Genomic DNA, 56667 nt, shown 5'->3' with positions numbered 1-56667 from the left:
CGCCGACGCCGGGAGCCGGGTTCCATGTGATCCTCCAGGGCTCCTGCCATCTGCTGCCCGTCGGCGGCGAGCCCGTACGCCTGGGCGTGGGCGACGTGGCGTTCCTGCCGCGCGAGCTCGGCCACGGGCTCGCGGACGCGCCCACGACCCGGCTGGTCGAGGCCGTCCCCCGCGACGAGGACGGCTCACCCATCGGCACGCTGCGCCGCGACGGCCCCGGGCCGGTGACGGAGATGCTCTGCGGCGCGTACCGGCTCGACCAGGTCAGGGTCCACCCGCTGCTGGCCGAGCTGCCCGACGTCATCCACATCCCGGCCAGGATCGGCCGCCACCCCTCGCTCAGGGGCGCGGTGGAGCTGCTCGGCCTCGAACTAGGCGCGAGCCCCGGACCCGGCTCCGACGCGGCCACGACGGCGCTGCTCGACGTCCTGCTGCTGTACATCCTGCGCGCCTGGTACGAGAGCCGGCCGCCCGACCAGGCCACCGGCTGGGGCGCGGCGCTGCGCGACCCGGCCGTCACGGCGGCGCTGCGGGCCATCCACCGGCATCCGGCCCGCCCCTGGACGGTCCGCTCGCTGGCCGAGCGCGCGGGGCTGTCGCGGACGGCGTTCGCGCAGCGGTTCGCGGGCAAGGTGGGGCTGACGCCGCTGGCGTACCTGACGTGGTGGCGCATGACCACGGCGGCCCGGCTGCTGCGCGGCACCGACCTGCCGCTGCGCTCGGTCGCCGAGCGCACGGGCTACGCCACGGAGTTCGCCTTCGCCAAGGCGTTCAAGCGCGAGTTCGGCACGGCCCCCGGCCGCTTCAGAGACGGGCTCGACGGCTCCCCGGCCGCAGCCGCCCACCCGGTCGCGGGCCCGGTCGCGGGCCCGGTCGCGGGCCCGGTCGCGGGTTGAACGTGGCCGGTGGCGTGGCCGGGTCGCGCGGTCAGACCTGGTTGGGGATCGCGCCGCCGTAACGCCGGTCGCGCTTGGCGTAGATCTCGCACGCCTCCCACAGGTCGCGCCGGTCGAAGTCGGGCCACAGCCGGTTGAGGAAGACCATCTCGGCGTAGGCCGACTGCCACAGCAGGAAGTTGGAGAAGCGCTGCTCGCCCGACGAGCGCAGGAACATGTCGACCGGCGGGATCTCCGGCTCGTCCAGGTAGCGGGCGAACACCTTCTCGCTGACCTTGGACGGCTTGACCCGCCCGGCCGCGATGTCGGCCGCCAGCCGGACCGCCGCGTCGACGATCTCGGCCTGCCCGCCGTAATTGACGCAGAACTGCAATGTGAGCTTGCGGTTGGTGAGCGTCATCTGCTCGGCGGTCTGCAGCTCGGAGATGACGCTCTTCCACAGCCGCCCAGGCCGCCCGGCCCAGCGCACGCGCACGCCCATCGCATTGAGCTCGTCGCGCCGCCGCCGGATGACGTCGCGGTTGAACCCCATCAGGAAGCGCACCTCGTCGGGCGAGCGCTTCCAGTTCTCGGTGGAGAACGCATACGCGCTCAGATAGGGGATGCCCAGCTCCAGCGCGCCCTCGATGACGTCGAACAGCGAGGACTCACCCGCCTTGTGCCCCTCGGTGCGGGGCAGCCCGCGAGCCTTGGCCCAGCGCCCGTTGCCGTCCATGACGATGGCGACATGCTGGGGCACCAGCTCTTTCGGGATGGACGGCGGGGTCGCTCCCGACGGGTGCGGGGTCGGCGGTCGTACGTTCACGCGGGCTCCCTTTCGACGTGTCGGAGAGAGCGTATTCCGTGTTCGAGGTGCCATTGCAGGTAGGCGGCCACCAGGCCGCTGCACTCGCTGCGATGGCGCGGCTCGGAGGCGTCGGCGGCGGCCCAGTCGCCGCGCAGCAGCGCCGTCATGAGGCCGAGCGTCTCCCCTGCGGGCACGGCCGCGCCGGCCGGCTTGCACGCCCCGCACACCACGCCTCCCGCGACGATGGCGAACGCCCTGATCGCCGGCGCCTGGCACTTGGCGCAGGCCTCCAGCGCGGGGGCGTAACCGGCCACGGCCAGGGAGCGCAGGAAGTAGGCGTCGAGGACCAGCCTGGCCTCGTGCCCCCGGTCGGCGAGCGTGCGCAGCCCGCCCACCAGCAGCAGGAACTGCCGCAGCGCCGGCTCCTTCTCCCCGTGCGTCAGCCGGTCGGCGGTCTCCAGCATCGCGCTGCCCGCGGTGTAGCGGGGATAGTCGGCGGCCAGCGCCTCGCCGTAGGGCCTGATCGTCTCCGCCTGGGTGACCACGTCGAGCGTGCGGCCGGTGTGAAACTGCACGTCGACATGGGTGAACGGCTCAAGCCTGGCCCCGAAGCGGGAGGTCGTGCGGCGCACGCCACGCGCCACCGCCCGGACCTTGCCGGTGCGCTTGGCCAGGACGGTGATGATCCGGTCGGCCTCCCCGAGCTTCTGAGTGCGCAGGACCACGCCTTCGTCACGGTAGAGACTCACTCGGACATCTTACGGCCACCCCTATACCGGCGGACGGGACGTTACGGGCATGCTCTGTTGACGCGACTTTACGTCACCGTCACTAGACTTTGACGCCTGTCCCCGCATCACCCGTTGTTCAACCCCCCGCTACCGCCTCGAAAGGGAGTCATGACCCGCGTGGTCCTGCTGGGTTCCTCACCCGGCCCCGACACCTCTCCGACCGGCCTGAGGCTGGCCGCGCTGCCCGGCACCCCCACTGTGGCCGAGCGCCTCAACAGCCAGCTCACCTCGATGGATCCGCGTTTCGCCACGATCCAGTCAGGCGACGTGGCCACCGCCCTTCGCGCCCTGGCCGACGTTGCCGAGTCCGCAACGGAGAACCTCTTCATCATCCCGGAGAACTCGGTCGTCCACGACGAGCTGATCTACCAGATCACCAAGTCCAAGCGCGGTGCGCTGGCGCTCGTCGCGAAAGAACCGCGTGTGGGGGTGACGGAGGAGCAAGAGGACAACGGCCAGGACGACAACGGTCCTGAAGACCGCATCCCGATCGACGAGGCCGACCCCGAGATCGGGCTCAACCGCGTCGAGGGGCTGCCCGTACGCGTCCGCGTCGGCAAGTCGCGCGTCGTCTCGGTCGGCACCGCCAACCACGCCGTGACCAGGCCCAACGCGGTCATCCTCGGCCCGTTGCACATCAGCGCGCGCAACGCGCCGACGCTCGCCGCCACCTGCCGCGAGCTGGCCGACATGGCCGACCGGTTCGGCGCCGACGACGACCTGATGCAGCTCGTCGTGTTCGGCCTGGTGCGCAACGGCGTGTCGGTCGGCATCAGGGGCCGCCGCGACCTGTTCTACCGCCGGGTCACCACCCAGGAGGAGATCAACGAGGCCGGCGCCGAGATGGCCGGCATGGACGAAGACCGCGCCCGCCTCAACAACGCGGTCAAGGGCGCCGACGGCTTCTTCACCACCTACTTCGTCTCCACCTACTCGCGCTACATCGCCCGCTGGGCCGCCCGGCGCGGGCTGACGCCCAACCAGGTGACGCTCATCTCGATCACCCTGGGCGTGGCCGCGGCCGCCTGCTTCGCCACCGGCGACCGGCCCTGGATGGTGGCGGGCGGCGCGCTGATCTACTTCGCCTTCGTGTTCGACTGCGTCGACGGGCAGGTGGCCCGCTACGCGCGCAAGTTCGGCGTGCTCGGGGCCTGGCTGGACGCCACGTTCGACCGGTTCAAGGAATACGTGGTCTTCGCCGGTCTGGCCGTCGGCTGGGTCGTCTCGGGCAACGGCGACGACATCTGGATCCTGGCGCTGGCCGCGCTCGGCCTGCAGTCCGTCCGCCACCTGCTCGACTTCTCCTTCGGCATCTCCAACCGCCGCAGCAAGACCCCCAACCCGCTGCCCACGACGCCGCTCGACGCCCCCGACGACCGCGAGCTGCGCCAGGCGCTCACCCGCCGCAAGGCCGAGCGGAGCCAGGGGCTCCGCGGCGTGCTGAAGATGTGGACGAAGGCGGGCAAGTACCGTGTGGTCCATTGGGCGCGTAAGATGATCGTCTTCCCCATCGGCGAGCGTTTCGCGGCCATCGCGATCACCGCCGCCCTCTTCGACGCCCGGATCACCTTCATCACCCTGGTGATCTGGGGCTCCGTCGCCGCCGCCTACACCCTCACCGGACGCCTCATGAGGTCGCTCGTATGATCACCCACCCGCAGGCCATGGCCACCCCCACGCCGGACCCCGACGAGGAGCGCCGCCGCATCCAGACCGCCCGCCTCGTCGCCTACCGCGACGACGGGCCCCTCGCCCACGCGCTGTCCACCAAGATCGGCGGCGGCGTGCCGCCCGTCCCCGCCACGCTGGTGGCCCTGCTCGCCGTGGTCGGCATCACGGCCGCCGGGCTGCTCGACCGCGGGCCGATCCTGCTGCTGCCCGTGGCGATCGTGCTGCTGCTCGTGCTGCCGACGACGCCGCGCGACCACCTCGGCCGCTTCGACTGGCTCACGCCGCCGCTGCTGCGCGGCGCGGAGTTCCTCACCGTGATCGCGGTCGGCCTGGCCGCCGACGCGCCGAAGTGGCTGCTGTTCGTGCTGGTGTACGTGGTCGGCTACCACACCTACGACACCGTCTACCGCACGCGGCAGAGCATCTGGCCGCCCGCCTGGGTGTTCCGGGCGGGGCTCGGCTGGGAGCTGCGGCTGCTCATCATCGGCGTCGGGGCGGCGCTCGATGTGCTGACGCCGGTCCTGGCGGTGCTGACGGCGTACCTGTTCGTGCTGTTCGCGGTGGAGAGCGTGACGAGCTGGGTGCGCCTGGACAAGGCCTCCGCCCAGGCGGGCGCCGACGCCGAGCAGGACCTGGAGGCCTCCCCTGAAGACGCCCTTGAGCAGGCCACGGGCGAGGCCGAGAAGGGCTGACCTTCCGCCGACCCCCCGTCGCGGCGCCGCACACTCGTGCGGCGCCGCGCGCTTTTGGCTTTCCGGCGCGCCATCGGGGGCACTGACTCCTTAGTCTGGGTTTCAGGGACACCTCGGGACCGGGGTGCCGGTCCGGGCGGAGCCAGGAGACGCGGATGGCGTTCTTGTCGCGGCTGTTCAAGCGGGCCGATCCGCCGGCCGAGCGCGAGGAGGCGCATCGGCGGGGGATGCGGGACGCCCGCGAGCATCCCCTGAGCGAGTTCACCGATCCCGACTTCCAGCCCGCGTACGTGACGGAGATCCGGGCCCTGGCCCGTGAGGAGATCACGCGGGTGGACCGGAGGCTGGCCGCCACGCGTACGGCGCTGCTGGAGCGGGCGCTCGGGGAGCGGGAGACGATCCTGCGCGAGCTGGGCCGCGCCGACACCCGCCCGCCCGTGAACGGCCACGCGCGCCCGCCCTCGGGGGATGGCCCGGCGTCGGCGGCGGACCCGTTCATCTCGATCGCGGAGTCGAGGGCGCGGCGGGAGGAGGCGCGGCGGCGGGTCCTGGTCGAGGAGTCGAACGCCGGCGTGCAGCGCTCACGGGCCCGCATCGAGCACCTCACCCAGGAGTGGGAGAGCGCGCTGATCGAGCGCGACCACGAGGTGGAGGCGGTGCACGCCAGGGCCGAGCGGCTCATCGCGGCCTACAAGAGCGGTGTGCTGCGCGGCCATCCGCGCAAGGAGGAGATCCCTTCCTTATGGAAGGGCGAGGTCGTCGCGATGGACGCCACCGGTGACCGGCCGGCGGCGGTGTCGGGGCGGGAGGAGATCGGGCGGATCCTGCGGGAGGTGGAGGCGCGGATCGAGGTGTGGCACGCGGAGGTGTTACCCCGCGAACTCCCCGCCGCTCCCGAAACCGGGACCACCCCGGAGCTCACCCGGCAGGACGCCCCGAAGCCCCCGCCGGGGGACGGCCCGGGGGACGCCGCTGGAGGCGGGGGCTGATGGGCTGGGGTGGGAGGGGCGCGCGGCGGCTGGGCGCGGGGGTCGGGGCGCTGGCGCTGGCCGTCGCCGGGCTGGCGGGCTGCGGCACCGAGGCGAGGGGCGTCTGTGGCGTGATCGTGGACTCCACCAGCTACGCCGACCCGGCCACCTCCAGGAACGACGTCACCTCGAAGCTGCCGCCCTTCACCGAGGGCTGCGACTGGATCGCCTTCGCCGCGGTCACCGGCAGCTCCGAGAGCAGCACGTGCCGGCAGGACCCGGTCGCGCTGGCCGCCACCAGGGCCGAGAACCCGAACGACAACCCGGTCGTCGAGGAGCGGGTCAGGGAGCATCGCGTCACGGAGGTGCTGCCGAGGGCGGTCAAGCTGTTCGACTGCCCCGCCGAGGGCGACGGCTCCGACGTCCTGGGGGCGCTGCGTTATCTGGTCAAGCAGCTCAGCGCGCACCGGCGGCCGGACAGCGCGCACCAGATCATCGTGTTCAGCGATCTGATCAACAACCGCGGCGACCTGGACGTCAACCGGCTGGACCTGAGCGAGGGCGCGCGGCAGCGGAAGATCAAGGAGCTGAGGGACGCCCGGCTGCTGCCCGACCTCAGCGGGTACGCGGTGGTCGTGCACGGCTTCCTCCGTGCGAAGACGTCGGACCCCGACCGGTTCCCGCTGCTGGAAGGCTTCTGGAGGGAGTCGTTCGAGGCGGCGGGAGCGGCCACGGTGGACCTGCTCTGAGCCGGACTGGAGAGCGCTCTCTGACGCTTTTCTGTGCCTCGTCACCACGCTTGCTGGTGCCCTGTGCGGATTGTTGACAGGAAGTCACGCCTGTGTTCACATCTGGTGAGAGCGCTCTCTCACCCCGCCTCAGCACCCCCTGGAGCGATGATGACAACAGAGATCAGGTACAGACGCCGCCTGGCGGCTGTGGCCGTGGTGCTCCTGGCACTCAGCGGCCTGCTCGTCAGAGTGGCCGTGAGTGCCTCCGCCGCCGTCCCGCCCACCCCCTCGGGCTGGTCGCTGGTCTGGTCGGACGACTTCAACGGCTCGGCCAACACCCTCCCCTCATCGTCCAACTGGATCATCGACACCGGGCACGCGTACCCGGGAGGACCCGGCAACTGGGGCACCGGCGAGATCCAGAACTACACCTCCAGCACCTCCAACCTGAGCCTCGACGGCTCCGGCAACCTGCGCATCACACCCCTGCGCAGCTCCTCCGGCGAGTGGACCTCGGCCCGCATCGAGACCAGGCGGGCCGACTTCAAGCCCGCCGACGGGCGCGTGCTGCGCATCGAGAGCCGGATCCAGATGCCGAACGTGACCGGCAACGCCGCTCTCGGCTACTGGCCGGCGTTCTGGGCGCTCGGGGCGCCGTACCGGGGGAACTACTGGAACTGGCCGGCGATCGGCGAGTTCGACATCATGGAGAACGTCAACGGGCTCAACTCCGTGTGGGCCGTGCTCCACTGCGGCGTCAACCCGGGCGGGCCGTGCAACGAGACCACCGGCCTGGGCGCCAGCCGCGCCTGCCCCGGCTCCACCTGCCAGTCCGCGTTCCACACCTACCGCTTCGAGTGGGACCGCAGCGTCAGCCCCAACCAGCTGCGCTGGTACGTCGACGGCCAGCAGTTCCACAGCGTGAACCAGGCCCAGTTCGACGCGACGACCTGGAGCAACATGACCGGGCACGCCGGCTACTTCCTGCTGCTCAACGTGGCCATGGGCGGAGCCTTCCCGAACGCGCTCGGCGGGCAGACGCCGACCGCGGCGACCGTGCCGGGGCGGCCGATGACGGTCGACTACGTGGCGGTGTGGCAGAGCGGCAGCAACGGCGGCCCGACCGACCCGCCCGGCGGGGTCGACGCCCGCTCGACCATCCAGGCGGAGGCGTACCAGGCGCAGTCCGGCACCATCACCGAGGCGACCACCGACTCCGGCGGCGGCCAGAACATCGGCGCCATCACCAACGGCGACTGGCTGCGTTACGACGGGGTCGACTTCGGCTCGACGGCCGCCACCCAGTTCCGCGCCCGGGTCGCCTCCGGGGCAGGGGCCGGGGTGAGCGGGCTCGTCCAGGTACGCCTGGACAGCCCGACGGCCACGCCCATCGGTGACTTCGCGCTGGGGAACACCGGTGGGTGGCAGAGCTGGCGTACGGTGCCGGCCAACATCTCAGGCGTGACGGGGACGCACACCGTCTACCTGACCTTCTCCTCCGGCCAGCCCGCCGACTTCGTCAACGTCAACTGGTTCAGCTTCTCGACCTCCTGAGGGGACTCGGGCCTTCAGGAGCCCCGCCGAGCCCGGTCACCTTCCCGGGCTCGGCCCTCGCATAAGGGACGGTCAGGGACGAGTAGTGCGGCGGTGGTGGACGATGCGTTCGGCCCAGCTGGCCGCCTCCGGATCCCTGAGCCCCTCCACGACGCCCCCGAGGTAGGCCGTCCCCAGGCTGTCGAACCCGCTGTCGAGCTGCCGCACCCGCCCGGCCCGCCGCCGTTCCACCCCTTGCAGGTACTGCGCGATGCTCTCCGCGTACGAGGCGTCGCGCTGGTACGCGGCCTGGGCGGCGGCGCAGGCGCGGGACTCGGCGTCACGCTTGGCGCGCAGCTCCCACAGGCGGCGGTCGTTCGGGTTGTGCATGCGCCGTCCCAGGTCTGCGGCGATGAGGGCGGTGGCGATCAGCAGCGCGAGCAGCAGGATCATGGTGGGCAGCTGCCCGACCCCGTCGGAGGTGGGGCCGATCTCCTGGCCGTCCACCACCAGCGGCCTGACCAGGGCGTCGCGGCGCAGGACGGCCACGGCGGCGATGAGGCCGAGCCAGACGAGCGCCGCGCCGATCAGCAGCAGGCGACCCCTGAGCGGGCTGCCGTGCTCCTGCCACGACCGGAACGCGCGCCCGTACATGTGCGGCGCCACGAGCATGATCAGGGCGGCGCCCGCGGCCAGGAGCGCGGTCATGGCCACACTGTCGCCCCAGCTCAGGATGACCTGGTAGAGGATCGGCACCTCGACGATCAGCAGCAGGAGCAGCAGCAGCGCGGCGGGCAGCCAGCGGCGCACGACCGGCCAGCGGCTGCCCGAGACGGCGATGGAGCTGGGCCGGCCGTCGCCGGGGCGCCTGCTGGGCTGCTCCAGCTCCGCGACCCGGCGCTGACTGTCCTCCAGGGCCTTCCTGGCCTCCCCGAACGCGCGCTGCGACTCCGCCAGGCTGATCTTCTGGCCTTCGAACTCCGCCCGCGCCCGCTGGATCTCCTGCTCCGTGCGCTCCTCGATCCTGGCCAGCTCCTCCAGCCGCTCGTCCTCCAGCTCGTGGAAGCGGGGCACGCCGCCGGTCTGCAGGGTGAGCGTGTCGATCTGGCCGTCGGCGGCGTGCGCTCGGCCCAGCTCGCGCTCCTCGCGCCGGCGCGCCGCCCAGTCGGGCAGGTGGTAGAGGTCGCCGTCGTACGCCACGGCGGGCGCCCGGCGGACGACCTCTCCGTCCTCGGCGCCGTCCGTACGGTCGCGGCCGAGGGAACGGTTGGGGCGGGAACGGTTGCGGCGTAACAGGCGCATCGGGCCTCCACGGCGGGGTTCTCCCTTCGATGCTAAGTCGCGCATCCGCCACGGCCATGGATACCCGGGCGATTTGGGGAACAATGGTGCGGGTGAGCGCATTGCCGGTGATCGATGTGTCGCCCCTCCTCGCCGCCGCAGCCGGCCCTGAGTCAGAAGCGGGCAGGCAGCGGGTCGCGGAGGAGATCGGGGCGGCGTGCCGGGAGAGCGGCTTCTTCTACGTCTCGGGTCACGGCGTGCCGGCCGAGCTCGTCGACCGGCTCGACGCCGCCGCCCGGCGCTTCTTCGCCCTGCCGGAAGAGGTGAAGGACGAGATCCGGATGGAACGGGGCGGCCGGGCCTGGCGCGGCTTCTTCCCGGTCGGCGGCGAACTGACCTCAGGGCGTCCGGACCTGAAGGAGGGCGTCTATTTCGGCGCCGAGGAACCGGCGGGCACGCTGCCGCTGCACGGCCCCAATCTCTTCCCCGAGCAGGTCCCCGAGCTGCGCGAGGCGGTGCTGGCGTACCTGCGCCGGATGACGGAGCTCGGGCAGGCGGTCATGGGCGGGATCGCGCTGAGCCTGGGCCTGGACGAGGACTACTTCCGTACGGGCTACACCGCCGACCCGACCATCCTGTTCCGGATCTTCCACTACCCGCCGAGCCCGCCTGACGACGACGGCTGGGGCGTGGGCGAGCACACCGACTACGGCCTGCTCACCCTGCTCCTCCAGGACGCCAACGGCGGCCTGCAGGTCCGTACGCGATCCGGCTGGATCGACGCGCCCCCGGTGCCGGGCACGTTCGTGTGCAACATCGGCGACATGCTCGACAAGCTCACCGCCGGCCACTACCGCTCCACCCCGCACCGAGTCCGCAACCGCAGCGGCAACGAGCGTCTCAGCTTCCCGTTCTTCTTCGACCCCGGCTGGGACAGCGAGGTCCCGCCCCTCCCCTACGCCCCTGGACGCCGGTGGGACGGCCAGGTGGACTTCACCGGCACGTACGGCGAGTACCTGCTGTCCAAGGTCTCCAAGGTCTTCCCCCGCCTCTTCGAGCAGCAACTCTGAGCCGCCCTCAGGCCGACTCGCGCACGACGAGCCGGGCCGGGAGCACGACGGAGGTGGTGTGCCGTCCCTCCAGGCGTGACAGCAGCAGCCGGGCCAGCGCGAGCGCTTGGTCGGCGACCGGGACGCGGACGGTGGTCAGCGCCGGGGTGGTGGCCGAGGCGGCGTCCACGTCGTCGAAGCCGACGACCGCCAGGTCCTCCGGCACCCGCCGGCCGGCCTCCCGCGCCGCCGTGAGCGCTCCGATGGCGAGCTGGTCGGTGGCGGCGAAGACCGCGTCCAGCTCCGGGTCGTCGCCGAGGAGACGGTGGGTGGCCGCCGTCCCCGCCGCGCGGGTGAGGTCGTCGGCCACGGCCAGGTGCGGGCGGAGGCCCGCCCGCCGCAGCGCCGTACGGTGGCCGGCCAGCCGGTCCTGCACGGTGACCAGGTCCATGGGGCCGCAGATCATGCCGATGCGCCGCCGGCCGAGCGAGACGAGGTGGTCGGTGGCGGCCGCCGCGCCGCCCGCGTTGTCCACGTCCACGTACGGGACCATCGAAGCGATGGGCGGCTTGCCCAGCAGCACGACCGGCACCTCGGTGCGCGAGAGCCGCTCGGCGAGGGTGTCGCCCCGGTCGGGCGGCAGCAGCACGACCCCGTCCGCCAGCCGCCCCTCGACGTGCGCGACGATGCGGCGATGACTCTCGGCCGTGTCGGCCAGCATGAGCGTGATCTGCTTGCCCGCGCCCTCCAGCAGGCTCGTGACGTACTGGACGACGGACTGGACGACAGCGGCCGTCAGCGCGTCACCGCCCTGGCGGGGCACGGACAGCACGAGGGCGACGGCGTTGGTGCGGCGGGTGACGAGGCTGCGGGCGGCGGCGTTGGGCACGTAGCCGATCTCCCTGACGGCCCGCATCACGGTGGCCCGCACCTCGGAACTGACCGACGACTCCCCGTTGACGACGCGTGAGACGGTGGCCCTCGACACCCCGGCGCGGGCGGCCACCGTCTCCAGGGTCGGGCGCCTGGGCCGGGCCTCGGTCAGGCCGTTGCGGCTGATGACGTCGCGGTACCACAGCGCGCTGTCCTTCAACCGGCGTTTCTGGGTGGCGAAATCGACGTGCACGAGACCGAACTTGCGCTGGTACCCGTCGGCCCATTCGAGATTGTCGAGCAGCGTCCAGACGAGATATCCGCGTACTTTCGCGCCTTTCTCGACGGCGCCCCGCAAAGCCCGCAGGTGTTCCTCGACGAAGCTGATCCGGTCGACGTCGTGAATGCCGTCGCCGGTCACCACGTCCACGAAGTCGGCGCCGTTCTCGGTGATCATCAGGTCGAGGTCGGGATATTCGCCGGAAAGGCGGTCGAGGAGCAGCGCGAGGCAGTTGGGCACGATCGGCCAGCCCATGGCGGTGACGGCCGTGGGAATGGTGCAGAAGAGGATTCCCTCGCTGCCGGGAAAGGCCGCGCCGGCGGGCTCGCTCGGCTGGGCCTGGACGACCAGCGGGGTGTAGTAGTTGACGCCGAGCAGGTCGAGCGGCTGGGCGATGACGTCGAGGTCCCCGTCGCGTACGTGGCCGAGACCGCCGTGTCGCTCGGCGATCTCCAGCAGCTCGGCGGGATAGGCGCCGCGCAGCATCGGTTCGAGGAACTGCCGGTTGACCAGGGCGTCGATCCGCGCGACGGCCTCGGCGTCCTCCTCCGACAGCGTCCTGCCGAAGTCGCTGACCTGGGCCGGCGTCATCACGGGCGAGATGTTGAGCACGGCGCCGACCTCGGCGGCTCCGGCGTCACGCAGGGCCCGTACGCCCAGGCCGTGCGCGAGCAGCATGTGGTGGGCGGCGCGGAAGGCGTCGGGGGCCGACGCGCGGCCCGGCGCGTGCACGCCGGAGCCGTAGCCGAGGAAGGCCGCCACCCACGGCTCGTTCAGCGTGAACCAGGTGCCGACCCGGTCGCCGAGCCGCTCGTGCACGGCGGCGGCGTAGTCGGCGAAACGACAGGCCGTGTCCCGCGCGGGCCAGCCGCCCGCGTCCTCGGCCCATTGCGGCAGATCCCAGTGATAAAGCGTGGCGTACGGCGTGATGCCCGCGCCGGTCAGCTCGTCGACCAATCTGTCGTAGAAGTCGAGCCCGGCTTGGTTGACCTTTCCCGAGTCGTCGGGAAAGACCCGCGTCCAGCTCACCGAGAACCGGTAGGCGGCCATGCCCAGCTCTTTCATCAGCCGCACGTCCTCGGGATAGCGGTGGTAATGGTCGCACGCCTCCGCCCGGTCGGCGGTGAAGGTGTCCCAGATCGACGGGGTGCGGCCGTCGGCGGAGGTCGCCCCCTCGATCTGGAAGGCCGAGGTGGACACTCCCCAGACGAAATCCTCGGGAAAGCCGGCGATAGTCATGCTGCGAAATACCTTCCGGTCACAAGTCGAAGGGGCGGCGCTCGACGGGGGTCGCCGCCCGCCCGCCCAGTCTCCCGCGTGCCGCTCGTCGCGCGCCAGCCTGGCCAGGCGGTATACAGAGCGCGTGGAACTGGACCGGCTCGATCGTGACATCATCGCGGCGCTCGTGGACGACGCCCGCCAGACCTACGCCGAGATCGGCCACCGGGTCGGGCTGAGCGCCTCGGCGGTCAAGCGGCGGGTGGACCGGCTGCGCGAACTGGGGGCGATCACCGGGTTCAGCGCGCGGGTGGCGCCGCAGGCGCTCGGCTGGACGACCGAGGCGTACGTGGAGCTGTTCTGCCAGGGCAAGACGAAGCCGTCGGACATCGCGCTGGCCGTGGCCAGGTTCCCCGAGGTCGTGGGCGCGGCCACGATCACCGGCGAGGCGGACGCGCTCCTGCACATCAGGGCGACGGACGTGCGGCACGTCGAACGGGTGATCGAGCGCATCGCGGCGGAGACGTTCGTGGTGCGGACGAAGAGCGCCATCGTGCTGTCGCGGCTGGTGGACGCAACTCACAACCCGTCCGTGCCCGAGGTGCGCAACGAATCCCCCTCGATCGGGTGAAAGACGCAACCGATCGGCGGCAAGACGCAATGTCAACCCCTTGGCTTGCCCAATCGGGCATTCCTAGGCTGGGCGCGTCCCCTGAAGGGGGTTTTCCCTGGTTACGACCCGTTGGAGCGTTGCATGCCCAAACACTTCCTCATGTGCCGCCCGGACTACTTCACGGTCGAGTACACGATCAATCCGTGGATGCGTCCCGAGGCCGGAGCGGACCGTGACGTGGCGGTCCGGCAGTGGGAGGGCCTCAAGTCGGCGTACGAGGAGCTCGGACACCAGGTGAGCCTGATCGACCCGATCGAGGGGCTGCCCGACATGGTGTTCGCCGCGAACGGCGCCCTGGTCGTGGGCGGCCGCGTCTACGGCGCGCGCTTCGCCTACCCGCAGCGCGCCGCCGAGGGCCCGGCCTACCTGCGCTGGTTCACCGACCGCGGCTACGAGGCGCTCGAACCGTCCCACGTCAACGAGGGCGAGGGCGACTTCCTCACCCTGGACGACGTCATCCTGGCCGGCACGGGCTTCCGCACGGACGTGGTCGCCCACCAGGAGGCGCAGGAATACCTGGGCCGGCCCGTCGTCTCGCTGACGCTGGTGGACCCGCGGTTCTACCACCTCGACACGGCGCTGTTCCCGATCGACGGGCACAACGTCGGCTACTACCCCGCCGCCTTCTCGCCGGGGAGCCTCGCGGTGCTGCGCCGCATGTTCCCCGACGCGGTGATCGCGACGGACCGCGACGCCGAGGTACTCGGGCTGAACGCGGTCAGCGACGGCACGAACGTGGTCGTCAACGCCGAGGCCTCCGATCTGCAGCTGGAGCTCAAGCGGCGCGGCTACGAGGTGATCCCGGTCGATCTGTCGGAGCTGCGTAAGGCGGGCGGCGGCCCCAAGTGCTGCACACTTGAGATCAGGGGGGAGAACTGATCATGACCACCAGCGCAGAGCTGATCGAAGTGAGCGAGCGCCGCAGCGCGCACAACTACCATCCACTGCCCGTGGTGATCCACGAGGCGCACGGCGCCTGGGTCACCGACGTCGACGGCAAGCGGTATCTGGACTGCCTGTCCGGCTACTCCTCGCTCAACTTCGGCCACGGCCATCCGAAGATCATCCAGGCCGCGAAGGAGCAGCTCGAACGGCTGACGCTGACCAGCCGCGCCTTCTATCACGACCAGTTCGCGCAGTTCTGCGCCGGGCTGGGCGACCTCACCGGCAAGGACCTGGTCCTGCCCATGAACACCGGCGCCGAGGCGGTGGAGACCGCCATCAAGGTGGCGCGCAAGTGGGGCTACGAGGTCAAGGGCGTCGAGCCGGACCAGGCCAACATCATCGTGATGGAGGGCAACTTCCACGGCCGTACCACCACGATCGTCAGCTTCTCCACCGACCCCGACGCGCACGACAACTTCGGCCCGTACACGCCGGGCTTCCGCGTCGTCCGCTACGGCGACATCGAGGCGATCAGGCAGGCCGTGGACGCGAACACGGTCGGGGTGCTGGTCGAGCCGATCCAGGGCGAGGCCGGCGTGCTGGTGCCGCCGGACGGCTACCTGGGCGAGGTGCGGCAGCTGTGCACGGCCCAGGGCATCCTGATGATCGCCGACGAGGTCCAGTCGGGGCTGGGGCGCACGGGCCAGACGTTCGCGTGCGACTTCGAGGGCGTCGTGCCCGACATGTACGTCCTGGGCAAGGCCCTGGGCGGCGGCGTCGTCCCGGTCTCGGCCGTCGCGGCCAACCGGGACGTGCTCGGGGTCATCCACCCCGGCCAGCACGGCTCCACGTTCGGCGGCAACCCGCTGGCGTGCGCGGTGGCCAACGCGGTGATCGAGATCCTGGGCACCGGCGAGATCCAGGCCAGGGCCGCCAAGCTGGGCGAGCTGCTGCACACGCGGCTGCGCGACCTGGTCGGCAAGGGCGGCGTGGTGGCGGTGCGCGGGCGCGGGCTGTGGGCGGGCGTGGACATCCACCCCGACCTGGGCACCGGCCGCGAGGTCTCGAAGGCGCTGCTGAAGCGGGGCGTGCTGGCCAAGGACACGCACGGGTCCACGATCCGGCTGGCGCCGCCGATCGTCATCTCGGAAGAGGACCTGCTCTGGGCGATCGACCAGTTCACCGACGCCGTCTACGACCTGCAGCACCCGTAACAGGGCAGCCGTAGCGCCGGTGAGCCCGGCGGAGCGGAAGGAGGCGGCAGGGGCCCGGCCACCGGTGGTGGCCGGGCCCCGGCATGTCATGCGGGCAGCGACCACACCTGCATGCCGTCGGGCGCGTCCTCGGCGACGAACCCCTGCTCCTTCAGCTCGGCCACCAGGACCTCCCCGGCCGGCCAGTGACTGGTGGAGACCACCTCGTCCTCGCTCACCACCACGCCGCGCTGCCTGGTCCGGTAGACGAAGCGCGAGGTGACGCTCTCCCCCGAGGCGTCGAGCACCTGCCCGGCCACCTCGTACGTGTGCCGCCCCACCGGATAGGAGCCCATGGACACGAGCTCCCCCGGCACGGCCGCGCCCCGCTGCCGCCAGTTGAACAGCAGCCGCCCGCCCGGCTCCAGCTGCCTGGCCAGCACCCGCCACAGCTCGGCCCGTTCGGCGGCGGAGAAGCTCTGCAGCACCGAGATCATCACCACGGCCTCGACCGGCTCGTCCACGTCCACGTCGAGGGCCCCGCACGGCAGCACGGTCACCCGCCGGAGGGCCGGCGGGTCCTGGGCCAGCCGGGAGACGAGCACGGAACGCATGCCGAGCGACGGCTCGACGGCGTAGATCTCGGCCGGGGTGGCGCGGGCGATCACTTCGGTGATCAGGCCCGTGCCCGCGCCGATCTCGATCACACCGCGCCGCACCCCGGCCAGCAGGGGCGGCAGCAGCTCACGGATCAGCGGCACGTGCCCGTCCTCGTGCCAGAGATCGTAGAAGGGTACGGCGACGGCGTTGGCATCCATGGAGATCAGCGTAGGCGGGCGGAGTCGATCGGCTTGACCACCTCGCCGGTGGAGCCGTACCAGGTGACCTCGTCGGGCAGGGTCAGCACGGCGAGCGCGTTCTGGAACAGCGGGCCCTTCGTGATCCGCCAGCGGAACGGCGGGCGCGGGATGCCCGCCGAGCGCGCCAGCAGGCCGCCCACCAGGGTCGCGATCGAGAACTGGGTGAACACGTTGGCCCAGCGCAGCATGCGGCTGAGCGGGTTGCGGATCGGCGAGCAGACGATCTGGAAGACGGGCCCGCGATCGGCTTTGGCCAGGTAGGAGTAGTGCACGTCGCCCGACAGGATCATCACCGGCTTGCCCAGCCCGATCAGCAGCCGGGCCAGGTCCTCGAACGAGCGCCGGAACGCCGCCCAGTGCTCCAGGTCGATGGCCTGCCGGAACGTCTCCGACCACCGCCGCACCACGGGCCCCCACTTGCCGTCGCTCAGGGCCTCGTTCCAGTTCTGCACGCCGTGGACGCCCTCGGGCAGCAGGAACGGGATCGACGAGCCGATGATCAGCTGCTCGGTCGGGCGGCTGACCTGCTCCTCCAGCCAGGCCCACTCGTCTGCGTCGAGCATGCGGCGGTTGCCGGGCGTGAGCTGCCTGGCGCACCGGGTGTCGACCATGATGAGCCGGGCCGGGCCGAGGTCGCGGGCGTAGCTCCAGCGGTTGCTGGTGGGCTCGGCGTCGGCCTTGTCGGCGAAGGCGTCGAGGGCCTGCCCGCCGTCGCCCTCCATCAGCTTGCGCAGCAGCGGGTCCTCCGCCCGCTCGGCGGGTGAGAGGTTGCCGAGGTGCTGGTAGATCCAGTACGCCCCGAGCCCGGCCACCACCCGGCGGCGCCACCACGACGTCCTGGCCATCTGCTCGCGCCAGGGCTGCGAGGTGTTCCAGTCGTCGCGCAGATCGTGGTCGTCGAAGATCATCGCGCTCGGCACGGTGGACAGCAGCCACCGGATCTCGGTCTCGGTCCACGCCTGGCGGTAGAGCTCGGCGTACTCCTCGAAGTCGGCGATCTCGCCCTGCGGCTCGGTGTCCCTGCGGGAGCGGATGTAGGCCAGCATGTCGGGCGAGGGGTTGTCGGCGTAGACCTGGTCGCCGAGGAGCAGCAGCAGGTCGGGCCACTCGTCCTCGCCGGCCTCGGGGAGGTGCTCGCCGAAGGCGCGCAGGACGTCGTCACCGTGGGAACGCACGTGCGCGGCGTCGTGGGGCACGCTGGTGCGGCACGATCCGAACGCCACCCGGCGCACCCCTTCCCGGGGCAGCAGCCTGATCCGGGACGGCGGGCGACCCGCCATCGGCCAAACCCGCTCCCCGTCGAGCTCCACCGTGTACGACGCGATATCCTGGGACAACTCGACGAGATCCACGATCGCGTAGTGGTGACCGTGCACGGTGAAGGTGGGCGACCGGTAAGTCCTGCCTCCCGCCTCGACGGCGACCGTGCAGGGCTCGGCGGTCTCCACCCAGATCGACGCGCTTTCGGAGTCGACATACCGCAGCATCGGCCCCACCACCAGTGCGGGCAATGGACAAACCTCCTGGTTCGACGTTCCGTCACACTCTCGTGCGCAAGCCTGCCAGAGTGGCGCGGTCCGCCACATCCGATCAACGGCTTCGATTTCTACCAAAACTCGGCAAGGTCAAACGCCCCGCTCTAGGATGATCGTGACATCAACGCCCAAAAGGGAGAGGCAACGGCGCCTCTTCCGATAAAAAGGGCGTACATATCGGGAGGAAGTTCTTCCATGAGCATCATGGTGCCGTCAACGACGCCGGCCCTGATCACCCCGGGCCGTCAGGCCCTCGACTCCGCGCTGCACCAGCTCGACCGGGCCGCCGAACATCTCGGGCTCGACGACGGGCTCCGCACGATGCTGGCCACGCCCCGCCGCTCCCTGACCGTCTCGGTCCCGGTGCGTCGCGAGGACGGACGCCTGGACGTCGTCCAGGGCTACCGGGTGCAGCACAACGTCTCACGCGGCCCCGCCAAGGGCGGGCTGCGGTTTCATCCCGCCGTCGACATCCACGAGGTCACCGCGCTCGCGATGTGGATGACGTGGAAGTGCGCACTGGTCGGCATCCCGTACGGCGGCGCCAAAGGCGGCGTGGCCGTGGATCCGACCGGGCTCACCACCCGCGAACTCGAACGGCTGACCCGCCGCTACGTCAACGAGATCCTGCCGCTGATCGGCCCGGAGAAGGACATCCCGGCCCCCGACGTCGGCACCGACGAGCGGACCATGGCCTGGATCATGGACACCTACAGCGTCAACACCGGATACTCGGTGCCCGGCGTGGTCACCGGCAAGCCGACGACGCTGGGCGGCTCGCTGGGACGCGCGGGCGCGACCTCGCGGGGCGTGCAGATCGCGGCGCTGGCCGCGCTCGGCCGCTCGCCCGAGGGCGTGACCGTGGCCGTGCAGGGCTTCGGCAAGGTGGGCGGCCCGGCCGCGCAATACCTGGCCGACGCGGGCTGCAAGGTGGTGGCGGTCTCCGACGTCAGCGGGGCCGTCTACAACGCGGCCGGCCTCGACGTGGCCCGCCTGCGCGCCTGGGCGGCCGAGTCGGGCGGTGTGCGCGGGTTCCACCAGGCCGACGAACTGCCTCGTGAGGACCTGTTCGAGCTGGACGTGGACGTCCTGGTCCCGGCCGCGCTCGAAGGCGCGATCACCGAGGCCAACGCGCCCCGGGTGCGCGCCCGACTGATCGTCGAGGGCGCCAACGGGCCCGTCACGCCCGAGGCGGACGAGATCCTCGCCGCGAACGGCACCACGGTCGTGCCCGACATCCTGGCCAACGCCGGCGGGGTGATCGTGTCGTACCTGGAGTGGGTGCAGAACATGCAGGCCTACTCGTGGAGCTCGGGCGACGTCGAGCTGAAGCTGCGCGAGCTCATGCTGGCCGCCTACGCCGAGGTCACCGCCACGGCCGCGGACCGCGGGCTGACGCTCAGGCAGGCGGCGCACGTCATCGGCGTGAGCCGGGTGGCCGAGGCGCACCAGATGCGCGGCCTGTACCCGTGACCGTGCGACCTACTTAAGTAGCGGGAGGCCCGCCCAAGGTTCGATGCCCTGGGCGGGCCTCGTGCCGCATCGTGATGCGCATGAGAGGCATCATCAACATCGTCGGCGTGATCGCCGTCATCCAGGGCGTCGCCGGATTCGTCGGGCGGATGTGGTTCGACAGCGAGTGGGGCTTCCTGCACCGGCTCGTCGACCTGCCGCTGCCGGCCTACCTGGGCGTGGCCGCGGCCGGGCTGGTGGCGTTGATCGCGGCCGATACGAGCAGGAAGCGCGAGGATCGGTGAGGCGTCCGCGCTGAGCACCGTCCGCTCCGACGGTCTGAGCTTCGTGCGGGTGGTCAGAGCTTCGTGCGGGCGGTCAGAGCTTGAGCTCGGCGTAGTCGAGCGCCTCGACCAGGCCCTCCAGATCGCGCATGAGCTGCTCGGTGCGTTCCTGCCCGAACGCCCGCGCGATCTCCCCCTGCTGCTCGGCCACCGTGCCGTCCACCCGCGCCAGCAGCTCGGCGCCGCGTTCGGAGACGAACACCGCCACCCGCCGCCGGTCGCCCTTCGCCGGCCCCCGGTAGACCAGCGCCCGGTCGATGAGCCGGTCGACGGCCTTGGTCAGCGTGGGGTGCGGCATGAGCACGGCCGCGGCCAGCTCGCCCATCGACTCGCCGCGGCCGTCGGCCAGGGCCCGCATGATGCGCCACTGCTCGACCGTGACGTCCTCCCCGGCGAGCACCGCGGCCAGCCCGCGGTTGACGCCCCGCTCCGCACGGCTGAGCAGGTAGGCGAGTGAGGACCCCAGCCCGGAGGTGGTCATCGCAAGGTCCTTTCGTCGGGGAGCTAGAAGGGAGGATACTCGTCGGCGTGGCGCCGATGGTCGATCCCTTCGAGGCACGACTCCTCCCGTCGGGCTCGGTCAGGGTCGCGCTGATCGTGCCCGTCTCGGGCGTGCTGGGCCTCATGGGCCCGTGCGCGATCAACTGCGCCGTGCTGGCCGCCGAGGAGGTCAACGACCGGGGCGGCGTGCTGGGCCGGCCGATCGAGCTGGTCCTGGTCGACGGCGGGCGTCCCGCGCGGGTGGTGGCGGCCGAGGTGGCGGAGCTGGTGCGGTCGGGCACGGTGCGGGCCGCGGTCGGGGCGCACGCGAGCGACGTGCGGGTGGAGGTGGTGGCCGCGATCGCGGGGCGGGTGCCGTTCGTGTACGCGCCGCCGTACGAGGGCGGTGGCCGGGCGCCCGGTGTCTACTTCCTGGGCGAGACCCCCGACCGGCAGCTCGCCCCCGGCATCGAGTGGCTGGCCGGCGCCCGGCGGGCGCGCCGCTGGTACCTGCTCGGCAACGACTACATCTGGCCGCGCCTGGTGCATGCCAGCGCCCGCAGGAGGCTGCGGGAGACGGGGGCGAGCGTGGTCGGCGAGAGCCTGGTCGCGAACGGCGGTGCGGTGCCCCTGCTGGAGCGGGTGGCCGAGGCCAGGCCGGACGCCATCCTGCTGACGCTGATCGGCAGCGACCTGATCGACTTCAACCGCGCGTACGCGGCCTCCGGCCTGAGCGCGGCCCGGCTGTGCGGCGCGCTGGAGGAGCACGGCCTGCTCGGCATCGGCGGCGACGCGACGGGCGGCCTGTACGCCTCCATGGGCTACTTCCGCGACCTGCCGACCACGGCCGGCCTCGGCTTCGCGCAGCGGTACGCGGCCAGGTTCGGCCACGACGCCCCCTTGCTCAACGCCCACGGCCACGGCTGCTACGAGGCGGTGGCCATGCTGGCCGCCCTGAGCGCGCGGGCCGGCTCGCTGGCGGTGCCGGCGCTCGACGCGGCGGCCGACGGGGCCACGATCACGAGCGCGCGCGGCACGGTCACGCTGCTCGACCGGCAGGTCCGCCACCCCGTCCACCTGGGCCGGGCCGACGGCCTGAGTTTCTTTCTAGAGAAACCTTTTCAATAGAAAGCTTTGGCTCTAAGGTGCGAAACGCCCCCCGGGCAGCCCTCAAGCACCCCGCGCAGCCCCCCAGGCAGCAAGGAGCCGTCCATGAGCACCATCGAACAGTTCGGCTACCGGCAGGAGCTGAAGCGCACGCTAGGCTTCGCCGACCTGATGATCTACGGCTTGATCTTCATGGTGCCGATCGCGCCCTTCGGCATCTTCGGCTACGTCTTCTCCACCTCGCACGGGATGGTGGCGCTGGCGTACGTGATCGGGCTGCTGGCGATGGCGTTCACGGCGCTGTCGTACGCGCAGATGGCGCGGGCCTTCCCGATGGCCGGATCGGTCTACACCTACGCCGGGCGCGGCATCGCGGCTCCGGTCGGGTTCATGGCCGGCTGGGCGATCCTGCTGGACTACGTCCTCGTGCCCTCGCTGCTCTACCTGATCGCCAGCGGCGCCATGCACTCCTTCGTGCCGGCGATCCCCGTCTGGGCCTGGCTGGTCATGTTCGTGCTGCTCAACACCGGCATCAACTACCTGGGCATCCAGATGACGGCCAGGATCACCCGGGTCATGCTGGTCGCCGAGCTGGCCGTGCTGGCGATCTTCCTCGTGGCCGGCGTCGTCGCGCTGGCCCAGGGCAAGGGCCAGGCGGGCGCGTTCTCCCCGATCTTCGAGTCCTCCTCCTTCACCTGGAGCGTCATGTTCGCGGCCGCGTCGGTGGCCGTGCTGTCGTTCCTCGGCTTCGACGGCATCTCCACGCTGGCGGAGGAGAACCGCGAGGACGCCAGGCGCCTCGGCCGTTCCATGCTCGCCGCGCTCGGCGTCGCGGCCGTGCTGTTCGTGGTGCAGACCTGGGTGGCGGCGCTGCTCACCCCCGGCAGGGACAAGCTGATCGCCGAAGGCGACCTCACCGGCAACGCCTTCTACGACACCGCCGCGTTCGCCGGCGGGCAGTGGCTGGCGGTGCTCACCGCCGTGGCCACCGCCATCGCCTGGGGCTTCGCCAACTCGCTGGTCGCGCAGGCGGCCACCTCGCGGCTGCTGTTCGCCATGGCCCGCGACCGGCAGTTGCCCAGGTTCCTGGCCAAGGTGGACCCGAAGCGGCAGGTGCCGGTCAACGCGACCTTCGCGGTGGCGGGTATATCGCTGGCCGTGGGCCTGTTCATGAGCACCAGGGAGCAGGGCGCCGGGGAGCTGACCTCGCTGGTCAACTTCGGCGCCATGACCGCCTTCCTGCTGCTGCACGTGGCCGTGGTCGTCCACTACGCGATCAGGCAGGGCAGCCGCGACTACTGGGCGCACCTGGTCGCGCCGGTGATCGGCTTCGGCATCCTGGTGGCCGTGGTGATCAACCAGAACGTCGCGGCCCAGTGGGTCGGCGGCATCTGGCTGGCCCTCGGCCTCGTCGTCCTCGGCCTGTCGTACCTGTCGGGCCGCGGGCCCGTCCTTCCCAAGGAGGTCAAGTGAACGTCGTCTCCTACCGTCCCGCCCCTGAGGAACTGAGCTACACCTTCGGCGGGCGCGCGCCCGTCGGCAAGGTGCGGCCGGGCACGATCATGGAGCTGTACACGGAGGACTGCTTCGGCGGCCTGGTCAGGAGCGTGGACGACCTGCCCTCGCGGGTGTGCGAGTTCCCCTACCTCAATCCCGTGACCGGGCCCTTCCATGTGGAGGGCGCCGAGCCGGGCGACACCCTGGCGCTGCACTTCGTCTCCATCACCCCGGCCAGGGACTGGGCGGTGTCCACGACGTTCCCCCACTTCGGCGCGCTGACCGGCACGCACACCACGGCCATGCTCCAGCCGCCGCTGGAGGAGCGCGTCTGGCGCTACGACATCGACCTCGGCCGGGGCGTGGCCGTCTACCACGCGCGCAACAGCGACTTCAGCGTGGCGCTGCCGCTCGACCCGATGCACGGCACGGTCGGCGTGGCCCCCGCCGCGAACGAGGCCCGCATGACGATCACCCCCGACGCGCACGGCGGCAACATGGACACCCCCGAGCTGCGCGCGGGCGTCACCGTCTACCTGGGCGTCAACGTCGAGGGCGGCCTGTTCTCGATCGGCGACGGGCACGGGCGGCAGGGGCACGGCGAGGTGTGCGGCACGGCGGTGGAGTCGGCGATGAACACCGTGGTCGCGGTCGAGCTGATCAAGGGCATGGCCACGCCGTGGCCCCGGCTGGAGGACGACCTGCACCTGATGTCCACGGGCTCGGCCAGGCCGCTGGAGGACGCGTACCGGATCAGCCAGCACGACCTCGTCACCTGGGCCGCCGAGCTGACCGGGCTGGACACGCTGGACGCCTACCAGCTCGTCAGCCAGGCCGGGCAGGCGCCGGTCGGCAACGTGTGCGACACGAACTACACGATGGTCGCCAAGATGCCCAAGGAGTATCTCGGCCGGGCGGCGGTCTACGAGTCGGCGCACGAGCGGCTGCGGGCCCTGGGTTCGGCGTACACAAGATAGGGTAAACATTGATGTCGCAGGTCAGAGCATTGATCATCTTCCCCTTAGAGTGGGACGGTGCTCAGGTTGGTGCTCTCTCTGGTCCTGCTCGATCCAGCCGCCCTCACCGAGGTGTCCCAACGCAACGTGCCCGTTCCCCGCGTGCTGACGCCTGACGGCGACCGCCTGGGCTACGCGCCGGTCCCGCGCCCCTACACGGGGCCGCGGCGGCTGACCGGGGTGCTGCTCGGCCGCGACCCCGTCGCGAAGACGGACGTGCTGTGCGGGGGCACGGTGATCGGCACGCGCAGCCGCAGCCTGGTGCTGACGGCGGCGCACTGCCTCTATCACGACGGGCGGCTGCTCAAGCGGCTGGCGTTCCTGCCGGGCTACGACAGGGGCCGGCCGCCGCTGGGGGTCTGGCCCGTCGTGCGCACGTGGGTGCCGGCGCGCTGGCGCAGCAGGCCGTTCTCCTCCGAGCTGCTGCCGTACGACGTGGGGCTGGTCGGGGTCGAGCGCCGCAAGCGCCCGCTGGAGGACGTGACCGGGCGCGGGCTGCCGCCCATGCCCACGGCCAGGGGCACCGAGCTGCGCGGGCTGGAGCTGCTCGGCTATCCGGTGGGCCGGGGTTATCCGGGCACCAAGATGTACCGGTGCGTGGGCGACACCGTCGAAGGCGTCTCGGAAGGGCCGGGGCTGATGGTCACCCGCAACTGCCACGCCGCCGCGGGCGGCAGCGGCGGGCCCGCGTTGTACGGGGGGTCGGTGGCGGGCGTCGTGTCGTCCTCCAGCCCGCTGAGCGACGCCAAGGGCTACACGGTGCTGACCCGGCTGGGCGACCGGTTCGGCCGGATGCTGGCCAGGGCCGACCGCGCGATGCGCCTGCTCACCCCCACCGGCTGACCCGCGCTCACCCGCGGCCGCGCGGCCGGGTCGCGGACCTTTCGCTCTGCCCGCCCGGCCGGGGCGGGTCAGGTCGCCTGGGTGACGATCTGCTCGCAGAGGGCGTGGGTGGCCAGCGCGTCGCCCGCGTCGATCCGGCGGCCGTCTCGCACGGCGGCCAGGAACTCCAGGCAGATCTGCTCGATGCCGCGCTGCCTGGCCACCGGCACCCAGTCGGGCCGCCTGGCCAGCCCCTCGCCGCCCTGGTAGTCGACGACGTCGCCGAGGTTGACCACGCGGCGCTTGCGGCCGTCGCCCATCGCCTCGCAGGTCTCCTCGCTCGCGCCGCTCACCCTGTTCATCACGCCGAGTGCGGTGAAACCGTCGCCCGACAGCTCCAGGACGATGTGCTCGATGAGCCCGTCGCGGACGCGGGTCCTGATCGTGGTGCCGGTGACCTCGCCGGGGGCGAGGAACCTGAGCGTGTCGGCGACGTGGATGAAGTCGTCGAAGACGGCCCGGCGCGGGGTGTCGGGCAGGTTGTGCCGGTTCTTCTCCATGACGACCAGATGCCGGGGATGGCCGGCCAGCGAGACGTAGCCGGGGGCGTGGCGGCGGTTGAAGCCGACCATCAGCGACCGGCCGGCGGTCCTGGCCAGGCGTACCATACGCTCGGACTCGGCCAGGGTGTAGGCGATCGGCTTGTCGACGTAGACGTGGATCCCGGCTTCGAGCAGCGGCTCGACGATCTCGGCATGGGCCTCGGTGGCGGCGTGCACGAACGCCGCCTCGACCCCGGCCTTGATCACCTCGTCGACGCGGGTGAACCGGGCGGCGACGCGGTGGGCGTCGCCGAGCCGGTCGAGCCTGGCCTCGTCGCGGGTGCACAGGTGCAGGTCGAGGGCGGGCTGGGCGGCCAGCACGGGCAGGTAGGCCTTCTCCGCGATGTCGCCCAGGCCGATCATGGCTGTCTTCACGCGTCGAGCGTAGCCGTACCGCGCGCTCAGTTCTGGTTCCAGACCAGGCGCAGGAGCGCGTTGACGACGAACAGCGCGGCGAAGACGACGGCGGGGGTGACCAGCCCGGAGGCGTAGAGCGCCAGGGCGCCGCCGCCGAACCAGAGGATCTCCAGGGCGGCGCGGGCCAGGCCGGTCAGCGGGTAGACGGCGTTCTCGCCGCCACCGGCTCCGAACAGCGCCCACGCGCCGATGAACAGGGCCGGTCCGCCGAGCCCGGCCAGCAGCTTGACGGCCCAGTTCGGGCTGAGCGTGAACCCCCAGTACGCGACGGAGGCCAGCACGCCGAGCTCCAGCAGGAACATCAGCAGGGCGTTGGCGTGCTTGGCGAGGGCGAGCATGGGGGCCTCCGTGGTTCAACGTTTCAGGCGTTCACTTAGGAGAGCAATGCTCTCTCAAAAGAGCACCATTCGTCAAGAGCGGTGCTCTCGTTTGCTTGCGGCGCTCTGGTACTGTGCGCACATGACAGCCAGCCGTACCGCCAGAGAACGGGTCAGGGCCGAACTCACCAGAGAGATCACCGACATCGCACGGCGCCGGCTCGCCACCGAAGGGGCGGGCGGCCTGTCACTGCGGGCCGTGGCGCGAGAGATGGGCATGGTCTCCTCGGCCATCTACCGCTATTTCCCGAGCCGCGACGACCTGCTCACCACGCTGATCATCGACGGCTACAACGCGCTCGGCGAGGCCGTCGAGCAGGCCGAGGCGGCGGCCCCGCGCGCCGACCACCTCGGGCGGTGGCTGGCGGCCTGCCACGGCGTGCGCGACTGGGCGGTGGCGCACCCGCACGAATACGCGCTGATCTACGGCTCCCCCGTGCCCGGCTACCAGGCGCCCCAGGACACGATCCCGGCCCGCGTACGCGACCTCACCGTGCTGGCCGGCATCATCCGCGACGCCTGGCAGGCGGGCGCGGTGCGCGCCCCAGAGACGGAGGCGCCGGAGGAACTGGAGCCGGACGCGGCCGCTCTGCGCGAGCTCATGCCGGGCGTCCCCGACGCGGTGATCTGGCGTGCCGTCACCGCGTGGACCGCGATGTACGGCTGGGTCAACTTCGAGGTGTTCGGTCAGTTCGACAACACCATCGAGCACCGGCGCACGGCCTTCGGGCACTCGATGCTGACCATGGCCGAGACGATGGGTCTTGCCCAGTGAACCTCGCTCACTTTTACTGGGTGGATGGCTCGCGGGAACCAAGAGCTCAGCCGCTGCGCGGACGTGGCGCTGCTGGTGCTCATCAGCCTCGCGGAGGGGCAGAAGCACGGATATCGCATGATCGGCGACATCGAGGAGTTCTCGGGGACCTCGCTGGAGCCCGGCACCCTGTACGGGAAGCTGATGCGGCTGGCGGAGGACGGCCTGATCGAGGCCGTGCAGTCGGTGGAGCGGCACCGGCCGTACCGGATCACCGAGGCGGGGCGTGACGCGCTGCGCGAGCAGCTCGACCTGCTGCGCCGGATCGAGCGGGCGGGGGTCGACCGCGTGGCTCTGAAGCCGGCATGACACCCGCACGGCCGCGTCCCCCGAGGCAGGGCGCTCCTCTCGGGCGACCTGCCCACCCCGTCAGCGATCCGCCCGGGGCGGCTTGATCGGGCGACCTGCCCACCCCGTCAGCGGACCGCCCGGGGCGGCTTGATCGGGCGACCTGCCCACCCCCTCAGCGGTCCGCCCGGGGCGGCTTGAACAGCGGGACGAGGACCTCGTCCACGATCTGGACGACGAGGCCGTCGGGGAACGGCAGGCCCTCGAAGAGGAAGTGGTGGCGCAGCAGGGCATGACCGGAGTCGAGGCGGCGCGGCGTGACGTCCGACGACGCCACCTCGCCGCGCTCGACCGCCCGCCGCACCACCTCCTCCATCAGCCGCCTGCCCCTGCCCTGCGTGGTACGCCGCATGGTGCGCAGCGGTGATTCGCCGCGCAGCGCCTCGCCCAGCAGCCCGCGCATCGCCTCGCCCGCCGGGCCCGACAGGGCGTCGGCGGTGATGGTCAGCAGGGCCACCAGATCGTCGCGCAGGTTGCCGGTGTCGGGCGAGGAGCCGGGCGACGGCAGCGACCGGTAGACCGCCTCCATCACCAGCTCGATGCGGCTGGGCCAGCGCCGGTAGAGCGAGGCCTTGCTGGCCCTCGCCCGCTCGGCGACGCCCTCCATGGTCAGCCCGGCGTAACCGACCTCGGACAGCTCGTCAAGCGTGGCCTGGAAGATGGCGGCGCTCAGCGCCTCGCCCCGGCGGCGCGGCTGCTTGCGATGGTCGGTCACCATGGCAGGCATTCTAGGGAGTGGCCGTGACGGTGCCGTTGTCACCGTTGACGGTGACCACCAGGCCGTCTTCGAGCACCGACGTGCCGCGTCCCGTGCCCATCACGGCGGGGATGCCGTACTCCCTGGCGACGATGGCGGCGTGCGAGGCCGCGCCGCCGGTGTCCACGACGACGGCCGCGGCCCGCTGGAACAGCGGGGTCCACGACGGGTTCGTGTACGGGCAGACCAGCACGTCGCCGGACTCCAGCCGGCCGAACTCGGCGACGCTCGCGATCACCTTGACCGGTCCCGTGGCGGTGCCGCCGCCCGCCGCGGTGCCGGTCAGCAGCGCCGGGCCGGGGTCGGTGACGGGATGGACGGCGGCGGGGTCGATAAGCCGCACGCCGGACAGCTCCTCCCGCTTGGACGCCCGCCGCCGGACCAGGTCCCGCAGCCGGGCGGCCGCCGGGTCGTCGGTCCCGCTCAGCGCCTCCAGCTCTTCCAGCCGCAGGTGGAAGACCTCCTCGGAATGGTCGAGCAGGCGCGCGCCGGTCAGCCTGCGGCCCATCTCCAGCAGCGCCCTGCGCATGAGCGGCGCCGGCAGCATGAAGAAGAAGTGGCTGTCCTCCCGGAAGGCCATGCCGTCGTGGGCCGCCGCCACCCGGCGGGCCAGCCGGGGCGACCTCAGCGGGCGCCCGGGCTGCTTCTCGCGCTCTTTCGGCGGCGCCGCGGCCAGCACACCGACCAGGTCGAGCACCACCTCGGGGGCGTCCTCCCAGGTGGGTGAGGAGATCAGGATGGGGCTCGTGGTCTCGCGGTGGCCGTACTCGGCCATGAAGTCCGCCAGCTGGGCGGCGAACTCGGCGGGCGGCTGCTCCGCCTCCAGCGCCCCCGTGCGGCGGGCCGTCTCGGCGAGGCGCTCCAACGCCCGGTTGGCGTCGTCTGTACGGGTACGCGCCCCGAGCATCAGCTCCCGGAACAGCTTCCCGCGGCCGAGCGGCGCGAGCGCCAGCATCAGCCGCAGCAGCGCGACCCCGACGCCCGGCAGGTAGTCGATCCGCAGGTCGGCTATCGGATCCACCAGGCCGAGCGCCTGTCTGGGCACCTGCCGCAGCTCCTTCCACGGCATCGTCCCGACGTCGCGGGCGCGCAGCTGGTCGACGTCCCTCAGGTACGCCTGGAAGCGGGGGTCCTCGGTCCAGCGGGCGGGGTCGTACCTCCATGCCTTGGCCAGCGCCCGGAACGGCGCCGTCAGCACCCTCGGGGTCAGGCTCGGCTTGACCGGTTCGATCCGGTAGACGACGCCGTCCTCCTCCTGAAGGGCGTTGTGGATCGGGTTACGGATGCCGTACGCGGCGAACACCTTGCTCATCTGCCCCGCGGGGCCGTCGGGCAGCCACGAGGACATGTCCATCGGGTACGGCCGCACGGGCACGTACTCGAGCAGGACCTCGGCCGTGCGGCGCCGTATCCCGTCGAGCGGGCCCACGGGAGGCGGCGGGAGGGCGGTCATGGGGCGGGCCTGAAGCAGGTGGAGCCGGCCCGCCACGTATGCCCACTCGATGTCCTGCGGCCGCCCGAAGGCCTCGGCCACCCGCCGTCCCAGTCCGGCCAGCTCCCGTAACACCTCGTCGGACAGCAGCGCGGCGGTGCCCTCGACCGGCCCCCGCTCGGCCCGGGCACCGGCCGCGCCGCCGGTCCGCGCGTCCGCCTGCGCCCCGGCAGGGCTCCCGGCGGTCTCCGCGGCGCTCTCGTGCACGACTCCCCCGCCGGCGGCGCTGCGGACCACGACCTCCCCGCGTCCCGGCGTGAACTCCACCACCTCCCCCGACGGCCGCAGCACGTAGTGGTCGGGGGTGACCAGCCCGGACACGACCGCCTCCCCCAGCCCGCGGCCGGCGTCGACGACGAACTGCTCGCGGTCGCCCGTGACGGGGTTCGCGGTGAACATCACCCCGGCCGTCTCGGCCTCCACCATGCGCTGCACGACCACCGCGATCCGCACCTCGGAGTCGTCCAGGCGCAGCCGGGCCCGGTAGGAGACGGCGCGGTCGGTCCAGAGCGAGCCCCAGCAACGGCGTACCGCGTCGAGCAGCGCGTCCTCACCGACCACGTTGAGGTAGGTGTCCTGCTGGCCGGCGAAGGCCGCCCCCGGCAGGTCCTCGGCGGTCGCGCTCGACCGCACGGCCACCGGCCCGCCGCCGAGCGTCGCGTAGGCGCCGGTGATCGCCTCCCGCAGCTCCTCGGGCGGCTCAACGCTCTCGAAGTGCTCGCGCGTATCGTGGTCGCGGGCGACCAGCTCGTACGCGTGCGTGGTGATCACGAACCCGTCGGGCACCGGAAAGCCGTGCCGGACGAGCTCGCCCAGGTTGGCGCCCTTGCCTCCGGCCATGGCCAGATCGGCGCGCCCGAAGGCGTTCAGGGGTGCGACCAGTTTCACTGTCTCTCCTCGACGTAGGCGGTGGTGCGGAGCGGGCGCGCCGGCAGGACCAGGGCCAGGAAGAACGCCACGACCAGCAGCGGCGCCATGGCGGCGAACACGGGCGGCACGGCCGCGGCGAACGCCTCGCGCACGCCGGCGGGCAGCGTGGCGGGGCTGCTCCCCGAGATGCCCGACCGCATGGTGATCAGCGCGCCGACCAGTGCGACCCCGGCGGACGCGCCGATCTGCCGCAGGAACGTCACCGCCGAGGTGGCGGCGCCCAGGTCGGCGTACGGGACGGCGTTCTGTGCGGCCATCACCATGACCTGCATGACCAGGCCCACGCCCAGCCCGGTCAGTGCCATCCCCCCCACGAGGCCGACCGGCGAGGCGCCGGCGAGGCCGATGAGCCCGAGCCCGGCCGCCGCGACGACGGTGCCCGCGACGGGATACGGCTTGTAGACGCCGGTCCTGGTGATGAGCCGGCCGGAGACGATGGTGGTGACGAGCACGCCGCCCATGAGCGCGGTCACCATCAGCCCGGCCCGCGTGGCGCTCGTGTGCAGCGCGATCTGCGCGTACGCCGGAAGGTACGACACCGCGCCGAACAACGCGAACCCGATGACGAAACTGATCGCCACCGGCACCGCGAACGCCCGGTCCCTGAACAGCCGCAGCGGCAGGACCGGGTCGACCGCGTACCGGGCGCTGACCAGCCAGCCGGCCACCCCGGCCGCCGTCAGGCCGAGGTAGGCGAGGTTGCCGCTCTCCCCCAGCAGGACGACGCCCACGACGGCGACGCCCAGCGTGACGGCGCCCGCCACGTCGAGCGGCGCCCGGCCGACGGGTCTCGGCAGCTTCAGCGTGGCGGTCAGCACGGTCAGCGCGAGCAGCCCCAGGGGCGGGTAGATGGCGAAGATCCACCGCCAGCTCAACTGGTCGATGAAGAACCCGCCGACGAGCGGGCCGCCCACCGCCGCCACCACGTACGCGGCCCCGATGAGCCCCAGGTAGCGGCCCCGCTCGCGCGGGCTCACCACCTCCCCGATGATCGCCTGCGCCCCGATCATCAATCCGCCCCCGCCGATGCCCTGGACCGCGCGGAAAGCGATGAACTGCGGCATCGACGTGGCCAGCCCGCACAGGACGGCCCCGGCGACGAAGATGAGGATGGCGGCCTGCATGACAGGCTTGCGGCCGTAGCGGTCGCCGAGCTTGCCGTAGAGCGGCATGACGACGGTGGCGGCGACGAGGTAGGCGCTGATGACGACGGACATCTGGTCGAGCCCGCCCAGCCCGGCCGCCACGGCGGGCAGCGCGGGCGCCATGATCGTCTGATCGAGCGCGCCGAGCAGCATGCACAACATCAGCCCCGACAGCACGAGCACCATGGCCGCTCCTTAGAGAACGCGTCGTTCTCTAAGGAGCATAGATTCCCTCCCATAGAAACGCAACGTTCACTACCCGGTCATCATTCTTACCGGAGGCGAAAGGCGGGCGAGAGGTACGTCTCGACGGCGGAAGGGGAGGGCCCGTGACACCTCCCGGCGAGCGGGCGGGCTCAGGGCATGGGAAAGCCCGAGCCCTCGTCACCATGAGGGCTCGGGCTTCGAGAAGTCAGCGGGAGGCGCGGTTGACCGCGGAGATGATGGCCTTGAGCGAGGCCGTCGTGGTGTTGGCGTCGACGCCCACACCCCACAGCACCTGCCCGTCGACCTCGCACTCCAGGTAGGACGCCGCCTTGGCGTCGCTGCCCGCGCTCATCGCGTGCTCCACGTAGTCGAGCACCCGCACCTGGATGCCGACGCCCGAGATCGCGTCGACGAAGGCCGAGATGGGGCCGTTGCCGGTGCCCTCGATCTCGCGGATCTCCCCGTCGAGGCGGATGTCGGCGCCGATGCGGTCCTTGTCGTCCACCGTGGAGGCGTGGCGGTGGGCCATGAGGCTCAGGCGGCCCCACCGGTTGGCCGGGTTGGGCAGGTATTCGTCGCGGAAGATCTCGAACATGGCGGCGGGGCTGATCTCGCCGCCCTCGCTGTCGGTGCGCGCCTGCACGACCCTGGAGAACTCGATCTGCAGCCGGCGCGGCAGGTCGAGCTGGTGGTCGGCCTTCATGATGTAGGCGACCCCGCCCTTGCCCGACTGGCTGTTGACCCGGATGACCGCCTCGTAGGAGCGGCCGATGTCCTTCGGGTCGATCGGCAGGTACGGCACCGCCCAGGTGAACTGCTCGACCGGCACGCCGGCCGCCGCGGCGTCGCGTTCGAGGTGCTCGAAGCCCTTCTTGATGGCGTCCTGGTGGGAGCCGGAGAAGGCGGTGTAGACCAGCTCGCCGCCCCACGGGTGACGCGGGTGCACGGGCAGCTGGTTGCAGTATTCGGTGACCCGGCGGATCTCGTCGATGTCACTGAAGTCGATCTGGGGGTCGACGCCCTGGGAGAACAGGTTCATGCCCAGGGTGACCAGGCAGACGTTGCCGGTGCGCTCGCCGTTGCCGAACAGGCAGCCCTCGATCCGGTCGGCGCCCGCCATGTAGCCCAGCTCGGCGGCGGCCACGGCGGTGCCGCGGTCGTTGTGCGGATGCAGCGACAGGACGATCGAGTCGCGGTGGGCGAGGTTGCGGTGCATCCACTCGATCTGGTCGGCGTAGACGTTGGGGGTGGCCATCTCGACGGTGGCCGGCAGGTTGATGATGACCTTGCGGTCGGGGGTCGGCTGCCACACCTCGTTGACCGCGTCGCACACCTCGACCGCGTAGTCCAGCTCGGTGCCGGTGAACGACTCGGGCGAGTACTGGAAGCGGACGTCGACGTCGGAGGCGTCGGCGAGCTTCTTGACCAGCTTGGCGCCCTCGACCGCGATGGCGGTGATGCCGTCCTTGTCCTGGCCGAAGACCACCCGGCGCTGGAGGGTGGAGGTCGAGTTGTACAGGTGGACGATCGCCTGCTTCGCGCCCTGGATCGACTCGAAGGTGCGCTCGATGAGCTCGGGCCTGGCCTGCGTCAGCACCTGGATGACCACGTCGCCGGGGATGCGGTCCTCTTCGATGATCTGGCGGACGAAGTCGAAGTCGGTCTGCGAGGCGGCCGGGAAACCCACCTCGATCTCCTTGTAGCCCATGCGTACCAGCAGCTCGAACATCTGCAGCTTGCGGTGGGAGTCCATCGGGTCGATCAGGGCCTGGTTGCCGTCACGCAGGTCGACGGCGCACCATCGGGGCGCCTCGGTGATGACCTTGCCGGGCCAGGTGCGGTCGGCCAGCCGGACGGGCTGATACGGCTGATAGCGATGGATCGGCATGCGGCTGGGCTGCTGAGCGGTCATGTCTGCTGCTCCTCGTCGGTCTCGAAAAGAAAGCGGCCGACGCGCACGACTCGCTCCGCGGCGAGGGAGCCGGCCTTAGAGGCCCCCGCCGCGGCAGCTAAGAAGGAGACCGCGCAGCATGCCATGAACGGTATCAGACGTCTCGCCGTGGACCGTCCAGCATCTCAGATCCTGAGAAGGCTCAGTCGGCGACCAGGACACTGAGGCAGGTCACGCAGCCTTCCAGCTTCTCGTACTCCGAGATATCCACCTTCGTCACGAAAAATCCGCGCTTTTCGAGCATTGCGGCGGTCTGCGGGGCTGACGCGGCCAGCAGCACCCGGTCCTCGCCCAGCACCACCACGTGCGCGCCCGCCGGCTCCTCCGGCACCAGCAGGCCGGGCAGGTCCACCTGGTCCGGGTCCCCGATCAGCGTCCCGTCGGGCAGCGCGGTCACCGCCGACTTCAGGTGCAGCACGCCGCGCAGCTCCACGGGCACGACGCTGCGCTCGGGCAGGAGGGCGGTCAGCTGCCTGATGCCGTCGGCGTCGGTGCGGGCGGACCTGCCGACGTACACGGTGGGGCCAACCTGGAGCACGTCGCCGCCGTCCAGCGTGCCGGGCGGCGTGATCCGGACCGACTTGACGCCCAGCTCCCGCACGGCCCGGGCCACCGACTCCACCTCGGGCCGCCGTTCCGGCGCCCCCGGCCTGGTCAGCACGGCCAGCCTTCCCGACATCACCACCGCGTCCTCCACGAACGGCGCGTCGGGCAGGTCGTCGGCGGGCGGGACGTACACGGGACGCCATCCGTTCGCGGCCAGCGCCGCCACGTAGGCATCGTGCTGGACGGCGGCCCGCTCGTGATCCACGGGCTCTCTGGTCAGATGGGTGACGATTCCTTCGGCGATTCTGGGGCCGGGCTTTCTTACCAGCGCGATACCAGACATAGGGCGTGTTCTATCACGAGGTGATTAGAGTCTTGGGCATGCGGGACGACGAAATTCTCACCAGGATCAGCGCACTGGTCACCGAGGAGCACGACCTGCGCGACAAGCTGCGCTCCGGCGACGTGACCACGGACCAGGAACACGCACGCATCAAGGAGCTGGAGACGGCCCTCGACCAGTGCTGGGACCTGCTCAGGCAGCGCCGCGCCAGGCGCAACGCGGGCGATGACCCCGACGGCGCCGCCGCCCGCCCCGCCGGCGAGGTGGAGAACTACCGCCAGTAGAACCACGGGCTGAGAGCCGCCGCCGGCAGGAGAGGCGGAGAGTCGCCGCGGGTAGCACCACCGCCGCCGGTAGCACCAGAGGGGGAGAGCTTCCGCGGGTGCGCGGGTGGTGGAGTGCCACGCGCCACGACGGTTCCCCGGAAAACCATTCGCCCTGGCGAAGGCGCGTGCGTTTGGCTACGGGCATGCGGATCCAGCCCATTCCCATCCCCGACCGGCCGGGCGCCGGCGGCACCCGCCCCCGGGAGGACGACCTCGTCGCCGGCCTGCACGCGGCGTACACGGCGGCCACCGCGGGCATCCCCGGGCCCGGGCTGTCCCTCGCCCGGTTCCACCGCGACGTCTGCGCGCACACGCCCTCCGCCCGGGCCGAGGCCTGGGCGCTGGTCGACGGCGAGGACGACGGCGGCAGCGGCAGCGGCGGCGGCGGCAAGGTCGCCGGCGGCTACGCCCTGTCGCTGCCCACCTCCGACAACCCCCACATGGCCTGGATCTTCCCCCTCGCCGTACGCCCTGAGCAGCAGGGCCACGGCCACGGCTCGGCCCTCTTCGAGCACGCCCTCGACCGCCTGCGCGCCCATGGCAGGAGCCTGCTCCTCACCGACACCCCGGTCGCCGGCCCGGGCACCCCCTTCGCCCGCGCGCGCGGCATGACGGTGGGGCACGTGCGGGCGCGCAACGTGCTCGACCTGCGCACGGCCGACTGGACGGCGCTGCGGGCCATGTGTCCCCAGGTCGAGGGCTACAGCCTGGAGAGCTGGATCGGCCCGGCGACGCCGGGGCTGCTGCCCGACCTCGCGGCGGTCATGGCCGGCATGAACGACGCCCCGCGCGACGGCGACGTCGGCGACATCGACTACGGCATCGACCGCGTGCGCGCCTACGAGGAACGCATCCCGGACGGCGAGGAGACCTGCTACACCACGATCGCCCGCCGCGACCGCGACGGCGCCCCCGCCGGATACACCCGCATCTTCGTCTCGACCGACCGCACCGGCGGCTGGGCCGATCAGGGGGACACGACCGTGTCGCGCGAGCACCGGGGCCACCGCCTGGGCCTGGCGCTCAAGCTCGCCAACCTGTTCCTCCTGCGGGAGCACGAGCCCGCGATCGAGCGCGTCATCACCTGGAACGCCACCTCCAACGCCCACATGCTCGCCATCAACGAGGCCATGGGGTTCGTGCTCTTCGACGAGTGGAACGACCTGCGGCTGTCGCTGTAGCCGGCCGGACGGCATGGATCTTCCGTTGACTCCTTGGTTAACTGGCCGCCTATGACCGTGCAGGCACTGAGAGACGACGATCCGCGGCAGGCAGGGCCGTACGCGCTGCTCGGGCGGCTGGGCGAGGGCGGCATGGGGGTCGTCTACCTGGGCCGGGGGCCTGACGGCGGCCAGGTGGCGGTCAAGCTGATCCACGCCAGGATGGACGCGGACGCGGGCTTCAGGCGGCGTTTCGCGCGCGAGGTGGCCGCGGCCAAGCGGGTGGCCCGCTTCTGCACCGCGCCCGTGCTGGACGCCGAGGTGGAGGGCGAGACGGCCTACCTCGTCACCGAATACGTCGAGGGCCCCAGCCTCGCGGACGCCGTGCGCGACTCGGGCCCGCTGACGGGCTCGGCCCTCGACGGGCTGGCCGCGGCGATGGCGATGGCCCTGCGCGCCATCCACGGGGCCGGGGTCGTGCACCGCGATCTCAAGCCGTCGAACGTGCTGCTGTCGCAGGTCGGGCCCAAGGTCATCGACTTCGGGATCGCCCGGCTGGCGGGGTCCGAGGTGAGCAGCGCGATCGTGGGGACGCCGTCGTACATGTCGCCCGAGCAGGTGTCGGGCTCCGCCATCGGCCCGGCCTCCGACATCTTCTCCTGGGGCTGCACGGTCGCCTTCGCCGCCGGGGGCGTGCCGCCGTTCGGTTCCGGCTCGATCCCGACGATCCTGCTGCGCATCGTCAACGAGCCGCCTGAGCTGCGCGGCCTGTCGGGGCCGCTGCGCGAGCTGGTGCTGGCGTCCCTGACCAAGAACCCCGGCCGGCGCCCGACGGCCCAGGAGCTGATGGACCGGCTGAGCTCCGCCAACCTCACCACCGCCGGCCAGGAACCCACCCCGGCCTCCACGCCCCCGCCCTCCGGCACGGCCCCGCCGCCGTCCGGCACGGCCCGGCCGCCGGTCGACGCGGCCCCGCCGCCGGTCGACGCGGCCCCCGACACCGAGCCCCGCACCTCCCCGCAGGCGCGGCGCAGGCTTCTGGTCGCGGGCACCGCCGTGGTGCTGGTCGTCGCCGGCGTCTCGGCGGCCCTCGTTCTGCGCGGGCAGGGCTTCCCGGCCGCCAGGACCACGCCGCCCGCCGGCACCACCCAGGCCGCCGGAACCACGACGGACGCCGGCACCCCGCAGCCGACCGGCACTCCTCAGGCGACCGGCACCACGACCGGGCAGACCCCGGCCACCCGCCAGAACCCCCTCAGAGCCGCCCAGAACGTGCCGTTCTACGCCCCCGATGAGCCCAACGCCTCCCGTCAGGCCGAACTCTGGGAGAAGGACCGCCCGCGGGACGCCGCCCTCATGCGGAAACTCGCCGCGGTCCCCTACGCCATCCGGCTCGGCGAGCCGGAGGTCCGCGCGAAGGTGGACGCCGCGATCACGGCCGCGGCGCAGGAGGGCGGCGTCCCCGTCTTCCTGGTCAACCGCATGCCCGGCAGCGACTGCCGCCGCCCGGCGAGCGCCGCCGACATGGCCGCGTACCAGGAGTGGATCAGCGGCATCGCGCGCCAGATCGGACCTGCCGCGGCGGTGGTCGTCCTGGAGCCCTCCAGCCTGGTCAAGCTGCCCGGCGCGAAGAACTGCCCGCTGCCCGACGACGACGGCCGGCGCTTCCGCGACCTGCGCCAGGCGGTACGGAGCCTGAAGGCCGGCCCGCGCACGGCCGTCTACCTCGACGGCGGCCAGGCGCTCTATCCGGGTACCGAGACGATGGCCGGGCGGCTCATCGGCGCGGGTGTGGACGAGGCCGACGGCTTCATCGTCAACACCTCCGCCTACACGGCCACGGACAAGAGCGTCGCGTACGGCGAGGAGTTGTCCGCCTGCATCGCCGTGCGCCTGAAGACGAAGGGGACCGGCTGCCCGAAGGACGCCGACGTCGACCCCGCCTCCATGCCGCACTTCGTCGTGGACACCTCCAGGAACGGCCGCGGCTCATGGGCCCCGGACAAGCACTACGAGGACCCGCAGACCTGGTGCAACCCGCCGGGCAGGGGCGTCGGCGAGCGGCCGACGACGGACACGGGCAAGGACCTGGTGGACGCCTATCTCTGGGTGGCCAGACCGGGCACCTCCGACGGCCGCTGCCGGCGGGGCACGAGCGGGAGCAAGGACCCCGAGCGCGGCGTCGAGGCGCCGGAGGCGGGCCAGTGGTGGGACGCCCTGGCGCTGGAAAGGGCGAAGAACGCCGGCCCAGCGTTGCGCTGAGGTAATGCACGCGTAAGAACGCCATGTTAAGCGCACGTTAGATCTGACGCCCGCTCCCTTGTCCGAACATCCTTCTGACGTAAGGCTCTGGCCAGCAGCTACTCCCCCCAGAGGCCCCCCGGAGGTATTTCGTGAGCAAGGCGCGCGTGCCGTGGAAAGCCGTGCTCGGCGGCTCGGTCGGCAACATGGTCGAATGGTATGACTGGTTCGTCTACAGCAGTTTCGCCGTCTATTTCGCCGCTTCTTTCTTCCCCGACGGAAACGACACGGCGAAGCTGCTCAACACCGCCGCGATCTTCGCCGTCGGCTTCTTCATGCGCCCGCTCGGCGGCTGGCTGCTCGGCCGCTACGCCGACAGGAAGGGCCGCAAGGCGGCGCTCACGCTCACCGTCACGCTGATGTCGGCCAGCGCGCTGCTGATCGCCATCGCCCCGACGTACGAGTCGGTCGGTTACTTCGGCGCGCTCGTGCTGGTGGTGGCGCGTCTGCTCCAGGGCCTGTCGGTCGGCGGCGAGTACGCGGCCAGCGCCACCTACCTCACCGAGGCCACCCCGCGCGGCCGGCGCGGCTTCGCCTCCAGCTTCCAGTACGTCTCCATGACCGCCGGCCAGCTCGTCGGCCTCGGCCTGCAGATCATCCTGCAGAACACGATGACGAAGGAGGCGCTGAGCTCCTACGGCTGGCGCATCCCGTTCGTGGTCGGCGCGCTGGCCGCCGCGGTCGTGTTCTACCTGCGCCGCAGCCTGCTGGAGACGGAGGCGTACGACGAGGAGGAGCGCGAGACCTCGCGGGGCCGCGGCACGATCGCGGAGTTGCTCGCCCACAAGAAGGAGGCGCTGCTGGTCATCGCGCTGACGATGGGCGGCACGGTCGCGTACTACACCTACACCACGTATCTCACCAAGTACCTGTCGAACACGGCGGGCCTGGCCAAGGAGACGGCCACGCTGGTGAGCTTCTCCGCGCTGTTCATCTTCATGTGCCTGCAGCCGCTGGCGGGCGGGCTGTCGGACCGGATCGGGCGCCGGCCGCTGCTGATCACATTCGGCATCGGGTCGATGGTGGGCACGGTGCCGCTGATGACCGCGCTCGGCGGGGTGCAGGGCTTCGGCGGCGGCCTGGCGCTGTCGCTGATCGGCCTGATCATCGTCACCGGCTACACCTCGATCAACGCGGTGGTCAAGGCCGAGCTCTTCCCGACGCACGTGCGCGCGCTCGGCGTCGCGCTCCCGTACGCGATCGCGAACGCCCTGTTCGGCGGCACCGCCGAGTACGTGGCACTGTGGTTCAAGGACAGCGGCATCGAGTCCGGCTTCTTCTGGTACGTCTCCGGCTGCGCCGCCGTCTCCCTCATCGTCTACCTCACCATGCGCGAGACCAGGGACGCCGCGCTCTCCCGCGCCGAGCGGTCCACGGCGGAGTCGGTGCCGACGCGCGTCTAACCTGACGGCATGCGAGTTCTCCTGGTCGAGGACGACGATCGGCTCGCGTCCGCGCTCACCACGGCCCTCGACCGGCACGGCCACCAGGTCACCAGGGCGGGCCTGGCCGTCGACGCCCTCCGCCTGGCGGGGGGCGCCGACTTCGTCCTGCTGGACCTGGGCCTGCCGGACATGGACGGGCTCGACGTGCTGCGCCGCCTGCGCCGGGTCTCGGCGGTGCCGCTGATCGTGGTCACGGCCCGCACCGAGGAGCGCGAGGTGCTGCGCGGGCTGCGGTCGGGGGCGGACGACTACCTGGTCAAGCCGTTCCGTACGGTCGAGCTGATGGCACGCATGGAGGCGGTGGTCCGGCGCGGCACCCGCCCGCGCCCGCCGCGCGACGACGTGGTGAGCGTCGGCGACGTCCGCATCGATCTGGAGTACCGGCAGGTCACGGTGGCCGGAGAGCCGGTGACGCTGACCCGGCGCGAGTTCGACCTGCTGGCGATGCTGGCCCGCGAGCCGGGCGTGGTGCGCGGCAGGGAGGAGATCCTCGACGAGATCTGGGGCGACCCGCTGCTGTCGGCCTCCCGCTCGCTCGACGTGCACGTGGCCAACCTGCGCTCCAAGACCGGCCGCCCCGCTCTGGTGGAGACGCTGCGCGGGACCGGCTACCGGCTGGGCTCGACGGCGTGAACTCGCGGCTGGTGGTCACGTTCACGACGCTGATCGTGTTCCTGGTGGCGGCGCTGGCGGTGCCGCTGGGCCTGGCCTACGCCTCCCATCGGACGAACCGCCTGCTGCTCGACCGCCGCGCCGACGCCACCCGCTTCGCGGAGCTGGCCGACCAGGCGGCGCGGGAGGACGACCGCACAGGGCTGCTGTCCGAGATCACCCGCTACGCCGACCTGTACGGCGCCGCCGTCCGCGTACGGGACCGCGACGGCTCGATCCTGCTGACCGCCGGCAGCTTCACCGCCGACGACGGCGACGCCCTGCGCCTGGCGTTGTCCGGCCGCACCACCGAGGACCTGCCCACGATCAGCCCGTTCGGCCCCGGCACGGTGCTGCTGGCCGAGCCGGCCGGCCGGGACGCGCAACTGTCGGGGGTGGTGCTGCTGCAGGCTCCCGCCGGCCGGGCCCGCCTGGAGGTGACCCTGGTCTGGGCCGCGCTGGCGCTGGGCGCGCTGCTGATGCTGGGCGTCTCGACGGTGGCGGCCAGGCGGCTGGCGCGCTGGATCCTGCGTCCGGTCACCGAGCTGGACCGCACCACGCGGGCCATCGCGCAGGGCCGGATGGACGCGCGGGCGCATCCGGGGGCGGGCCCGTCCGAGCTGCGGCGGCTGGAGGAGCGCTTCAACGCGATGGCGGACGCGGTCGCCGGCGCGATGGAGCGGCAGCGGGCGTTCGTGGCCGACGCCTCGCACGAGCTGCGGACGCCGCTCACGGTGCTGAGCCTGCGGCTGGAGAACCTGGAGCCGCATCTGCGCGCCGAGGGGACGGCCGAGTTCGAGGAGGCGATGGCCGAGCTGGACCGGCTGGCGTTGCTGGTCGAGGACCTGCTGGTGCTGGCCAGGGTGGAGGCGGGCGCGGGGGTCGAGGGCAAGGAGGTCGCGCTGGCGCCGCGGCTAGGGGTGTGGCGGGAGGTGTACGCGGCGAAGGACGTCCGGCTGACCACCGACATTCCCGAAATGTCGGTCGTTCCCGAGGCGGCGGCCAGGATCGCCGACATCGCCCTCGACAACGCGCAGAAGTTCGTCCCCGCCGGCGGCACCGTGACCGTCACCCTGCGCGACGGCGTGCTGCGAGTGACCGACGACGGGCCCGGGCTGAGCGAGGAGGAACGCTCGGAGGCACAGGCTCGCTTCTGGCGGTCCGGGGCCCACGCGAACGTGCCCGGCAGCGGCCTGGGCCTGGCCATCGCCGCCGAACTGGCCAGAGCCTGCGGGGCCACGCTGGAACTGCTCCCGGCCGAGCCGCACGGCCTTATGGTCGAGCTCCGCCTCCCCGACCCGTGACCACCTCCCGGGCCGGATTCTGCCCGCCGCTCAACCGCGAACCGGCCTGCCCCTCAGACCGGGCCTGCCCCTCAGACCGGGCTGTCGCTCAGCCGTAGACCGAGCGGTAGTAGCGGGCGGCGCCGGCGTGCAGCGGCACGACCCCGGTGCCGATGGCGTAGCGCCGGTCCAGCCGTCCCCCGGGGGCCGACGGGGCCTGGAGCCGGTCGCGGGCGGTGAAGAGGGTCTCGGTGATCGTGTACGCCAGGTCGTCGGGCAGCGAGGTCCGGCACATCAGGTAACTGGGCGTGCCCACGGTCGGCACGGCCCTGGGTCCGCCGTACGCGCGGGCGGGCACGGTGGCGTCCTCGTACACGGGGCCGAACTCGCGCCGCAGCACCGGCACCAGCGACTCCAGCGGCAGCAGCCGGATGCCAGCCAGCTCGGCCAGCGCGGGCGTGGGCACCCCGCCCGACCAGAAGAACGCCTCGACCCGGCCCGCGCGCAGCGCGCCGATGGAGGCGTCCAGCCCCAGCCGGGTGATCCGCGGCGGGCGCCGGAGCCGGGCGGCGGCCAGCACGCGGGTCGCGGTCACCGCAGTGCCCGAGCCCTCCACCCCGATGGACACGGCCCGCCCCGCCAGCCCGCCGACCGCGGTGATCTCGGAGTCGGTGCCGACGACCAGGTGCACGTAGTTCATGTACATCCTGGCCAGGGCGGAGACGGGCTGGTGCCGTACGCGGACGGCGTCGTCGGCGCTGTCGGCCAGCGCGAACCCGACGTCGGCCCGCCCGTCGGTCATCATCGTCAGATTCTGCACACTGGCGGCGGTCGGCAGCACCCGCACGCTCAGCCCGCCGCGCCGCAGCTCCTCGGCGAGCCGGTCGCCGAGCGCCCCGTAGGGCCCGCCCGCGAGTCCCGTCGCCAGCCGCAGCTCGCGCTGCCCGTCGCCGTCGCCCGAGCACCCGGCGGCCCCGGCGGCGAACAGGGCGGCGAACCCCGCCAGCCCGGCGAACGAGCGGCGGGATATCGGCATGAATTCACGGTACTCGGTGTCACAGAATGGACATTGTGACGACCGCACGCCTGCGCATCTCCTCAGAACTGAGGATGTTCCTGCCCGCGAACCGCCGCCACGAGTGGCAGGAGGTGACCCCCGACGGCACCTCGACGCTGGGCCACCACGTGGAGTCGATCGGGGTCCCGCTGACCGAGGTCGGTCCCCTGATGGTGAACGGCAGGGGCGTGCCGCCCTCCTACCAGCCGGCCGACGGCGACGTGGTGGAGGTGCATCCGATCCCCCGGCCCCAGCCGCTGCCCGAGGAGCCCCGGTTCCTGCTGGACGTGCACCTGGGCACCCTGGCGCGGCGGCTGCGGCTGCTGGGCGTCGACACCGCGTACCACAACGACATGGACGACCCGGCGCTGGTGGTGCAGGCCAACGAGGAGCGGCGGGTGCTGCTCACCCAGGACCGCGGCCTGCTGCGCCGCCGCGCGCTGTGGCTGGGCGCCTACGTGCGCGGCTCGGCCCCCGCCGACCAGCTCCGCGACCTGCTCGAACGCTTCTCCCCGCCGTTGCGTCCATGGACGCGCTGCACCGCGTGCAACGGCGTACTGGTGCCGGTGCCGAAGGAGGAGGTCGAGCTCCGGCTGGAGGCGGGCACGCGACGCAGCTACGACGCGTACGGCCGTTGCGCCGCCTGCGGCCAGGTCTACTGGCACGGCGCGCACAGCGACCACCTGGAGGAGATCGTCCGCACGGCCAGGGCCTGGGCGAGCGGCACCGGCTCAGAGGGCGACGGCTCCGATGACGGTCAGGTGCACAGGGCGAACGGGTCGACGCCGGGCATGTAGTCCCTCCACTCGCTGGTGGTGAGCGCGCGACCGGCCAGCTCGCACACCGTCGCGGCCAGCCGGGCGCCGTCGAGCTCGTGCGTACGGAAGGTGCCGTCGACACCCAGGCTGTGCAGCTTCGTCCCGTCGGCCGAGAAGCCGAGCCAGGCGTTGTCGATGTCGGACTCCGCCAGCCCGTCGTACACGACCCCGATCTGCCGCCCGCTCGCCACGTCCCACAACCGCAGCCGCGGCCCGTCCTCGAACGAGGCGATCCAGCGGCCGTCCGGCGACCACGTCAGCATGATGGCCTCCCGCATCCCGGCCGTCACGGGGAAGGCGCCGAGCCGGGTGCGCAGGTCGCGGTCCCAGAGGGTGATCCGGTCCGGCCCGGAGAAGGCGATCCTGCGCCCGTCGGGGCTGTAGGCGAAGGCACCTTCGAGGCTTCCGGTGCCGGCGGCCACAGGCACGAGGGCGTCGCGGCCGGCGTCGTAGAGCCGCGGCTGCGGCTCCGCGACGAACAGCCGGGCGCCGTCAGGGGCGAACTCCATCGGCCCGCCACCCGGCACACCGCTGCCGGCGAACGACCTGCGCTTGAGATCCCGCAGATCCACCACGAAGAACTCGCCCCCGTCCGGCTGCACCGCCAGCGTCCTGCCATCGGGCCCGAAGGCCAGCTCGGAGACGCTACTGGGCCGCTCGGAAGCACTCTCGGCCGACTCGGCGGCACTCTCAGACGGCTCGGAGGCACTGTCGGCCGACTCGGAGACACTGTCGGATGATTCGGGGGCACTGTCGGCGGGCTCGGGTTCGGAAGGACCGCCGCCGGGCGGCCCGGAGGCACTGTCGGACGGCTCGGGAGCACTCTCGGACGGCTCGAAGGTGCCCTCTATCTGCTCCGAAACGCTGTAGGCCGGTCCCGAGGCGCTGTCGCCCTGCTCGGCGACGAGCCCGAACTGCTGCGTGACCCGCCCGGAGGCGACGTCGAGCAGGCGGACCACCTCCCCGTCGCCGAAGGCCAGCCGGGTGCCGTCCCGGCTGAAGGCCATCGCCTTCCCCTCGCCCTTCCAGGCGATCGGACCGGCCTTCCGCGCGCCGGTCGCCGGGTCGAGCAGTTCCAGGGTGCGCAGCTGATGGGCGGTGAGCGCCGAAGGTTCCCGCTTGACGGCCAGCATCCGGCCGCCGGGCGCCACCTTGAGGGTGACGACGTCGTGGTCGAGCGGCGGGTCGAGCCGCAGCGGCCGGTCGAACATCATGGAGACGTCCAGGGTGACGACCCCGCCCTGCCCGTTCAGCACCCGCACGGCCCTGCCCACCAGGTCGTAGCGCACCTGTACGGGATCGGCGGGCAGCGGGAGGGTCAGCATGGTCGTCCAGCCGTCCCACCGGGCCACGGTGAGCTGCTCCCCCGGTGACCACAGGGCGATGTACCCGCCGCCGAAGACGAAGTCCGCGGCCTGCAACGTGCTGCCCTCGACGGGCTGCTTCGCCGTACGCGTGGTCAGGTCGTACAGGTGGGTGATGGGCTTGTCGTGGCGTGGCGTGTCCTCGACGAGCGCCAGCGCCCGGCTGTCGTCGCTGAAGGCGGCGGCGGTCGTGGTGCCGGTGCCGGGCAGCGAGGGAAGGCGCAGCCGCCGCCCCCGCCGCAGGTCCCACACCTCGGCCGTCCGCTGGCCGGCGGCGACGACCCCGTAGCGGCCGTCGGGGCTGACCCCGACGAGCGCCGCTCCGCCGGGAGCGGTGAGCCGGGCACGCTTGGACACGTCCCACCATTCCGCGCCGCCCGACGGGCGTGGCGCGGAGATCAGGCGGCCGGACCGGTCGAACTCCAGCCCGTCGAACCCGCCCGCCTCCTTCGCGAACGGGCCGCCGAGCGGCCGGCCGGTGACGGTGTCCCACACCCGCACGCCGTCGTCGTCCAGCGCGGCCAGGCTGCGGCCGTCGCGGCTCACGGCCAGCCGGGTCACGCCCGTGCCGATCCCGGTGACCTCGCGCAGCCGCCGCCCGCTCGTCACGTCCCAGAGCCGGGCGGTGCCGTCCGTCGCGGCGGCCAGGATGCGGCCGTCCACGTCGAGCGCCTGCACGCTCGACGAGTCCACGTACGGGGCCGTGAACACGTCGCTCACGTGCTGGGACGCCGAGTCGAGCAACGCTCCCCGCGCTTCCGTCGTCTCCGGTGACAGCCGCCAGGCCGCCACGGACAGCAGCCGGGCCAGCTCCGGCTCCACCTCACGCAGCCCGGACGCGCGCAGCGCCAGCTCCTTGGCCCTGGCGTCGTCGCGCTGGCGTACGGACTCCCTGCGCAGGTATTCGGCCGTCCCCAGCCCGCCCAGCGCGACGACCAGCAGCACGGCCAGCGCCGCCGCGATCAGGCCACGCCTCCTGCCGCGCCTGCGCACCTCGGCCGCTGCGGCGTCGAGGAACTCGCGCTCCCGCCTGGCCAGCGTGAGGTCCCTGCGCTCAGCGGCCGCCCACCGCAGCGTTCGGTCGAGCGGCGTGCCCTGCATCAGGTCAGCGGGCCGCCTGCCATGACCGTCCCACTCGGCGGCGGCGTCGGCCAGACGGCGGTGCACGGGCAGCCCGTCACGGTTGGCCGCCACCCATTCCCGCAACCGCGGCCACGCCCGCACCAACCCCGGCGCAGGCAACCCATACACCACCCCGGACCGCTCACCCACCACCCCGGACCGCTCACCCGCCTTCCGGGACAGCTCGCCTGCCTCTCCGCGCTGCTCGCCCGCCTCCCCAGTCCGCTCGTCCGCCTCTCCGAGCGGCTTACTTGCCTCCCCGGACGGCTCGGGCGTCCGCTCGCTCTCGGGCGTCTCCTCGCGCCGCGTCACCAGGCCCGCGGCGGCGAAGAGGTCGAGCATGGCGTCCAGGCCCTCGATCTCCGGCAGCTCGTCACGCCGCACCGGGCGCAGCGTGTCGCCGTCGAGCATGCGCAGGAAGACCTCGGGCACGCAGGCCCGCTCCGCCTCGCTCAGCTCGCGGTACAGCTCCTCGGCCACCGCGCCCAGGCCGGGATCCGCCTCTCCGGTGAGCTCCGCCGCCACGCCGCTGCCGCGGACCAGTGGGTCGTCCACCGGCTCGCCGCCGTCCCTGGGGCCGTCCCCCAGCGGACCGCCACCACCGTCGCCTGGCAGCCCCAGCAGGCCGAGCAGCAGGTCACCGGCGGCAGGACGGGTGGCGGGGTCGTGGGCAGTGGCGGCGGAGACCAGCGGCGCGATCTCGTCCGGCAGTCCCGTGACGTCGGCCGTGAACTCCAGCACCCGGCTCACCACCGCCATCGGCTCGCCCGCCGGGATCGCGTCGCTCCCCCGTGCCGCGAACAGCAGCACCATCGCCCACGCCCACACGTCGGCCGCCCCGGTGGCGGCGCGGCCGGTGAGCACCTCGGGGGCCATGTAGCCGGGCGTGCCCATGATCGGTCCCGTCGTGGTGGGCCCGGTCTCGCGGGCCACGCCGAAGTCGATCACGCGGGGCCCGTCGGGACCGAGGATGATGTTGTCCGGTTTGAGATCGCGGTGCACGATGCCGGCCTGGTGGATGGCGGTCAGCGCGGTGGCCACGCCGATCGCGAGCCGGCGCAGCGCGTCGGCCCCGTAAGGCCCGGATTCGGTCACCGCCCGGCGCAGGCTCGGCCCGGGGACGTACTCGCTGACGATGTACAGCGGCGCCTGCTCGACCTGGGCCTCGATCACGGCGGCGGTGCAGAACGAGGCCACCCGCCCGGCCGCGGCCGCCTCCTTGGCCAGCCTGGCCCGCGCCTCGGGGCCGTCGAGCCTGGGCACCTTGACCGCGACCCGCTCGCCGCTCTCGCCGTACGCCTCGTACACGACACCCTGGCCACCCGCGCCGAGGCGGCCGGCCAGCCAGTAGCGGCCCAGCCGTCGCGGATCGGAAGAAGTGAGGGCGGTCATCAAAAACCTCCGAGGAAACCCCCGCCTTCAGGCGGAGGAGGAATCGACCCCCTGCGGAGCAGGGCCGGAACAGGCGATTCGCCGCCAGGTGAACCGCCGCAATCGAACAAGCACACGAGTTTTTCTTGATCGTTCGATAGGATGCAGGGCGTGACGCAGATCGTGAAGCGGGCCTACAAGTACCGCTTCTACCCGACCCCCGAGCAGGCCGGAGAGCTTGCCCGGACGTTCGGCTGCGTCCGCCTCGTCTACAACAAAGCCCTGGAGGAGCGCACCCGCGCCTACAAGCTGGAAGGCGAACGGGTCTCCTATGCCGAGTCGTCGGCGATGCTCACCGAGTGGAAGCGCAGCACCGAGTTCGGCTTCCTGCGCGAGGTGTCCTCGGTCCCTCTTCAGCAGGCACTTCGCCATCTGCAAGCCGGATTCGCGAACTTCTTCGCCAAGCGCGCCAAGTACCCGGTCTTCAAGTCCCGTAAGAAGTCGCGGGCGTCGGCGGAGTACACCCGCTCGGCGTTCCGCTGGCGGGATGGGGAGTTGGCGCTGGCGAAGATGGACGCCCCGCTGGCGATCGTGTGGTCGCGTCCGCTTCCGGAAGGCGCCGAGCCGTCCACGGTGACCGTGAGCCGGGACGCGGCCGGGCGCTGGTTCGTGTCCCTCCTGGTGGAGGAGACGATCGCCCCGCTCGCTCCGGCAGAGCAGGCGGTGGGCGTCGATGCGGGTATCACCGTGCTGGCCACCCTGTCCACCGGCGAGAAGATCGTCAACCCCCGGCATGAGCGCCGCGACCGGCGCAAGCTGGCCAAAGCCCAGCGGGCGCTGGCCCGCAAGGAGAAGGGCTCGAACAACCGGGCCAAGGCCCGGCTCAAGGTGGCCCGAGTGTACGCCCGCATCGCCGACCGCAGGACAGACCACCTGCACAAGGTCACCACACGGCTTGTTCGTGAGAACCAAGCGATCGCCGTTGAAGATTTGACCGTCCGCAACCTGGTCAAGAACCACCGCCTGGCCCGCGCCATCTCCGACGCGGCCTGGCGACAGATGCGCTCCATGCTGGAGTACAAAGCACGCTGGTACGGGCGCACGCTGGTGGCGGTGGACCGCTGGTTCCCCTCCTCTAGGCTGTGCTCGGCCTGCGGCGCCCTGCAAGAGAAGATGCCGTTGAACATCCGGGAATGGCAGTGCGCCTGCGGCGCGGTCCATGACCGGGATGTGAACGCGGCCAGGAACGTGCTCGCCGCCGGGCCGGCGGAGAGCTGAAACGCCTGTGGAGCCGGTGTAAGACCTCAACGAGACTCCCCTCGGGCGGGCGACCGGCGGTGAAGCAGGAAGACCCATGGGCGACCGTGGGAATCCCCCCGCCTTCAGGAGGGGGAGGATGTCAACAAGTGTGCCATTCTGATCGAGATCTCCTCCCCGAAGGAAGGCCGCGTGGAATTTCGCATCATGGGGCCGCTTGAGGTACGCGACGGCGAGGGGCACGACCGCACCCCGACCGTGCCCAAGCACCGCGACCTGCTCGCGATGTTCCTGCTGAACGCGGGCCGCCCGCTGACGGTCGAGCGGCTGCGCAGGCTGCTGTGGCCGCGTGAGGGCGGCGACCGCTCCGACTCGCTGGTCCGCGGTTACGTGGGCGAGCTGCGCCGGCTCGTCGGCAAGGACGTGATCAGCACCGTGGCCGGGTCCTACGTGCTGGCGCTGCGCGACGAGCAGCTCGACGTCGACCGTTTCCGGCTGCTGGTCGACAAGGGCGCCTACGAGGAGGCGCTGGGCCTGTGGCGGGGCGACCTCCTGGAGGACGTCGATCCCGAGGGCGAGCGCTGGGCCGAGACGCGGCGGCTGCGCGAGGAGCTGGAGGAGCTGCGGCTGCTGGCGCTGGAGCGCAGGCTGCAGGCCGACCTCGACGCGGGCCGGCACCGCGAGCTGCTGGTGGAGCTGCGCCGGCTGACCAAGCAGCATCCGACGTGGCAGCGCTTCCGCGGCCAGTACATGCTGGCCCTCTACCGCAGCGGCCGCCGGGTGGACGCGCTGGCCGCGTACGCGGTGCTGCGCGACCAGCTCGACGGCGGGCACGCCATCGAGCCCGACTCCGAGCTGCAGCTCCTCTACCACCGCATGCTGCACGACGACGTCTCGCTGCACGTCTCGGCGGGGCCGCCGGTGCTGCTGCCGCCCGACATCCACGACTTCACCGGCCGCGCCGACCTGCTCGACCGGGTGCTCGGCGACCAGGTGGTGGTCCACGGCCAGGCGGGCGCGGGCAAGTCGGCGCTGGCCGTGCGCGCGGCCTGGCGCGGGCGCGAGGCGTACCCCGACGGCATCCTGTACGCCGACCTGCGCGAGACGACGGCCCCCGTGGCCGTCCTGGAGGACTTCCTGCGCTGGCTGGGCTGCCCGGCCCAGGCCATCCCGGCGACGCTGGAGCAGCGTGAGCGCCTGTTCCGCGCCTACTGCGCCAACCGGCGGCTGCTGGTGCTGCTCGACAACGCCATCGACGAGGCGCAGGTGCGCCCCCTGCTGACCTCCTGTCCGACGGTCGTGACCAGCAGGTCCCCGCTGGGCGGCCTGACCGGGGCGACCCGGCTGTCGGTGGGCGTGCTCGGTCCGGAGGAGTCGCTCGACCTGCTGACGGCCGGTTCCGGGCGGCCCGCGGACACGGCGATGGGCCGGCTGGCCAGGTTCTGCGGCGGGCTGCCGATCGCGCTGCGCATCGCCGCCTCCAGGCTGGCGGCGCGCCCGGAGTGGACCGTCGACTACCTGGTGGGCCTGCTGGAGGACGAGCACGAGCGGCTCGACCGGCTGCACGCGGGCGACCGGACGGTGCGCAGCGTGTTCACCGTCGGCTACGACGGGCTGCCCGAGCCGGCCAGGCTGACGCTGCGCGGCCTCGGCGCCCTGTCCGCGCCCGACTTCGCCGACTGGCTGACCGACCAGCTCGGCGGCGGAGCCGAGGCGCTGGTGGACGCCGGGCTGCTGGAGACGGCGGGCGTCGACGCGGCGGGGCAGGTCCGCTACCGGATGCACGCGCTGACCCGGCTGTTCGCCCGCGAGCAGCCGGTGCCCGGCGTGCTGGCCAAGGTGTCGGCGGTGGTGCTGGCCAGGGTGCGGGCCTCGCGGTTCTCGCTGGTGTCGGGCGATCCGGCCACGGCCGTGGCGACCCGCGACATCAGGGAGTCGGTCGAGTGGCTGGACGCCGAGCGCTCGTTCCTGGTGAGCCTGGTCGCCGACCTGCACGACGCGGGGCTCGACGACCCCTGCTGGCGGCTGGCGCACCTGCTGGCGCCCTACCTGGAGCGGCACCGCTTCCTCGACGACTGGCGGGCGGTGTCCGGCCGGGCGCTGGAGTCGGCCCGCCGCTCCGCCGACGACAGGAGCGAGGCGCTCGTCCTGCTCGACCTGGGCGACCTGCATCTCGCCGAACGCGAATGGGACCTGGCGCACGAGAGGCTGCGGCTCGCGCTGGGCATGTTCCTGCGCCAGGGCCGCACCCGCGACGTGAACCACGCCCGGCGCCGGCTCGGTCGGGTGCACCTGGAGCGGGGCCGGCTGGAGGAGGCCGAGCGGGCGCTGGTGTCGTGCCTGGAGACGGCGGGGAACCAGCGCGACGCGGCCGACGCCGAGAGCGTGCTCGGCGCGGTGCTGCGCCGGGCCGGCCGCCTGGACGAGGCCGCCGGCCACCTGACCCGCGCCGTCGATCACCTCACCGAGCTGGGCGACCGGCACCGGCAGGCCGACACCCTGCTCGACCTGGCCGCGGTACGCCTGGCGCAGGGCGCCAAGCCCGAGGCCAGGGCCGCCGCCGAACGGGCCAGAGGCATCGCCGTCCGTCTCGGCGACCGCCTGCTCGACGCCCACGCCCTGCTGGGCCTGGCCCGGGTGAACCGGGCGGAGGGCGCGACGGCGCGGGCGCGGGAGCTGGCGGGCACGGCGCTGGAGGTCTTCGAGCGGGCCGGCGACCGCCAGGCCGCCGGCAACGCCCGCGCCCTGCTCGCGCAGGTGGCACGTTAGATGGCCGGCCGCCGGCGGCCGTCCGCCGTCACGTGACCCGCCGGACGGTCCGGCCGTACGCCGTCACGTGACCCGCCGGACGGTCCGGCCGTCCGGCCCGTCAGACGGCCAGCAGCCGCTGGACGTCCTCCTTGTGCAGGTCGCCGGCCTCTCCCGTACGCACGACGTGACCGCCGTCGAGGATGACGAACGTGTCGGCCAGCCGCAGCGCGATGTCCAGATACTGCTCCACCAGCAGCACGGCCAGGCCCGAGGCGTGCAGCCGCTCGATGGCGGCCTCGATCTCGACGATGATCGACGGCTGGATGCCCTCGGTGGGCTCGTCGAGGATCAGCATCCTGGGCCGGGTCACCAGGGCGCGGGCCATGGCGAGTTGCTGCTGCTGCCCGCCCGACAGGTGCCCGGCGCTCCGCTTGAGCAGGGGCCTGAGCGCGGGGAAGACGTCGAGGGCCTCGTCCACGGCGCTCCTGGGCTGCTTGGCCGCCTCGACGGTGACGAGCAGGTTGCCCAGCACGGACAGCTGGGGGAAGCACTGGTGGCCCTGCGGGACGTACCCCATGCCGAGCCGCACCCGCTCGTGCGGCTTGAGCCTGGTGACGTCGCGGCCGTCGAACGTCACCGTGCCCGCCGTGGCGGGCAGCACCCCCATGACGGTGTTGAGCAGCGTGGTCTTGCCGACCCCGTTACGTCCCATGACGCACACGAGCTGACCGGGGCCGACCTCCAGCGACACCCCGAACAGCACGCGCGCCCTCCCGTACCCCGACTCAAGGCCGGTTACCGACAGCATCGCCAGCTCTCCTCCCCAGATAGACCTCCTGCACCCGGGGGTCGGCGCTGACCTCGTCCACCGACCCCTCGACCAGCACCTTGCCCTCGTGCAGCACGGTCACCACCGAGGCGTGCCGGCGCAGGAAGTCCATGTCGTGCTCCACCACGATCACCGTGTGGTCGTCGGCGATCTCGGTGAGCAGCTCACCCGTACGCTCGCGTTCGTCCTTGGACATGCCGGCCACCGGCTCGTCCAGGAGCAGCAGTTTCGGCCGCTGCGCCAGCAGCATGCCGATCTCCAGCCACTGGCGCTGGCCGTGTGAGAGAACGCCCGCTGAACGCTCGGCGAGCTCTTCGAGACCCGTCCTGGCCAGGGCCTCCTCGACGGCCTCGGACACGCCGTCGCGCCGCCGGGTCAGCGACCACAGCGGCTTGCGGAAGGTGGCGGCCAGGTCGAGGTTCTCGATCACGGTGAGCGCCTCGAACACCACCGAGGTCTGGAACGTGCGCCCGACGCCCATCCGGACGATCTCGTGCTCCTTCCTGCCGACCAGGTCCGCACCGCCGAACCGCACGCTGCCGGCGGCCGGCCTGGTCAGGCCCGTGATCACGTCGATGAGCGTGGTCTTGCCGGCCCCGTTGGGCCCGATGAGGAAGCGCAGCTCGCCCTCGGGCACGGTCAGGTCGACGCCGTCGAGCGCGCGGAAGCCGTCGAAGATCACCTGGACGTCACGTAGCTCTAGCATGGCGCAGCCTCCCGGCGATGCTTCGGCTGATTCCGGCGATGCCCTTGGGGGCGAGCGTCATCACCAGGATGAACAGGGCTCCTTGCAGGTAGAGCCAGCCGTCGGCGAACTGCTCGCTGAACGCCGTCTTGGCGTACCCCATGACGACCGCGCCGAGCACGGCGCCGGCCAGCGCGTGCCGCCCGCCCACGGCCACCGCGACGACCAGTTCGAGCGAGGGCACGACGCCGAGCAGCGCGGGCGAGATGATGCCGACGACGGGGACGAACAGCGCGCCCGCCAGCCCGGCCATGCCCGCCGAGATGGCGAAGGTGACGGTCTTGACCAGGGCCGGGTCGTAGCCGAGGAAGCGCACCCGGTCCTCGCCGTCCCTGACCGCGACCAGCAGGCGGCCGTAGCGGCTGTTCACGAGCTGGCGGGTGGCCAGGTAGAGCAGGCCGAGCACGCTCGCCACGACCAGGTAGAGGCCGCGCTGGGTGGAGTCCTCGGCCAGGTCCTGGCCGAACAGCTCGAAGAAGTTCGTCATGCCGTTGGTGCCGCCGGTCAGGCCCTGCTGCCCGACCAGCAGGATGACCATGGCGGCGGCCAGCGCCTGGGTGAGGATCGCGAAGTACGCCCCCCGTACCCGCTGCCGGAAGACGAGCGTGCCGAGGATCAGCGCGATCGCCATCGGCCCGAGCACGGCCATGCCGAGCGCGAAGACCGGGTTCCCGAACGGCACCCACAGGGCGGGCAGCGACTCCACGCCGCTCCACACCATGAAGTCGGGCAGCCCGCCGCCGGCGCCTCCCGCCTCGGTGAGCTTGAGGTACATCGCCATGGAGTAGCCGCCGAGCCCGAAGAAGACGCCCTGGCCGAGGGTGAGCATGCCGCCCTTGCCCCAGGCCAGCCCGATCCCGAGCGCGACGATCGCGTAGCACAGATATTTCGCGAGCAGCCCCAGCCGGAACGGCTCCAGCAGCAGCGGCGCGGCCACCAGCGCGATCACGGCCACGGTCGCGAAGGGCAGATGACGTCTGATCATGTGAGCGCCCTCGATCTGAGCACGAACATGCCCTGCGGCCGGATCTGCAGGAACGCGATGATGACCGCGAACACGATCACCTTGGCCAGCGAGGCGTCCGACCAGAACTCGGCGTAGGAGTTGAGCAGCCCGAGCCCGAGCGCCGCGAGCACGGCCCCGCGCAGCTGCCCGAGCCCGCCGGCCACGACGACGAGGAAGGCGTCCACGATGTAGTAGTCGCCGAGCGCGGGCCCGACCGGGCCGATGAGCGTCACCGCCACGCCCGCGACGCCGGCCAGCCCCGACCCGATGAAGAAGGTCAGCATGTCGATCCGGCCGGTGTCGATCCCGCTGGTGGCGGCGAGCTGCCGGTTCTGCACCACCGCCTGGGTCCTGCGGCCGAGCCCGGTGCGGGTGAGGTAGAACCAGACCCCCACCACGCCGGCCACCGCGAGCCCCATGATGAACAGCCGGTTGTAGGGCAGGATGCCCACGCCTCCCGACAGCCAGGAGGGCGCGCTCACCTGCACGTTGGGCGCGCCGAACAGGTCGCGGGCGAGCTGCTGCAGCACCAGGCTGACGCCCCAGGTGAGCAGCAGCGTGTCCAGCGGCCGGCCGTACAGGTGCCTGATCGCGAGCCGCTCCAGGACCAGCCCCATGGCGCCGGCGACCAGGAAGGCCGCCGGCAGGGCCAGGACCAGGTCCTGCAGCAGGTACGCGGTGTAGGCCCCGGCCATGATGAACGACCCGTGCGCCATGTTGATCACGCCCATCTGCCCGAACGTGAACGTCAGGCCGAGCGCGATGAGCAGCAGCACCGCCCCGATCGAGAGCCCGATCGGCAGCTGGTTGACGAAGGCCGTCATCGTCACCCCGCCGCCAGGCTCGCGGCCCAGGGGTAGCCCTTCAGGTACGGGTCCGGCTTGATCGGCTCACCCGAGTCCCACACCTGCTTGATCAGCCCGTCCGGCTGGATGATGCCGATGCGGGCGGTCTTGTACATGTGCTGGTTCTCGCCGTCGATGGTGACCAGCCCTTCCGGACGTTCGAGCGCGATGCCGGGCGCGGCCTTCTTGACCGCCTCCACCTCGGTCGTGCCGGCCTTCTTGACCGCTTCGGCCCACAGGTAGACGGCGTTGTAGCCGGCCTCCATGGGGTCGCTGGTGACCTTGGCGGCGCCGTACTTGGCCTTGTAGGCCTTGACGAACGCGTCGTTGGCCGGGGTCTCGGTGGTCTGGTAGTAGTTCCAGGCGACCGGCTGGCCGGCGATGTTGTCCACGCCGATGCCGGTGACCTCCTCTTCGGCGATGCTCACCGACAGGACCGGCATGCTCTCGGCCGTGGCTCCCGCGCTCTTGAGCTGTTTGAAGAAGGCCACGTTCGAATCGCCGTTGAGCGTGTTGAAGACCGCGTCCGGCTTGGCTCCCGTGACCTTGTTGACCAGGGTGGAGTACTCGGTGTGGCCGAGCGGGGTGTACTCCTCGCCGAGGATCTCCATCCCGTTCGCGGCCGCGTACGCCTTGATGATCTTGTTCGCGGTGCGCGGGAAGACGTAGTCGCTGCCGACCAGGAACAGCTTCTTCTTGCCCTGCTCCTTGAGGTAGTCGAGGCCGGGGATGATCTGCTGGTTGGTGGTGGCGCCGGTGTAGAAGATGTACGGCGAGCTCTCCAGCCCCTCGTACTGCACCGGATACCAGAGCAGCGCCTTGTAGCGTTCGAAGACCGGCAGCATCGCCTTCCTGCTGGCCGAGGTCCAGCCGCCGAAGACGGTCGCGACCTTGTCCTGCCTGATCAGTTTGGTGGCCTTCTCGGCGAACGTGGGCCAGTCGGAGGCGCCGTCCTCCACGACCGGGACGAGCTTCTTGCCCAGGACGCCGCCGGCTTTGTTGATCTCTTCGACGGCGAGCAGTTCGGCGTCGCGTACGGTGACCTCGCTGATCGCCATGGTGCCGCTGAGCGAGTGCAGGAGTCCGACCTTGATCTCGCTGGACTGGGCGGCGGGTTCGGCGTCGGACCCGCAGGCCGCGAGGGCTAAGAGGAGGATCGCGGAGACAATCGGGCGGGAGATGCGCACAGCCGTTCCTTCCTGCCGACCGGTTCTGCGAGAAAGGTGACTCGGCGACATTTCGCCAGAAGATCCCGATTGTTAATTGGCGATTGCCAAGCGTTCACAAGCGCACAAAAACCGTCATGCCCTGCTTCGCCGCAGGGCGAAACCAACACGACATGATCCGGCAACGCCGTGGAAACGGCCGGTTCCTATGGTCCGGGCCATGCGGCTAACCCCACACGAGCAGGAACGGCTGCTCATCCACGTCGCCGCCGGGGTCGCGCGCGAGCGCCAGGCCCGGGGCCTGCGGCTCAACCATCCCGAGGCTACCGCCGTCATCGCGTCCTTCCTCATGGAGGGGGCCAGGGACGGGCGCAGCGTGGCCGACCTGATGGAGGCCGGGCGGTCGGTGCTCGGCCGGGCCGACGTCATGGAGGGCGTACCGGAGATGCTCGACAGCGTGCAGATCGAGGCCACCTTCCCCGACGGCACGAAGCTGGTCACCGTGCACAGGCCGATCCCGTGATCCCGGGCGAGTACGTCCATCCGGAGGGCGTGATCGCGCTCAGCCCGGGGCGCGAGCGGGTGAGCGTGCGCGTGGTCAACACGG

At 71.9% G+C, this 56667-nt stretch carries 49 protein-coding genes and 1 pseudogene (2 of these 50 running past the window's edge); 29 read left to right on the top strand and 21 right to left on the bottom strand.

Annotated elements, in window-relative coordinates:
- A protein-coding gene (locus B0I32_RS05635; RefSeq protein ID WP_106235567.1) for an AraC family transcriptional regulator crosses the window boundary here: on the top strand, positions 1–896 show its 3' portion. Its footprint begins 94 nt before the window's first position; the window shows 896 of its 990 coding nt (coding positions 95–990); its start codon lies off the left edge, out of view; it ends in the stop codon at positions 894–896.
- Positions 897–927: 31 nt separating this feature from the next.
- Here B0I32_RS05635 and B0I32_RS05630 read toward each other — a convergent pair whose 3' ends face one another.
- Positions 928–1701 (bottom strand): isoprenyl transferase, encoded by a 774-nt coding sequence (locus tag B0I32_RS05630; RefSeq protein ID WP_106235565.1) that lies wholly within the window; start codon positions 1699–1701, stop codon positions 928–930.
- On the bottom strand, positions 1698–2432 hold the full coding sequence (gene recO, locus B0I32_RS05625) for a DNA repair protein RecO (RefSeq protein WP_106235563.1): 735 nt from the start codon (positions 2430–2432) through the stop codon (positions 1698–1700). Before recO ends, B0I32_RS05630 begins: the two co-directional genes overlap by 4 nt.
- 150 nt (positions 2433–2582) lie before the next feature.
- Between recO and B0I32_RS60840 the strand changes: the two genes are divergently transcribed.
- The 5 genes from B0I32_RS60840 to B0I32_RS05600 all read left to right on the top strand — a co-directional run bounded on the left by B0I32_RS60840 (position 2583) and on the right by B0I32_RS05600 (position 8090).
- Complete coding sequence (locus tag B0I32_RS60840; RefSeq protein ID WP_106235561.1) at positions 2583–4121, top strand: CDP-alcohol phosphatidyltransferase family protein; 1539 nt, start codon at positions 2583–2585, stop codon at positions 4119–4121.
- On the top strand, positions 4118–4837 hold the full coding sequence (locus B0I32_RS60835) for a DUF5941 domain-containing protein (protein ID WP_106235559.1): 720 nt from the start codon (positions 4118–4120) through the stop codon (positions 4835–4837). The genes B0I32_RS60840 and B0I32_RS60835 overlap by 4 nt, the downstream gene beginning before the upstream one ends.
- Positions 4838–4992: 155 nt before the next feature.
- A complete protein-coding gene (locus tag B0I32_RS05610; protein WP_106235557.1) occupies positions 4993–5826 on the top strand; it encodes a hypothetical protein in 834 nt (277 codons plus the stop codon).
- Positions 5826–6554, top strand: a complete 729-nt coding sequence (locus B0I32_RS05605; protein WP_106235555.1) for a vWA domain-containing protein — start codon at positions 5826–5828, stop codon at positions 6552–6554. The genes B0I32_RS05610 and B0I32_RS05605 overlap by 1 nt, the downstream gene beginning before the upstream one ends.
- 189 nt (positions 6555–6743) lie before the next feature.
- Positions 6744–8090 (top strand): glycoside hydrolase family 16 protein, encoded by a 1347-nt coding sequence (locus tag B0I32_RS05600; protein WP_245955610.1) that lies wholly within the window; start codon positions 6744–6746, stop codon positions 8088–8090.
- 72 nt (positions 8091–8162) lie between these two features.
- Here the strand turns inward: B0I32_RS05600 and B0I32_RS05595 are convergent, their stop codons facing one another.
- Entirely contained in the window at positions 8163–9371 is a 1209-nt protein-coding gene (locus B0I32_RS05595) for a hypothetical protein (protein WP_106235551.1), read from the bottom strand.
- A gap of 92 nt (positions 9372–9463) precedes the next feature.
- Here B0I32_RS05595 and B0I32_RS05590 point away from each other — a divergent pair, with 92 nt between their 5' ends.
- The gene (locus B0I32_RS05590) at positions 9464–10420 is read left to right on the top strand and encodes an isopenicillin N synthase family dioxygenase (protein ID WP_219911659.1); all 957 of its coding nucleotides are present in this window, start codon (positions 9464–9466) and stop codon (positions 10418–10420) included.
- A 7-nt stretch (positions 10421–10427) separates the two neighbouring features.
- Here the strand turns inward: B0I32_RS05590 and B0I32_RS61365 are convergent, their stop codons facing one another.
- Positions 10428–12791, bottom strand: coding sequence for a GH1 family beta-glucosidase (locus B0I32_RS61365; protein WP_106235547.1), 2364 nt, complete (start codon positions 12789–12791; stop codon positions 10428–10430).
- Between the two features lie 124 nt (positions 12792–12915).
- Between B0I32_RS61365 and B0I32_RS05580 the strand changes: the two genes are divergently transcribed.
- From B0I32_RS05580 to rocD, 3 genes are all read left to right on the top strand, one after another.
- Complete coding sequence (locus B0I32_RS05580; RefSeq protein WP_106235545.1) at positions 12916–13401, top strand: Lrp/AsnC family transcriptional regulator; 486 nt, start codon at positions 12916–12918, stop codon at positions 13399–13401.
- Positions 13402–13524: 123 nt separating this feature from the next.
- Positions 13525–14322 carry a dimethylargininase gene (gene ddaH / locus B0I32_RS05575; RefSeq protein WP_106235543.1) on the top strand — a complete coding sequence of 266 codons (798 nt, stop codon included), beginning with the start codon at positions 13525–13527 and terminating at the stop codon, positions 14320–14322.
- A gap of 2 nt (positions 14323–14324) precedes the next feature.
- Positions 14325–15542, top strand: coding sequence for an ornithine--oxo-acid transaminase (gene rocD / locus B0I32_RS05570; protein ID WP_181307039.1), 1218 nt, complete (start codon positions 14325–14327; stop codon positions 15540–15542).
- A gap of 86 nt (positions 15543–15628) precedes the next feature.
- On the opposite strand, the gene B0I32_RS05565 is transcribed toward rocD, so the two are convergent.
- Together B0I32_RS05565 and B0I32_RS05560 are read right to left on the bottom strand one after the other, a co-directional pair.
- Positions 15629–16339 (bottom strand): class I SAM-dependent methyltransferase, encoded by a 711-nt coding sequence (locus B0I32_RS05565; protein ID WP_106235539.1) that lies wholly within the window; start codon positions 16337–16339, stop codon positions 15629–15631.
- 5 nt (positions 16340–16344) lie between these two features.
- Positions 16345–17880 carry an alkaline phosphatase D family protein gene (locus B0I32_RS05560; protein ID WP_435830714.1) on the bottom strand — a complete coding sequence of 512 codons (1536 nt, stop codon included), beginning with the start codon at positions 17878–17880 and terminating at the stop codon, positions 16345–16347.
- A gap of 231 nt (positions 17881–18111) precedes the next feature.
- Here B0I32_RS05560 and B0I32_RS05555 point away from each other — a divergent pair, with 231 nt between their 5' ends.
- Positions 18112–19389, top strand: coding sequence for a Glu/Leu/Phe/Val family dehydrogenase (locus B0I32_RS05555; RefSeq protein ID WP_106235537.1), 1278 nt, complete (start codon positions 18112–18114; stop codon positions 19387–19389).
- A gap of 80 nt (positions 19390–19469) precedes the next feature.
- On the top strand, positions 19470–19673 hold the full coding sequence (locus B0I32_RS05550; RefSeq protein WP_106235535.1) for a hypothetical protein: 204 nt from the start codon (positions 19470–19472) through the stop codon (positions 19671–19673).
- Positions 19674–19746: 73 nt separating this feature from the next.
- Here B0I32_RS05550 and B0I32_RS05545 read toward each other — a convergent pair whose 3' ends face one another.
- Entirely contained in the window at positions 19747–20193 is a 447-nt protein-coding gene (locus B0I32_RS05545; RefSeq protein WP_106236062.1) for a MarR family winged helix-turn-helix transcriptional regulator, read from the bottom strand.
- Positions 20194–20249: 56 nt separating this feature from the next.
- Here B0I32_RS05545 and B0I32_RS05540 point away from each other — a divergent pair, with 56 nt between their 5' ends.
- The 4 genes from B0I32_RS05540 to B0I32_RS05525 all read left to right on the top strand — a co-directional run bounded on the left by B0I32_RS05540 (position 20250) and on the right by B0I32_RS05525 (position 24655).
- The gene (locus B0I32_RS05540) at positions 20250–21320 is read left to right on the top strand and encodes a substrate-binding domain-containing protein (RefSeq protein ID WP_245955654.1); all 1071 of its coding nucleotides are present in this window, start codon (positions 20250–20252) and stop codon (positions 21318–21320) included.
- A gap of 84 nt (positions 21321–21404) precedes the next feature.
- Positions 21405–22772 (top strand): APC family permease, encoded by a 1368-nt coding sequence (locus tag B0I32_RS05535; protein WP_106235533.1) that lies wholly within the window; start codon positions 21405–21407, stop codon positions 22770–22772.
- On the top strand, positions 22769–23773 hold the full coding sequence (locus tag B0I32_RS05530) for an acetamidase/formamidase family protein (RefSeq protein WP_106235531.1): 1005 nt from the start codon (positions 22769–22771) through the stop codon (positions 23771–23773). The genes B0I32_RS05535 and B0I32_RS05530 overlap by 4 nt, the downstream gene beginning before the upstream one ends.
- Before the next feature lie 57 nt (positions 23774–23830).
- A complete protein-coding gene (locus B0I32_RS05525) occupies positions 23831–24655 on the top strand; it encodes a trypsin-like serine peptidase (protein WP_106235529.1) in 825 nt (274 codons plus the stop codon).
- A 68-nt stretch (positions 24656–24723) separates the two neighbouring features.
- Here the strand turns inward: B0I32_RS05525 and B0I32_RS05520 are convergent, their stop codons facing one another.
- Positions 24724–25611, bottom strand: a complete 888-nt coding sequence (locus B0I32_RS05520) for a Gfo/Idh/MocA family protein (protein ID WP_106235527.1) — start codon at positions 25609–25611, stop codon at positions 24724–24726.
- A 26-nt stretch (positions 25612–25637) separates the two neighbouring features.
- Positions 25638–25991, bottom strand: coding sequence for a YrdB family protein (locus tag B0I32_RS05515; protein ID WP_106235525.1), 354 nt, complete (start codon positions 25989–25991; stop codon positions 25638–25640).
- Positions 25992–26112: 121 nt separating this feature from the next.
- Between B0I32_RS05515 and B0I32_RS05510 the strand changes: the two genes are divergently transcribed.
- The gene (locus B0I32_RS05510; protein WP_106235523.1) at positions 26113–26805 is read left to right on the top strand and encodes a TetR/AcrR family transcriptional regulator; all 693 of its coding nucleotides are present in this window, start codon (positions 26113–26115) and stop codon (positions 26803–26805) included.
- A gap of 24 nt (positions 26806–26829) precedes the next feature.
- Entirely contained in the window at positions 26830–27153 is a 324-nt protein-coding gene (locus tag B0I32_RS05505; protein ID WP_106235521.1) for a PadR family transcriptional regulator, read from the top strand.
- A 154-nt stretch (positions 27154–27307) separates the two neighbouring features.
- Here the strand turns inward: B0I32_RS05505 and B0I32_RS05500 are convergent, their stop codons facing one another.
- From B0I32_RS05500 to ddaH (B0I32_RS05480), 5 genes are all read right to left on the bottom strand, one after another.
- Complete coding sequence (locus tag B0I32_RS05500) at positions 27308–27910, bottom strand: TetR/AcrR family transcriptional regulator (RefSeq protein ID WP_106236059.1); 603 nt, start codon at positions 27908–27910, stop codon at positions 27308–27310.
- Positions 27911–27920: 10 nt separating this feature from the next.
- Positions 27921–30329 carry a PEP/pyruvate-binding domain-containing protein gene (locus B0I32_RS05495; RefSeq protein WP_342751712.1) on the bottom strand — a complete coding sequence of 803 codons (2409 nt, stop codon included), beginning with the start codon at positions 30327–30329 and terminating at the stop codon, positions 27921–27923.
- Positions 30326–31702 carry an MDR family MFS transporter gene (locus B0I32_RS05490; RefSeq protein ID WP_106235519.1) on the bottom strand — a complete coding sequence of 459 codons (1377 nt, stop codon included), beginning with the start codon at positions 31700–31702 and terminating at the stop codon, positions 30326–30328. Before B0I32_RS05490 ends, B0I32_RS05495 begins: the two co-directional genes overlap by 4 nt.
- Positions 31703–31928: 226 nt before the next feature.
- Entirely contained in the window at positions 31929–33635 is a 1707-nt protein-coding gene (leuA, locus tag B0I32_RS05485; protein ID WP_106235517.1) for a 2-isopropylmalate synthase, read from the bottom strand.
- 181 nt (positions 33636–33816) lie between these two features.
- The gene (ddaH, locus tag B0I32_RS05480) at positions 33817–34563 is read right to left on the bottom strand and encodes a dimethylargininase (protein WP_106235515.1); all 747 of its coding nucleotides are present in this window, start codon (positions 34561–34563) and stop codon (positions 33817–33819) included.
- A gap of 38 nt (positions 34564–34601) precedes the next feature.
- Here ddaH (B0I32_RS05480) and B0I32_RS05475 point away from each other — a divergent pair, with 38 nt between their 5' ends.
- The 6 genes from B0I32_RS05475 to B0I32_RS05450 all read left to right on the top strand — a co-directional run bounded on the left by B0I32_RS05475 (position 34602) and on the right by B0I32_RS05450 (position 41750).
- On the top strand, positions 34602–34847 hold the full coding sequence (locus B0I32_RS05475) for a DUF2630 family protein (RefSeq protein WP_106235513.1): 246 nt from the start codon (positions 34602–34604) through the stop codon (positions 34845–34847).
- A 185-nt stretch (positions 34848–35032) separates the two neighbouring features.
- A complete protein-coding gene (locus tag B0I32_RS05470) occupies positions 35033–36070 on the top strand; it encodes a GNAT family N-acetyltransferase (protein ID WP_106235511.1) in 1038 nt (345 codons plus the stop codon).
- Between the two features lie 51 nt (positions 36071–36121).
- A complete protein-coding gene (locus B0I32_RS05465; protein ID WP_106235509.1) occupies positions 36122–38311 on the top strand; it encodes a glycoside hydrolase family 6 protein in 2190 nt (729 codons plus the stop codon).
- 131 nt (positions 38312–38442) lie between these two features.
- On the top strand, positions 38443–39753 hold the full coding sequence (locus B0I32_RS05460) for an MFS transporter (protein WP_219911657.1): 1311 nt from the start codon (positions 38443–38445) through the stop codon (positions 39751–39753).
- A gap of 9 nt (positions 39754–39762) precedes the next feature.
- Complete coding sequence (locus B0I32_RS05455; protein ID WP_106235507.1) at positions 39763–40428, top strand: response regulator transcription factor; 666 nt, start codon at positions 39763–39765, stop codon at positions 40426–40428.
- The gene (locus B0I32_RS05450) at positions 40425–41750 is read left to right on the top strand and encodes a sensor histidine kinase (RefSeq protein WP_106235505.1); all 1326 of its coding nucleotides are present in this window, start codon (positions 40425–40427) and stop codon (positions 41748–41750) included. Before B0I32_RS05455 ends, B0I32_RS05450 begins: the two co-directional genes overlap by 4 nt.
- Positions 41751–41838: 88 nt before the next feature.
- Here the strand turns inward: B0I32_RS05450 and B0I32_RS05445 are convergent, their stop codons facing one another.
- Positions 41839–42765, bottom strand: a complete 927-nt coding sequence (locus tag B0I32_RS05445; RefSeq protein ID WP_106235503.1) for a TAXI family TRAP transporter solute-binding subunit — start codon at positions 42763–42765, stop codon at positions 41839–41841.
- Between the two features lie 26 nt (positions 42766–42791).
- Here B0I32_RS05445 and B0I32_RS05440 point away from each other — a divergent pair, with 26 nt between their 5' ends.
- Positions 42792–43583, top strand: coding sequence for a Mut7-C RNAse domain-containing protein (locus tag B0I32_RS05440; RefSeq protein ID WP_106235501.1), 792 nt, complete (start codon positions 42792–42794; stop codon positions 43581–43583).
- Here the strand turns inward: B0I32_RS05440 and B0I32_RS05435 are convergent.
- Positions 43544–47482 carry a WD40 repeat domain-containing serine/threonine protein kinase gene (locus tag B0I32_RS05435; RefSeq protein WP_106235499.1) on the bottom strand — a complete coding sequence of 1313 codons (3939 nt, stop codon included), beginning with the start codon at positions 47480–47482 and terminating at the stop codon, positions 43544–43546. The genes B0I32_RS05440 and B0I32_RS05435 overlap by 40 nt on opposite strands.
- Positions 47483–47632: 150 nt before the next feature.
- Here B0I32_RS05435 and B0I32_RS05430 point away from each other — a divergent pair.
- A pseudogene (locus tag B0I32_RS05430) lies at positions 47633–48825 on the top strand (RNA-guided endonuclease InsQ/TnpB family protein); the annotation flags it as partial.
- Between the two features lie 85 nt (positions 48826–48910).
- A complete protein-coding gene (locus B0I32_RS05425; RefSeq protein ID WP_146178053.1) occupies positions 48911–51487 on the top strand; it encodes an AfsR/SARP family transcriptional regulator in 2577 nt (858 codons plus the stop codon).
- A gap of 100 nt (positions 51488–51587) precedes the next feature.
- Here the strand turns inward: B0I32_RS05425 and urtE are convergent, their stop codons facing one another.
- The 5 genes from urtE to urtA are packed head-to-tail and all read right to left on the bottom strand — an operon-like array spanning position 51588 to position 56081.
- Positions 51588–52277, bottom strand: a complete 690-nt coding sequence (urtE, locus tag B0I32_RS05420) for an urea ABC transporter ATP-binding subunit UrtE (protein ID WP_106235495.1) — start codon at positions 52275–52277, stop codon at positions 51588–51590.
- A complete protein-coding gene (gene urtD / locus B0I32_RS05415) occupies positions 52255–53004 on the bottom strand; it encodes an urea ABC transporter ATP-binding protein UrtD (protein WP_106236051.1) in 750 nt (249 codons plus the stop codon). The genes urtE and urtD overlap by 23 nt, the downstream gene beginning before the upstream one ends.
- Positions 52988–54028, bottom strand: a complete 1041-nt coding sequence (gene urtC / locus B0I32_RS05410; protein WP_106235493.1) for an urea ABC transporter permease subunit UrtC — start codon at positions 54026–54028, stop codon at positions 52988–52990. Before urtC ends, urtD begins: the two co-directional genes overlap by 17 nt.
- On the bottom strand, positions 54025–54873 hold the full coding sequence (urtB, locus tag B0I32_RS05405) for an urea ABC transporter permease subunit UrtB (protein ID WP_106236050.1): 849 nt from the start codon (positions 54871–54873) through the stop codon (positions 54025–54027). The genes urtC and urtB overlap by 4 nt, the downstream gene beginning before the upstream one ends.
- A gap of 2 nt (positions 54874–54875) precedes the next feature.
- Positions 54876–56081, bottom strand: coding sequence for an urea ABC transporter substrate-binding protein (urtA, locus tag B0I32_RS05400; RefSeq protein WP_106235491.1), 1206 nt, complete (start codon positions 56079–56081; stop codon positions 54876–54878).
- A gap of 199 nt (positions 56082–56280) precedes the next feature.
- Here urtA and B0I32_RS05395 point away from each other — a divergent pair, with 199 nt between their 5' ends.
- Positions 56281–56583 (top strand): urease subunit gamma, encoded by a 303-nt coding sequence (locus B0I32_RS05395; protein WP_106236048.1) that lies wholly within the window; start codon positions 56281–56283, stop codon positions 56581–56583.
- Positions 56580–56667: the beginning of an urease subunit beta gene (locus B0I32_RS05390; protein ID WP_106235489.1), read on the top strand. It continues 224 nt past the right edge of the window; the window shows 88 of its 312 coding nt (coding positions 1–88); its start codon is at positions 56580–56582; its stop codon lies off the right edge, out of view. Before B0I32_RS05395 ends, B0I32_RS05390 begins: the two co-directional genes overlap by 4 nt.

It is taken from the genome of Nonomuraea fuscirosea (genome assembly GCF_003001935.1).
GTDB lineage: Bacteria > Actinomycetota > Actinomycetes > Streptosporangiales > Streptosporangiaceae > Nonomuraea > Nonomuraea fuscirosea.
Note: the sequence above shows the minus strand (reverse complement) of the source record. Positions and strands in the feature narration are given on the sequence as shown.

Excerpts from the sequence above, each read along its gene's own strand:
- B0I32_RS05500 (WP_106236059.1), bottom strand. The coding sequence starts at position 27,910 with ATGGTGACCGACCATCGCAAGCAGCCGCGCCGCCGGGGCGAGGCGCTG.
- B0I32_RS05470 (WP_106235511.1), top strand. The coding sequence starts at position 35,033 with ATGCGGATCCAGCCCATTCCCATCCCCGACCGGCCGGGCGCCGGCGGC.
- B0I32_RS05440 (WP_106235501.1), top strand. The coding sequence starts at position 42,792 with ATGGACATTGTGACGACCGCACGCCTGCGCATCTCCTCAGAACTGAGG.
- B0I32_RS60835 (WP_106235559.1), top strand. The coding sequence starts at position 4,118 with ATGATCACCCACCCGCAGGCCATGGCCACCCCCACGCCGGACCCCGAC.
- B0I32_RS05475 (WP_106235513.1), top strand. The coding sequence starts at position 34,602 with ATGCGGGACGACGAAATTCTCACCAGGATCAGCGCACTGGTCACCGAG.
- B0I32_RS05490 (WP_106235519.1), bottom strand. The coding sequence starts at position 31,702 with ATGGTGCTCGTGCTGTCGGGGCTGATGTTGTGCATGCTGCTCGGCGCG.
- urtB (WP_106236050.1), bottom strand. The coding sequence starts at position 54,873 with ATGACGGCCTTCGTCAACCAGCTGCCGATCGGGCTCTCGATCGGGGCG.
- B0I32_RS05435 (WP_106235499.1), bottom strand. The coding sequence starts at position 47,482 with ATGACCGCCCTCACTTCTTCCGATCCGCGACGGCTGGGCCGCTACTGG.
- B0I32_RS61365 (WP_106235547.1), bottom strand. The coding sequence starts at position 12,791 with ATGACTATCGCCGGCTTTCCCGAGGATTTCGTCTGGGGAGTGTCCACC.
- B0I32_RS05545 (WP_106236062.1), bottom strand. The coding sequence starts at position 20,193 with ATGACCACCTCCGGGCTGGGGTCCTCACTCGCCTACCTGCTCAGCCGT.
- ddaH (WP_106235543.1), top strand. The coding sequence starts at position 13,525 with ATGCCCAAACACTTCCTCATGTGCCGCCCGGACTACTTCACGGTCGAG.
- B0I32_RS05595 (WP_106235551.1), bottom strand. The coding sequence starts at position 9,371 with ATGCGCCTGTTACGCCGCAACCGTTCCCGCCCCAACCGTTCCCTCGGC.
- urtD (WP_106236051.1), bottom strand. The coding sequence starts at position 53,004 with ATGCTAGAGCTACGTGACGTCCAGGTGATCTTCGACGGCTTCCGCGCG.
- B0I32_RS05535 (WP_106235533.1), top strand. The coding sequence starts at position 21,405 with ATGAGCACCATCGAACAGTTCGGCTACCGGCAGGAGCTGAAGCGCACG.
- B0I32_RS05550 (WP_106235535.1), top strand. The coding sequence starts at position 19,470 with ATGAGAGGCATCATCAACATCGTCGGCGTGATCGCCGTCATCCAGGGC.
- B0I32_RS05395 (WP_106236048.1), top strand. The coding sequence starts at position 56,281 with ATGCGGCTAACCCCACACGAGCAGGAACGGCTGCTCATCCACGTCGCC.
- B0I32_RS05555 (WP_106235537.1), top strand. The coding sequence starts at position 18,112 with ATGAGCATCATGGTGCCGTCAACGACGCCGGCCCTGATCACCCCGGGC.
- leuA (WP_106235517.1), bottom strand. The coding sequence starts at position 33,635 with ATGACCGCTCAGCAGCCCAGCCGCATGCCGATCCATCGCTATCAGCCG.
- B0I32_RS05565 (WP_106235539.1), bottom strand. The coding sequence starts at position 16,339 with ATGGATGCCAACGCCGTCGCCGTACCCTTCTACGATCTCTGGCACGAG.
- B0I32_RS05540 (WP_245955654.1), top strand. The coding sequence starts at position 20,250 with ATGGTCGATCCCTTCGAGGCACGACTCCTCCCGTCGGGCTCGGTCAGG.
- B0I32_RS60840 (WP_106235561.1), top strand. The coding sequence starts at position 2,583 with ATGACCCGCGTGGTCCTGCTGGGTTCCTCACCCGGCCCCGACACCTCT.
- B0I32_RS05455 (WP_106235507.1), top strand. The coding sequence starts at position 39,763 with ATGCGAGTTCTCCTGGTCGAGGACGACGATCGGCTCGCGTCCGCGCTC.
- B0I32_RS05445 (WP_106235503.1), bottom strand. The coding sequence starts at position 42,765 with ATGCCGATATCCCGCCGCTCGTTCGCCGGGCTGGCGGGGTTCGCCGCC.
- ddaH (WP_106235515.1), bottom strand. The coding sequence starts at position 34,563 with ATGTCTGGTATCGCGCTGGTAAGAAAGCCCGGCCCCAGAATCGCCGAA.
- rocD (WP_181307039.1), top strand. The coding sequence starts at position 14,325 with ATGACCACCAGCGCAGAGCTGATCGAAGTGAGCGAGCGCCGCAGCGCG.
- B0I32_RS05515 (WP_106235525.1), bottom strand. The coding sequence starts at position 25,991 with ATGCTCGCCCTCGCCAAGCACGCCAACGCCCTGCTGATGTTCCTGCTG.
- B0I32_RS05505 (WP_106235521.1), top strand. The coding sequence starts at position 26,830 with ATGGCTCGCGGGAACCAAGAGCTCAGCCGCTGCGCGGACGTGGCGCTG.
- urtE (WP_106235495.1), bottom strand. The coding sequence starts at position 52,277 with ATGCTGTCGGTAACCGGCCTTGAGTCGGGGTACGGGAGGGCGCGCGTG.
- B0I32_RS05605 (WP_106235555.1), top strand. The coding sequence starts at position 5,826 with ATGGGCTGGGGTGGGAGGGGCGCGCGGCGGCTGGGCGCGGGGGTCGGG.
- B0I32_RS05610 (WP_106235557.1), top strand. The coding sequence starts at position 4,993 with ATGGCGTTCTTGTCGCGGCTGTTCAAGCGGGCCGATCCGCCGGCCGAG.
- B0I32_RS05510 (WP_106235523.1), top strand. The coding sequence starts at position 26,113 with ATGACAGCCAGCCGTACCGCCAGAGAACGGGTCAGGGCCGAACTCACC.
- B0I32_RS05465 (WP_106235509.1), top strand. The coding sequence starts at position 36,122 with ATGACCGTGCAGGCACTGAGAGACGACGATCCGCGGCAGGCAGGGCCG.
- urtC (WP_106235493.1), bottom strand. The coding sequence starts at position 54,028 with ATGATCAGACGTCATCTGCCCTTCGCGACCGTGGCCGTGATCGCGCTG.